Annotated in this window: 51 protein-coding genes and 1 other RNA gene (1 of these 52 running past the window's edge); 17 read left to right on the plus strand and 35 right to left on the minus strand. The window is 55.7% G+C overall.

All coding sequences use genetic code 11. The annotated features are described in order from the left end of the window. Positions 1-463: ABC transporter substrate-binding protein (locus KSY55_RS05635; RefSeq protein WP_229077855.1), on the minus strand; the 463-nt coding region annotated here is incomplete at its 3' end. Between the two features lie 136 nt (positions 464-599). Beyond that, a complete protein-coding gene (locus KSY55_RS05640; protein WP_004220529.1) occupies positions 600-1526 on the minus strand; it encodes a tyrosine recombinase XerC in 927 nt (308 codons plus the stop codon). Positions 1527-1704: 178 nt separating this feature from the next. Between KSY55_RS05640 and KSY55_RS05645 the strand changes: the two genes are divergently transcribed. Further along, entirely contained in the window at positions 1705-1962 is a 258-nt protein-coding gene (locus KSY55_RS05645) for a DUF6725 family protein (RefSeq protein ID WP_004220530.1), read from the plus strand. Positions 1963-1966: 4 nt separating this feature from the next. Here the strand turns inward: KSY55_RS05645 and KSY55_RS05650 are convergent, their stop codons facing one another. From KSY55_RS05650 to infC, 11 genes are all read right to left on the minus strand, one after another. After that, on the minus strand, positions 1967-3004 hold the full coding sequence (locus tag KSY55_RS05650) for a prephenate dehydrogenase/arogenate dehydrogenase family protein (protein ID WP_233432625.1): 1038 nt from the start codon (positions 3002-3004) through the stop codon (positions 1967-1969). After that, positions 3001-3981 (minus strand): prephenate dehydratase domain-containing protein, encoded by a 981-nt coding sequence (locus tag KSY55_RS05655; RefSeq protein ID WP_022245433.1) that lies wholly within the window; start codon positions 3979-3981, stop codon positions 3001-3003. The genes KSY55_RS05650 and KSY55_RS05655 overlap by 4 nt, the downstream gene beginning before the upstream one ends. 67 nt (positions 3982-4048) lie before the next feature. Beyond that, positions 4049-4603, minus strand: a complete 555-nt coding sequence (locus KSY55_RS05660) for a hypothetical protein (RefSeq protein WP_226557020.1) — start codon at positions 4601-4603, stop codon at positions 4049-4051. 215 nt (positions 4604-4818) lie between these two features. Further along, positions 4819-6750 (minus strand): translational GTPase TypA, encoded by a 1932-nt coding sequence (gene typA, locus KSY55_RS05665; RefSeq protein ID WP_004220539.1) that lies wholly within the window; start codon positions 6748-6750, stop codon positions 4819-4821. Positions 6751-6967: 217 nt separating this feature from the next. After that, positions 6968-8326, minus strand: a complete 1359-nt coding sequence (locus KSY55_RS05670) for an MFS transporter (protein WP_217749612.1) — start codon at positions 8324-8326, stop codon at positions 6968-6970. 90 nt (positions 8327-8416) lie between these two features. Beyond that, on the minus strand, positions 8417-9214 hold the full coding sequence (locus KSY55_RS05675; protein WP_004220552.1) for an NUDIX domain-containing protein: 798 nt from the start codon (positions 9212-9214) through the stop codon (positions 8417-8419). 165 nt (positions 9215-9379) lie between these two features. Further along, positions 9380-10219, minus strand: coding sequence for a ParA family protein (locus tag KSY55_RS05680; RefSeq protein ID WP_004220555.1), 840 nt, complete (start codon positions 10217-10219; stop codon positions 9380-9382). Positions 10220-10306: 87 nt separating this feature from the next. Further along, positions 10307-11260, minus strand: a complete 954-nt coding sequence (xerD, locus tag KSY55_RS05685; RefSeq protein WP_022245435.1) for a site-specific tyrosine recombinase XerD — start codon at positions 11258-11260, stop codon at positions 10307-10309. Positions 11261-11412: 152 nt separating this feature from the next. After that, positions 11413-11796, minus strand: coding sequence for a 50S ribosomal protein L20 (gene rplT, locus KSY55_RS05690; protein WP_003834366.1), 384 nt, complete (start codon positions 11794-11796; stop codon positions 11413-11415). A 50-nt stretch (positions 11797-11846) separates the two neighbouring features. Next, positions 11847-12041 carry a 50S ribosomal protein L35 gene (gene rpmI, locus KSY55_RS05695; protein ID WP_003834365.1) on the minus strand — a complete coding sequence of 65 codons (195 nt, stop codon included), beginning with the start codon at positions 12039-12041 and terminating at the stop codon, positions 11847-11849. 18 nt (positions 12042-12059) lie between these two features. After that, positions 12060-12758 (minus strand): translation initiation factor IF-3, encoded by a 699-nt coding sequence (gene infC / locus KSY55_RS05700; protein ID WP_034881154.1) that lies wholly within the window; start codon positions 12756-12758, stop codon positions 12060-12062. Positions 12759-13069: 311 nt separating this feature from the next. Between infC and KSY55_RS05705 the strand changes: the two genes are divergently transcribed. The 3 genes from KSY55_RS05705 to ybaK all read left to right on the plus strand — a co-directional run bounded on the left by KSY55_RS05705 (position 13070) and on the right by ybaK (position 15702). After that, entirely contained in the window at positions 13070-13819 is a 750-nt protein-coding gene (locus KSY55_RS05705) for a thiamine diphosphokinase (protein WP_065439129.1), read from the plus strand. Between the two features lie 206 nt (positions 13820-14025). Continuing rightward, positions 14026-15081 (plus strand): type I glyceraldehyde-3-phosphate dehydrogenase, encoded by a 1056-nt coding sequence (gene gap, locus KSY55_RS05710; RefSeq protein ID WP_022245438.1) that lies wholly within the window; start codon positions 14026-14028, stop codon positions 15079-15081. A 114-nt stretch (positions 15082-15195) separates the two neighbouring features. Beyond that, positions 15196-15702, plus strand: coding sequence for a Cys-tRNA(Pro) deacylase (ybaK, locus tag KSY55_RS05715; RefSeq protein ID WP_022245439.1), 507 nt, complete (start codon positions 15196-15198; stop codon positions 15700-15702). A gap of 20 nt (positions 15703-15722) precedes the next feature. On the opposite strand, the gene KSY55_RS05720 is transcribed toward ybaK, so the two are convergent. After that, the gene (locus KSY55_RS05720) at positions 15723-16736 is read right to left on the minus strand and encodes a 4-hydroxy-3-methylbut-2-enyl diphosphate reductase (RefSeq protein ID WP_065439128.1); all 1014 of its coding nucleotides are present in this window, start codon (positions 16734-16736) and stop codon (positions 15723-15725) included. Positions 16737-16897: 161 nt separating this feature from the next. Here KSY55_RS05720 and KSY55_RS05725 point away from each other — a divergent pair, with 161 nt between their 5' ends. Next, positions 16898-17848 carry an aldose 1-epimerase family protein gene (locus KSY55_RS05725; RefSeq protein WP_217749611.1) on the plus strand — a complete coding sequence of 317 codons (951 nt, stop codon included), beginning with the start codon at positions 16898-16900 and terminating at the stop codon, positions 17846-17848. A gap of 341 nt (positions 17849-18189) precedes the next feature. Here the strand turns inward: KSY55_RS05725 and KSY55_RS05730 are convergent, their stop codons facing one another. Both KSY55_RS05730 and KSY55_RS05735 read right to left on the minus strand, forming a co-directional pair. Continuing rightward, positions 18190-18438, minus strand: a complete 249-nt coding sequence (locus KSY55_RS05730; protein ID WP_065447196.1) for a hypothetical protein — start codon at positions 18436-18438, stop codon at positions 18190-18192. Next, positions 18435-19076 carry a sigma-70 family RNA polymerase sigma factor gene (locus tag KSY55_RS05735; RefSeq protein WP_171842427.1) on the minus strand — a complete coding sequence of 214 codons (642 nt, stop codon included), beginning with the start codon at positions 19074-19076 and terminating at the stop codon, positions 18435-18437. The genes KSY55_RS05730 and KSY55_RS05735 overlap by 4 nt, the downstream gene beginning before the upstream one ends. 59 nt (positions 19077-19135) lie before the next feature. On the opposite strand from KSY55_RS05735, the gene KSY55_RS05740 reads away from it, so the two are divergent. After that, positions 19136-20689, plus strand: coding sequence for a UDP-N-acetylmuramoyl-L-alanyl-D-glutamate--2,6-diaminopimelate ligase (locus KSY55_RS05740; protein ID WP_217749610.1), 1554 nt, complete (start codon positions 19136-19138; stop codon positions 20687-20689). A gap of 61 nt (positions 20690-20750) precedes the next feature. Continuing rightward, positions 20751-21749 (plus strand): lipid II:glycine glycyltransferase FemX, encoded by a 999-nt coding sequence (locus tag KSY55_RS05745; protein ID WP_217749609.1) that lies wholly within the window; start codon positions 20751-20753, stop codon positions 21747-21749. Between the two features lie 156 nt (positions 21750-21905). On the opposite strand, the gene KSY55_RS05750 is transcribed toward KSY55_RS05745, so the two are convergent. After that, complete coding sequence (locus KSY55_RS05750; RefSeq protein ID WP_081291632.1) at positions 21906-23483, minus strand: folylpolyglutamate synthase/dihydrofolate synthase family protein; 1578 nt, start codon at positions 23481-23483, stop codon at positions 21906-21908. A gap of 182 nt (positions 23484-23665) precedes the next feature. On the opposite strand from KSY55_RS05750, the gene KSY55_RS05755 reads away from it, so the two are divergent. Together KSY55_RS05755 and KSY55_RS05760 are read left to right on the plus strand one after the other, a co-directional pair. Then, positions 23666-25267, plus strand: coding sequence for an aminopeptidase P family protein (locus tag KSY55_RS05755; RefSeq protein WP_034881033.1), 1602 nt, complete (start codon positions 23666-23668; stop codon positions 25265-25267). Position 25268: 1 nt separating this feature from the next. Beyond that, a complete protein-coding gene (locus KSY55_RS05760) occupies positions 25269-25790 on the plus strand; it encodes an NUDIX domain-containing protein (protein WP_117656314.1) in 522 nt (173 codons plus the stop codon). A 103-nt stretch (positions 25791-25893) separates the two neighbouring features. Here the strand turns inward: KSY55_RS05760 and KSY55_RS05765 are convergent, their stop codons facing one another. The 4 genes from KSY55_RS05765 to KSY55_RS05780 form a co-directional block, all read right to left on the minus strand. Beyond that, a complete protein-coding gene (locus KSY55_RS05765) occupies positions 25894-27603 on the minus strand; it encodes an ABC transporter ATP-binding protein (protein WP_118268999.1) in 1710 nt (569 codons plus the stop codon). Positions 27604-27607: 4 nt separating this feature from the next. Further along, positions 27608-28780 carry an ABC transporter permease gene (locus KSY55_RS05770; RefSeq protein WP_004220602.1) on the minus strand — a complete coding sequence of 391 codons (1173 nt, stop codon included), beginning with the start codon at positions 28778-28780 and terminating at the stop codon, positions 27608-27610. A 1-nt stretch (position 28781) separates the two neighbouring features. Continuing rightward, entirely contained in the window at positions 28782-29873 is a 1092-nt protein-coding gene (locus KSY55_RS05775; RefSeq protein WP_004220603.1) for an ABC transporter permease, read from the minus strand. 169 nt (positions 29874-30042) lie between these two features. After that, positions 30043-31674 carry an ABC transporter substrate-binding protein gene (locus KSY55_RS05780; RefSeq protein WP_065441138.1) on the minus strand — a complete coding sequence of 544 codons (1632 nt, stop codon included), beginning with the start codon at positions 31672-31674 and terminating at the stop codon, positions 30043-30045. 330 nt (positions 31675-32004) lie between these two features. Here KSY55_RS05780 and KSY55_RS05785 point away from each other — a divergent pair, with 330 nt between their 5' ends. The 5 genes from KSY55_RS05785 (at position 32005) to KSY55_RS05805 (ending at position 37765) form a co-directional block, all read left to right on the plus strand. Then, complete coding sequence (locus KSY55_RS05785) at positions 32005-33207, plus strand: ROK family protein (RefSeq protein ID WP_022245452.1); 1203 nt, start codon at positions 32005-32007, stop codon at positions 33205-33207. Positions 33208-33234: 27 nt separating this feature from the next. Then, complete coding sequence (locus KSY55_RS05790) at positions 33235-34134, plus strand: carbohydrate kinase (protein WP_065434754.1); 900 nt, start codon at positions 33235-33237, stop codon at positions 34132-34134. Positions 34135-34269: 135 nt separating this feature from the next. Continuing rightward, entirely contained in the window at positions 34270-35595 is a 1326-nt protein-coding gene (locus KSY55_RS05795; RefSeq protein ID WP_022245454.1) for a glycoside hydrolase family 125 protein, read from the plus strand. A 128-nt stretch (positions 35596-35723) separates the two neighbouring features. Next, positions 35724-36120, plus strand: a transfer-messenger RNA (tmRNA) gene (gene ssrA, locus KSY55_RS05800). Positions 36121-36508: 388 nt separating this feature from the next. Then, complete coding sequence (locus KSY55_RS05805; RefSeq protein WP_065447186.1) at positions 36509-37765, plus strand: AGE family epimerase/isomerase; 1257 nt, start codon at positions 36509-36511, stop codon at positions 37763-37765. Positions 37766-37859: 94 nt separating this feature from the next. Here KSY55_RS05805 and KSY55_RS05810 read toward each other — a convergent pair whose 3' ends face one another. From KSY55_RS05810 to mraZ, 12 genes are all read right to left on the minus strand, one after another. Continuing rightward, the gene (locus tag KSY55_RS05810) at positions 37860-38951 is read right to left on the minus strand and encodes a cell division protein FtsQ/DivIB (protein ID WP_171025362.1); all 1092 of its coding nucleotides are present in this window, start codon (positions 38949-38951) and stop codon (positions 37860-37862) included. Next, positions 38951-40516 (minus strand): UDP-N-acetylmuramate--L-alanine ligase, encoded by a 1566-nt coding sequence (murC, locus tag KSY55_RS05815; RefSeq protein WP_022245457.1) that lies wholly within the window; start codon positions 40514-40516, stop codon positions 38951-38953. The genes KSY55_RS05810 and murC overlap by 1 nt, the downstream gene beginning before the upstream one ends. Before the next feature lie 121 nt (positions 40517-40637). Then, a complete protein-coding gene (locus tag KSY55_RS05820; RefSeq protein WP_034881026.1) occupies positions 40638-41813 on the minus strand; it encodes a glycosyltransferase in 1176 nt (391 codons plus the stop codon). A gap of 130 nt (positions 41814-41943) precedes the next feature. After that, entirely contained in the window at positions 41944-43179 is a 1236-nt protein-coding gene (locus KSY55_RS05825) for a putative peptidoglycan glycosyltransferase FtsW (protein WP_217749608.1), read from the minus strand. Continuing rightward, positions 43166-44605, minus strand: coding sequence for a UDP-N-acetylmuramoyl-L-alanine--D-glutamate ligase (murD, locus tag KSY55_RS05830; RefSeq protein ID WP_171025367.1), 1440 nt, complete (start codon positions 44603-44605; stop codon positions 43166-43168). The genes KSY55_RS05825 and murD overlap by 14 nt, the downstream gene beginning before the upstream one ends. A gap of 87 nt (positions 44606-44692) precedes the next feature. After that, positions 44693-45790, minus strand: a complete 1098-nt coding sequence (gene mraY / locus KSY55_RS05835; protein ID WP_118240356.1) for a phospho-N-acetylmuramoyl-pentapeptide-transferase — start codon at positions 45788-45790, stop codon at positions 44693-44695. 81 nt (positions 45791-45871) lie between these two features. Continuing rightward, positions 45872-47347 (minus strand): UDP-N-acetylmuramoyl-tripeptide--D-alanyl-D-alanine ligase, encoded by a 1476-nt coding sequence (murF, locus tag KSY55_RS05840; protein ID WP_065447184.1) that lies wholly within the window; start codon positions 47345-47347, stop codon positions 45872-45874. Positions 47348-47452: 105 nt separating this feature from the next. Then, on the minus strand, positions 47453-48331 hold the full coding sequence (locus tag KSY55_RS05845; protein WP_004220626.1) for a hypothetical protein: 879 nt from the start codon (positions 48329-48331) through the stop codon (positions 47453-47455). 33 nt (positions 48332-48364) lie between these two features. Next, positions 48365-50110, minus strand: coding sequence for a penicillin-binding protein 2 (locus KSY55_RS05850; protein ID WP_065441144.1), 1746 nt, complete (start codon positions 50108-50110; stop codon positions 48365-48367). Positions 50111-50163: 53 nt separating this feature from the next. After that, entirely contained in the window at positions 50164-50619 is a 456-nt protein-coding gene (locus KSY55_RS05855) for a hypothetical protein (protein WP_033524073.1), read from the minus strand. Positions 50620-50621: 2 nt separating this feature from the next. Beyond that, positions 50622-51653: a 16S rRNA (cytosine(1402)-N(4))-methyltransferase RsmH gene (rsmH, locus tag KSY55_RS05860; RefSeq protein WP_004220633.1), complete on the minus strand. Its 1032-nt coding sequence runs from the start codon at positions 51651-51653 to the stop codon at positions 50622-50624. Then, a complete protein-coding gene (gene mraZ, locus KSY55_RS05865) occupies positions 51653-52168 on the minus strand; it encodes a division/cell wall cluster transcriptional repressor MraZ (RefSeq protein WP_004220634.1) in 516 nt (171 codons plus the stop codon). The genes rsmH and mraZ overlap by 1 nt, the downstream gene beginning before the upstream one ends. 264 nt (positions 52169-52432) lie before the next feature. On the opposite strand from mraZ, the gene KSY55_RS05870 reads away from it, so the two are divergent. After that, the gene (locus tag KSY55_RS05870; RefSeq protein WP_118268998.1) at positions 52433-54712 is read left to right on the plus strand and encodes an AAA family ATPase; all 2280 of its coding nucleotides are present in this window, start codon (positions 52433-52435) and stop codon (positions 54710-54712) included. Positions 54713-54722: 10 nt separating this feature from the next. Beyond that, positions 54723-55922: a phosphoglycerate dehydrogenase gene (gene serA / locus KSY55_RS05875; RefSeq protein WP_022244691.1), complete on the plus strand. Its 1200-nt coding sequence runs from the start codon at positions 54723-54725 to the stop codon at positions 55920-55922. 185 nt (positions 55923-56107) lie between these two features. Here the strand turns inward: serA and nrdR are convergent, their stop codons facing one another. Both nrdR and KSY55_RS05885 read right to left on the minus strand, forming a co-directional pair. Next, on the minus strand, positions 56108-56560 hold the full coding sequence (gene nrdR / locus KSY55_RS05880) for a transcriptional regulator NrdR (RefSeq protein ID WP_033524138.1): 453 nt from the start codon (positions 56558-56560) through the stop codon (positions 56108-56110). Positions 56561-56609: 49 nt separating this feature from the next. Continuing rightward, positions 56610-56927: a LysM peptidoglycan-binding domain-containing protein gene (locus tag KSY55_RS05885; RefSeq protein WP_004220643.1), complete on the minus strand. Its 318-nt coding sequence runs from the start codon at positions 56925-56927 to the stop codon at positions 56610-56612. Between the two features lie 149 nt (positions 56928-57076). Here KSY55_RS05885 and lexA point away from each other — a divergent pair, with 149 nt between their 5' ends. Continuing rightward, a protein-coding gene (gene lexA, locus KSY55_RS05890; RefSeq protein WP_004220644.1) for a transcriptional repressor LexA crosses the window boundary here: on the plus strand, positions 57077-57671 show its 5' portion. The gene runs 122 nt beyond the window's last position; the window shows 595 of its 717 coding nt (coding positions 1-595); its start codon is at positions 57077-57079; its stop codon lies beyond the right edge, outside the window.

Consider the following 57671-nt stretch of genomic DNA (forward strand, 5'->3'; position numbering starts at 1 on the left):
TGAGGTTGTCGGTGTCCTGCAGCGCGTCATAGCCCTTGATGGTGGAGAAGAAGGAAGAACACAGCTGCGCGTTCTTCGCATTAGCCGTATAGCTCCAAGCCTTGGTGAAGGACTCGGCGGTCACATCGGTGCCATCGGTGAACTTCCAACCATCCTTGAGCTTGATGTCGTACTGGGTGGCGTCATCATTGGCGGTAATGGACTCAGCCACTTCATTCTGGGCCTTGCCATCCTTATCGAAAGACACCAACCCAGCGAACAGCAGATCGATAGGACGGCCACCGCCGGTTTCATTGGTGTTGCCCGGGATCAAGCCATTCTGCGGTTCGGAGTCAAATGCCGTAATGACATTCGATCCTTCAGTCGCGTTCCCAGACGTGGAAGACCCACAGCCGCCCAGCATCATGCCAAGCACACAGGCCGCCGCCGCAACGGCAAACACCTTGCTTTTCCTTATACTCATTATGTTTTCCCTCATTATTCGGATTACCGGTCGGTATTGTTTCCCCGTACCAGCTTCATCTAGGTAATACACCCTAAATCAAGAAGAAACACCAATTTCTGTTACAGGAATGTAACGAAATATCCATGGACCGCGACTACGCACGAGGAAATGCCTGACCGTATCGGGCTTTCAATTGTTCGATGGAGACATGCGTGTACCGTTGCGTGGTCTTCAGCGAGGAATGTCCCAAGAGCTCCTGCACCTCACGCAAATCCGCTCCCCCGTCAAGCATATGCGTGGCGGCACTGTGCCGCAGAGCATGAGGGCTAATGTCGGGAACGCCGGCATCACGCGCGCATTCGTGCACCACACGACGTACCATCCGCTGATCAATGCGTTTGCCTTGTCTCCCAAGAAACAGCGCAGCCGCGGACTGCTCCCCCACCAACAGGGGACGCCCATCATCCAGCCACCGACGTATCGCTTTTTGCGCCGGAGCGCCAAATGGCATGACTCGTTGTTTGTTGCCTTTGCCGGTCACTTTGACCGTTCGATTGGAAAAGACCACATCCGGCACATCAAGTCCCACCAGTTCAGCCACACGCATGCCCGTTGCATACAACAGTTCCAGCATTGCGGCGTCACGCAGCTCAATGGCCTGCTGCTTCATGGTCCGTTCCTTCGGCTGAGACGTTTCACCGTCCTCATCCACGCGTTCCATCAGCTGTTCAGCCTGTGATTCGCTGAGCACATCCGGCAACGTATCAGGTATTTTCGGGGTCATGAGCGCACAAGCCGGATCCGTCGTCGTCACGCCATGCTCATGCGTCCACGCGAAAAAACCACGTACAGCCACAGTTTTTCGGGCCATGCTGCTTTTCGCATGGTTTTTCGATGATTCCGCCATCCACATGCGAAGATCTTCGATGGTCACCTCGTTAAGATCCCTGCATCTAAGCCGCTCCAAGGCAAGCAGACATTCTTCGACATCGCCTCGGTATGCTTTCCGTGTGTTTTCACTCAATCCACGGTTGGCTTTCAGATATGTATCGAATGCCTCTACGCTCTTATCGAACAGCATGCCGATCAGCCTTTCCCGAGCTCAACAGCAAGCCCGAATCCATGAATTTCTTTCCATTATGTGTCCATTCTCCGATAGAAACCGAAATACCGGCACAACTTGAAAGGAGACCAACTATGCTGTCCAGTAGCGTTCGCTCAGCGAATCCGTCGATGATCGTCTATTCGAAGGGGAGATTATGCCGATTCCAAACGAAATTCCAGCAGGTGCACGCATTGTGGTGCGCACCTGCGAAGGTGTCGATCCAAAGGACCAGCGCATGAAATTCCGCGATTATGTCGGTCACGTACGTTCTTGGGACGGGCAGACATTGGAAATGACGCGCGATGCGGCAGCCAACGGTTCACGCCCAGAGCAACGTGTCAGCATTCCCGCCGACACCATCGTCACTGTCAAACCGGTTCCGGAACGTTCCATGACACGGCCGCGCCCATAGCGCGTCACACTGCGGAACGCACCTGTGCCATAGCTTGACGGTAACCGTCGAATCGCACGATATGCTCTCCCCTACGCGCCGACTCCAGAAGCATCTGCTGCCATCCGGTTTCGGGAATTGCCAGTTCGACCGTTTCGCAACGTTCTTCGAAGTCAGGTTCTTTGGCGAGAGCCTTGTATTCACGGAATGGCTGCCCTTGTATGAAGAAACGCGCCATCTCCTTGTCGTCACCGGCAGTGGGCGAGCCCTGTTGCGTGGTCATGCCGTGCAGCACGTTGGCCATAAGCGTCAACCGATTGGCCATATTACGCAGCAACGCTTCGACATTGGCGGCGTCCTCTTCCACCATTGCACGGGTACGGTTTGGATCGGTTAGCGCAACACGAGTCATGTCCCGCCATGAACCAGCGGCGAGCGCGGCTGCGATGTTCCGGTTGGGATTGGCCACCAGCTCGTTGATCATAGCTGTGGAAATGACGTGTGGCATGTGGGAAATCAGTGCCGCGCAACGATCGTGGGTCGCATCGTCAAGAACGATGAGTCGGTTGGAACAATGATCCACAATCATTGTCGCAACGGCGCGGAACCGCTGATACTCGGTGTTTTCATCTACGGTGATGGCCCAGAGCGCGCCATCGTAAAGCGTCGGATCCGACGATTCCCATCCGGACAGCTCATTGCCTGCCATGGGATGCGCGCCCACATAGCAATGTTCCAATCCAACGGCTTTAACCTGTTCCCGAACCATTGCTTTGACACTGCCGACATCGGTGAGCGTGGTGATGTCCGTATCGATCAGTGGCTTCAACGCACCCAGGATTTGCGGCATGGCCTTGAGCGGATTGCATAACACAAGCACGTCAGGTTTTGTGTCGGCGAGCGCGGCCAGTGTGGACACACATCGTATGCCGTCCGCTTTCGCAGTTTCATATGGACGATCGTTATGGTTCCATGCGATGACTTCACAGCCAGCATTAACGAGTCTGCGAGCCAGTGACCCTCCGATAAGACCAAGGCCTACGATTGCGATACGCTGCTTCACCACATCAGCTCCTTTCCGACCGTTTCGCCGTTCTGCCAATCATCTGGCAGATGCTGTTCGTCAAGCCGTACGCCTCCCTGCGGCAGCATCCATGAGGTGACTGGAGGATTGGGGCGTTCTCTTCGTGGGTATACGGCCAGAGTTTTGGCCCAGTCACCGTGTTCGGCGATTTCGACCAGCGCGCCATGGAAGCGTTGCTCCCATGGCGCCGCATCGAGCGTCGCGATAAAACTGTATGTGCCTGTGCGTCCTTTGATTGGCCGCGAGATGAAACTTGTCATATTGAGGCCTGCATCGCGGAATACGTCCAGCAGGTTCGCGAGTACGCCAGGACCTGTGACAAGCGGAATAAGCGTCAGCACGGATTCGTATTCCATATCAGCTTGCGAACGAGGCTGTTCCAACAGTTTTCCGGCTTCCTTGCGTGGTGCGAGCACAAGAAAATCAGTCTGTGCGCCTTGATAATCCTGCACGGCGGTACCGATGCGCGTCACATTGTAGAGTTCACCGCAAATACTTGGCCCGAAAGCTATTTCGTTTGCTTTGATATCGCGACATGCGGCAGCATTGGATGGCGCTGGAGTCGGTTCCAAATGGTGTTCCGCGATGAAACGTTTGCATTGCGCGAGACCATGCGCGTGTGCGGTAGCCACGGTGGCGTCTTCCGGATTGGATCCCGCACGCACATATGCGTCGAAAGTTACGTCGACGCCCACTCGCGCAAATCCGACTAGATCTTTGGCGTCGATGAGCGCGTCCAGATTCGGCACCACGTAACCTTCGACGTTGTTTTCCCATGCCACGACGCCCCATCCTTCGCCCCGCTGCGCGGCATCAAGGATTTGCGGTACGTCATCCGCAGCCACCAATTCGAATCCTTCCGGCTCAAGATGGGCCAGTGCCTGCGATGCATTGACTGCGGCCTGATGGGTGAAGGTGCCTTGCGGACCTAGATAGAACAGCTTTCGTGCGCTCATTCAACCCCATTCCTTATTCTTGGTGTTCCCCTGAACCTTACCTCATTGCCGTGGAATCGACTGCCGATTATTCCACCGGTTGGGCGTTATCAGATGTTTTACCCTCGTTCGTCTGCGTATCAGCAGCAAACGCACCATCACGCGTCTCCTTACGCGGAGGTGTGACGAACCAACGTTTCGGCAGCACCAGCATCACAACCGGAATAAGCACGACACCGTACAGCCACATGTATCCTGCCTGTTCACTGAAGAACGGCATGGGATCATCTCCACCGAATCCCACAGGAATCATGGCGTCTCCTCCCGGACCATACCCCGACATCACCGTCCAGACCACCAGAGAGGAGCCGATCAGGTGCAATGCGAGGCCTGAGACACCGTCGCGTGATCGAGCTGACCATGTCGAAATGATCACCATGAGATAGGCGATCGCCAATCCGTAGGGAATATTCATGGATGCGCCCATGCGATGGGCCATGGTTCCCACTACTCCGACTATGATTCCGGAAACCAGATCGACGAGGAACCGTCCCCAAATCGGCAGACGGTATGACCATGGCATCAGTTGCGCATCGGGCGCCGCGTCTTGATTCGACCCATACGTATCATGCGATTGCTTCATCTGTTGCATCATATCCCCTACTATCGCTCACCAACCTGAAAAGAAAAAGAGATACGCGAGGACACGTATCTCTTTTCATGGAAGCAATAACAGCATCACTTGTTCTTCTGAGCGTTATTCTGCTGAGCCGTCAAACGGAGAGCCCAGCGGGCTCACCGTAGGCGAAGTGAGCAAGCACTACCGTGCTTGCGAAGCCGACAGAACAACGTGAAGAATCACTTGTTATTCTGAGCGTTATTCTGTCGACGCTGCTTGGCGCGCCACTTGTACCAATCCTCACGGCTGAGAATAATCTTGCGCACACGGATGGATTCCGGAGTGACTTCCACGCACTCGTCCTCGTTGGCGAAGTCCAAGGACTCTTCGAGGCTCATCTTGATCGGCGGAGTCAGGGTTTCGAGCACATCTGCGGTGGAGGAACGCATGTTGGTCATATGCTTGGCCAGCGTGATGTTCACATCCAGCTCGTCAGGCTTGTTGTTCACGCCGACGACCTGGCCTTCGTACACCGGAGACTGCGGTTCGACGAAGAAGTTGCCACGTGCCTGCAGACGCTGCATGGCGTACGGAGTGGCGATACCCTTGCGATCGCAGACCATGGAACCGTTCTGGCGGGTCACGATCTGGCCAGCCCACGGAGCGTAGCCGGCGGAGATGGAGGATGCGATACCGGTGCCACGGGTGGCGGAAAGCAGTGCGGTGCGGAAGCCGATCAGACCACGGGACGGCACGGTGAACTGCAGACGAACCCAGCCAGTGCCATGGTTGGTCATGTTCTCCATACGGCCCTTACGGTCGGCGAGCAGCTGGGTGACCGTGCCCATGTACTCTTCCGGAACGTCGATGGTGGTGTTTTCCATCGGTTCGTTGATCACGCCGTCGATGGTCTTGGTGACCACCTGCGGGCGGCCGACGGTCAGCTCATAGCCTTCACGACGCATCTGTTCGGCAAGCACGGCCAAGGCGAGCTCGCCACGACCCTGGACTTCCCATGCATCCGGGCGTTCGGTCGGCAGCACCTTGATGGACACGTTGCCGATGAGTTCGCGGTCAAGGCGATCCTTGATCATGCGGGCGGTAAGCTTGTGGTCCTTGCCTTCGGTTCCGGCAAGCGGGGAATCGTTGATGCCGAAAGTCATGGAGATGGCCGGATCATCAACGTGAATCAGCGGCAGCGGGCGCGGATCGGACGGATCAACGATGGTTTCGCCGATCATGATGTCATTCACGCCGGCGACTGCGACGATGTCGCCAGGGCCCGCGGAATCGACCGGGGTGCGCTCAAGACCCTGCGTACGCAGCAGTTCGGAGACGCGGAAGTTTTCGACGGAGCCGTCCACACGGGACAGACCGTAGGTCTTGCCCTTTTCGAGAGTGCCGTTGTAGATACGCACCAAGCCGAGTCGACCCAGGAAATCAGAGGAATCGATGTTGGCGACGTGTGCCTGCAAAGGCGCGCCTTCCTCGTATTCCGGAGCCGGAATGTTCTTGATGATGGCTTCGAACAGCGGTTCGAGATCTTCGTTATCCGGCAGACCGCCATTCTCCGGCTGGTTTTCGGAAGCGTAGCCGGCCTTGGCCGCGCAGTAGATGACCGGCAGGTCGAACAGCGCATCCTCATCGAGATCGATACCCTCTTCGATAACGTCCTGAGCCAGACCGAGCAGCAGATCGGAGGATTCTCCAACGACCTCTTCGATACGTGCGTCCGGACGATCGGTCTTGTTCACGCACAGGATAACCGGCAGCTTGGCTTCCAAAGCCTTGCGCAGCACGAAGCGGGTCTGCGGCAGCGGGCCTTCGGATGCGTCGACGAGCAGCACGACGCCATCAACCATGGAGATGCCACGCTCGACCTCGCCGCCGAAATCGGCGTGACCGGGAGTATCGATGATGTTGAGGGTGATGCCTTCCGGATGGCCGTACTTGGCGGCCAGCGGACCGGTGTACTGCACAGCGGTGTTCTTGGCGAGGATGGTGATGCCCTTCTCACGTTCCAGATCATTGGAATCCATCACACGATCCGGAACTTCCTCACGTTCGTTGAACACGTGGGACTGTGCCAGCATGGCATTGACCAACGTGGTCTTGCCGTGATCGACGTGTGCCACAATCGCTACATTTCGAATATCGCCGCGAACCGCCATCGAAACCTCTCTTAGTATTGCTGTTCTCTTGCGTTACCGTTCGGTACATACTGGTTATCGGTACTTACAAATCCGTACTCCACACAAACCGAGCCAATCCTAGCGAACCATTACGACAGTTCCGGTCCCAGCGCTTTCGCCCACATACAAAGTTTGCGGTTGTCGAATCTCAACAACCGCAAACGTATGATCTCTTGGGACCACTCAAAATAATTCGTTAATCCTCAAGTTCCTTACCAGTGCGTTCCGGCAAGCACAACGCCGCAACGCAGGCCAGAATGAAGGCGACCGCGAAAACGATGAATGCCACCGCCTTGTTGCCACCGGACAGCGTCAGGAACCACGGCATGAGCAGCGGAGCTATGATGGCAGCCACTCGGCCACATGCCGCAGCAGCACCGGACGCAGCAGCGCGCAGGCGGGTCGGATAGATTTCCGGAGTCACCGCATACAGTACGCCCCACGCGCCAAGATTGGATGCGGACAACAACATGCCAAAGCCCAACACCGCCGCTACGGAACCCGCTTGCGAGAAAGCAAACGCGGCCACGGCCGACACGGCAAGGAACACGCTCAGCGTCTTCCTGCGGCCCCAGATCTCCACCAGCCATGCGGCCAGGAAGTATCCCGGCAACTGCGCGACGGCGATGGCCAGCGCATAGCCGAACGACTTGGTCAGCGAGCCAAACTGGTCGGCCAGCAGCGACGGCATCCATGTGAACGCTCCATAGTAGGAGAAGTTCACGAAGAACCACGTGGCCCAAATGGCTGCGGTGCGCGCGATGCACTTTTTGCCGAACAGTTCGCGGGTGTTGATCTTCGGCAGTGGTTTGCCCTTCGGGGAAGCCACTGGCTCGATGCCACCTGCCTGTTCGAAATAGCGTACGGCCTGTTCGGCTTCGTCCTCACGCCCCTTGGATTCCAGGAATCGCACGGATTCCGGAATATGAACACGCGTCACAATGGCATACAGCAGCGGCAACGCGCCAATGAGCAAAGCCCAGCGCCAACCCCAATCGCCGGTATTCGGAATCACAAAGTAGCCAATGCAGGCGGCGACAATCCAGCCGACAGCCCAGAAGGATTCCAACAGCACCGTCATACGACCGCGTTGTTTGGTCGGAGAGAATTCAGAAACCAGAGTGGAAGCCACTGGCAGTTCGGCGCCCAAACCAAGACCGATGATCAGACGAGCGATCAAAAGCGCGGTCAACGACCATGACAGTGCCATGCCGCCATTCGCCAAACCGAAAATCACCAGCGTCGCGGAAAAGACCGTTTTGCGGCCAACACGATCGGCTACAAAACCACCCAGCGCAGCACCGATCGCCATGCCGACGAAGCCGATGGACAGCACCCAGCTTTTCTCGGTTGGTGTCAGATTGAAATGCGGGTCAGCCGCGATGGCCGCCACAACGAAGGACACCAAGCCGACGTCCATGGCGTCGAAAGCCCAGCCGATACCGGACGCCACCAGAAGTTTCCTATGCGCTTTGTTAAACGGCAGGCGATCAAGACGCTCATTGCGTGTCAACGAACCCGACGAAGCAACCGATGCGGATTGCACGGATGTCATACTTCTTCCTCTCATACGAAACGACCATGCCTACAAGGCATGCCGAAAACCAGACAGAATCGTCTGAAAAGGAAACAATCCGGAAAGACGTCAGATCGTCGTCAACGCGGAAAGCACATCATCCTGCGTTTCCCGCACATCGAAATCATGGCGATCCCGAGCATCGCTCCATGTCGACTGTCGGAGCACATCCATGGTGTAGCGATACACCGTTGCCGGACGATTGCGTCCGACACGCAATTTGTCACCGGTGTCCTCCAGCTGCCCGGATGCGAGCATCTTACGGCGGAAATTCGCCAGATCGATGCTCTGACCGGCAACGGCCTCGTACACGTCATGCAGCTGGCTCAGCGTAAACCTCTCGCCTACCAATCTGGTGACGATCTGCGGATATTCGATTTTGCCACGAAGTCTGCTGAGGGCGTAGTCCACGATGTCGCCATGGTCAAATGCCAACTCAGGCAGATCATCCACAGGAAACCATTTGACATTGTCGTCGATACTCTGCCCGAGTTGCCCGTTAAGATCGTCGACCAACGCCCAATAGACGATGGATACCATCGGCAGCCCGCCGTGTGAGCGCGCCGGATCGCCGAATGTATACAGCTGTTCAAGATACCGTGGATGCAACGATGTCGTGGATTCCAGCGCAACGTAGGCAGATTGCTCCAGCGAGTGGTCAGCCCTCAAACCACCACCGGGCAACGCCCACTGGCCAAGAAAAGGCTGGCGCACGCGCCGGACCAGCGGTATCCACAAGGTGGATCCCGCACTGGTTCGAGCATGTTCCTGCGTTCCGTGGGAAGCTGGCCCCAAAGCGAGAATGACCACGGAAACGCCCACCTGCGGCGGCTGTTTGCGCCGTTCTGAGACATTGCCCATGATCATCGCGCCTCACCTCTCCGATCTTTTGTCGATTTGAATTGTTCCGGAATCACAGTGTAGCACTTATAGTCAACATGACTATAAGTGCAGTGTTTCACCACACCGCTTGAATTTCAACCCACGTATGCCCTTCAACGAAAAAGGCCCCACGAAGGAGCCCTATGCGTCTTATGCGACGATGCCCTGAGCAATCAGCTCTCGGGCAACCTCACGATATTCCTTCGCGGTCTTATGGTTCGGCGCATAAATGGTGATAGGCGCGGCCGCAACCGTGGAATCCGGAAGTTTGATGGAACGTGAGATGACTGAATGGAAGACCTTGCCTTGGAATGCCTCATAAATACGCTGCAACACTTCATCACAATGCAAGGTATGCGTGAACATGGTGACGAGCACTCCGTACACTTCCAGACTCGGATTGATGCGGGATTGTACTTTTTCGATGGACTGCATCAACAAGGCCACGCCTCGCAGTGCGAAGAACTCAGCAGCCACGGGAATGATCACGCCATCGGCAGCGGTCAGCGCATTCACCGTAAGCAAACCCAGAGAAGGCTGGCAATCGACGATGATCACATCGTATTCATCCTTGACCTGACGCAACACGCCAGCCAGCACCTGCTCGCGCCCAACTTCGGTGACCAACTGCACTTCAGCGGCGGACAGATCAATGTTGGCCGGCATGATATCGAGATTCTCGAAATCGGTATGTCGAATCACATCATGCACATCCATGCGAGGATTGAACAGTGCGGTGTACACCGTATCTTCCACGGTATTGGCGTTGATGCCCAACCCCACCGTGGCCGCACCCTGCGGGTCGAAATCGACGATAAGCACGCGACGCCCATACTGGCTCAATGCACCAGCGATATTGATGGAACTGGTGGTCTTGCCGACGCCACCTTTCTGGTTGCACATGGCGATGATCCTCGCCGGACCGTGCGTCTGCAGCGGCTCCGGAGCGGGAAACGTCTCATAATCACGTCCAAGCAAATCCGTAGGCATACCGTTTACCTTACCAACATCCTTGTGTCAATTTTCACTGTAATCCATGCTAGTCCATTGTCACCGTTCAAAACGGCAGCAACACCATCATCTGGCGCGCGGATGAGACATCAGATATGTCTCAATCAGGTTTTCAGGACTGATATGCGTGTAAATCTGTGTGGTGGTAACGCTTGCATGACCAAGCAGCTCCTGCACGGTACGCACATCGGCACCGCCCTGAATAAGGTGCGTGGCGAAAGAGTGCCGCAAGGTGTGAGGATGCAGCGGCTTATCGATGTGCGCACGCTCCCCCGCTCCCCTGATGATTTCCCAAACCGACTGTCGCGACAATCTTTTTCCTCGTTTATTCAGAAATAGGGCACGCCGTTCCACGGGACCTTTCGATTTGGATTCCAGCTTAGGACGCCCCGCATGCAAATACCGGATGATCGCTTCGCACGCATAGCTGCCGACGGGAACCAGCCGCTGCTTAGAGCCTTTGCCCATAAGTCTTGCGATTCTGCCGTCCACATCGACATCATCGAGATTCGCACCGCACGCCTCCGACACGCGGGCACCGGTCGCATACATGAATTCAAGCAATGCCTTGTCACGCAACATCACCGGATCATCGGGAAACTCCGACACGACACCATCATGCTCTCTGTTTTGAGAAACGGGGATAGAGTCCAGCAGTCTAGCCACCTCATCAACGGTCAGCACATCGGGAAGCGTGCTCACGCCCTTAGGGGCCTTTACCTGCGCGGACACATCATCGACAACAATATGCTCGTTCACTGCGAAACGATGAAGCGCATGAATGCTGGCCAACCGGCGTGCCTTGCTTCGAGATGACTCTCCCGACTCGTCAAGGAAGACGATATAACGTTCCACATCCTGTGTCGTCACGGCCGCGATACCGCCAACGCCTTGGTCGGCAAGCCACTGACGATACTTCTTCAAATCGGCGCCATACGCCGACACCGTCGCCTTCGACAGTCCTCGTTCAACGTCGATATGAGCGAGGAATTGCCGAATTGTCCGTTCGAAATCGTCCATCACCCTCCTTCCAGCAGATCCCATCCGGCTCATCGTATACCACTGAGCGGTCCCTTACCATAGGTCAAACGAGCCCTGCCATGCAACGCAGGAACCCCCGCCCATTGCTGGAGCGAGGGTTCCTGTCAATCACGCTGAATCAGCGAAGAAGCTCAGGCTTCCTTCGGAGCATTCACATCAGCCGGAAGAGCGGCCTTGGCCTGCTCGACGATGGCCTTGAAGGTCTCCGGATCAGAGATGGCCAGCTCGGCGAGAGCGCGACGATCCAGTTCGATGCCAGCGAGGTGCAGGCCCTGGATGAAGCGGTTGTAGGTGATGCCCTCAGCGCGGACAGCAGCATTGATGCGCTGGATCCACAGCTTGCGGAAGTCGCCCTTGCGAGCCTTACGATCGCGGAAGTTGTAAGTAAAGGAGTGAAGCAGCTGCTCCTTGGCCTTACGGTACAGACGGGAGCGCTGGCCGCGGTAGCCGGAAGCCCTCTCGAGAACGACGCGACGCTTCTTGTGGGCGTTTACTGCGCGCTTGACACGTGCCATATTTGATTCCTCAGCTTTCTATTAAGTCTTCTTATTCGCTCTCGCTATACTCAGCGACCGAGCAGCTTCTTCATGTTCTTGCTCTGGGAAGTAGCCAGAACGCCGTCGGCCTTCAGTGCGCGACGCTTACGAGCGGACTTGTGCTCGAGGTTGTGGCGCATCGCGGAGCCAGCGTGCATCAGCTTGCCGGAACCGGTCACGCGGACGCGCTTGGAAGCGGCGGAATTAGTTTTCATCTTCGGCATTGCTGCCCTCCTTGTTTATTACTTCGTTTCGGAAGTCTTCGGTTTGTCGGATGCCACTGCAGCCTTGGCTTCGGCCGCCGCCTGAGCTTGGGCTTCCTGCTTGGCCGCCAGACGTGCAGCCTGACGGGCCTGACGCTCGGCACGGGACTGATCACCACGACGACGCTGCTCGGACTGGGTGTGAACCTTCTTGCCCTTCGGTGCGAGCGTCATGATGATATTGCGGCCTTCCTGCTTCGGAGCGAATTCGACGGTGCCGTATTCCTCCACCTCGCTGGCGAGACGCTGCAAGAGCTCGACGCCACCGATCGGACGGGACTGCTCGCGACCGCGCAGCATGATGGTGACCTTGACCTTGTCTCCACCGTTCAGGAAGCGCACAACATGGCCCTTCTTGACTTCGAAGTCATGGTCGTCGATCTTTAGACGGAAGCGAATTTCCTTGATTTCCGCAGTGCTCTGGTTACGACGAGCCTCACGAGCCTTGATCTTCTCGTTGTACTTGTACTTGCCGTAATCGATGAGCTTGGCAACCGGAGGCTTCGCGTTGGGCGCCACCTCGACGAGATCGAGGTTCGCTTCCTTTGCCAGGTTCAGTGCGACGGAAGTCGCGATGACTCCCACCTGTTCGCCGTTCGGGCCGATCAGACGCACCTGGGAGACGCGAATCTCGTCGTTAATGCGTGGTTCGTCGCTGATGATGACTCCAATCCTCATGTTCCATTCGACGGAATGCTCCCAGATCGGCAGTTTTTCAAAGTCTCGCATGTTCACGGCAAGCCAAAACACCCAATTCGAGGGCGCAACAAAGAGCCATACCACAGCTCTTCCACTGCCGTTTCATACGGCACCAGAAGCTTATGCCTGAACCCGAGGCCCTGAAAGGCTTCCAGGTGGAGATATCCCGCTTTCTTGATTTCTCAAGCCTTGTAGATAATACCACACGCCGCGACCACAGCGTGTCGCATAATGAAACCTTCTGAAACATCTTCTTTAATCATTCCAACGCCATATTACACTGACCCCATATGACAGATAATTCCAACACATGCGTGATTTTCGCGGCTGGCGAATACTACAGCGATACCCCCATCGTTCCGTCTGGAGCATTCATTATCGCGGCGGACGGAGGGCTTGACCATGCACGCGCACTTGATATGTCGCCTGACGTGGTGGTGGGCGATTTCGATTCGCTTACTGGAGAACGTCCGACACAGGGTGAACACACCATTGCCCTACCTCCAGAAAAAGACGATCCAGACCTTCTGTCGGCACTAAAAATCGGCTGGTCACACCATGCGCGGCTTTTCCATATATATGGCGCGCTCGGCGGACGAATCGATCACACCATATCCAATATCCAACTGATGGCATTGCTGGCTCAGCATGGTGCAGTAGGCTTTCTGCACGGGAACGGCTCCATTGTGACCGCGATTTGCGATGGAGCACTCGATTTCGGCGAGAACAACGTCGAACCAGGACGTATGGTTTCCGTATTCTCTCATTCCGACACCTCTCTTGGCGTGAGCGAACGTGGACTGAAATACGAGATAGATGACATGACGATGACCAGCACACGTGTCAACGGCGTCAGTAACGAATTCCTCAACGGAGCCGCCGCCCATATCGGCGTCGAACATGGCACCTTGGTGGTGACTTTCCCTTCGGAAGCCCCACTACCAGCAGTCTCTTGGCACCACACATTTGAGGGTGACCTCGGATCGTTGGACACCAAAGTATCTTCAGCGCTTGCCAAGCACGAACGCCAATCCCACTAATCGCAAAGCGAAGAAAATCACCTTCGTCTATCACGTTTATCTCGAAAAGATGATGTGAGCGCTCACGGAAAAATACGACGTTTTCTGAAACACACGCGCGAGTGCGTTGCCTTAAGTACAGGTGACGCACTAAAGTGGGTAACGTTGGTAAACAATGGCTTCTGTGTGCCCAGCACACGCGTGGCCTACCCTAAAGGGAGAATTACATGACAGTTAAGATTGGTATTAACGGCTTTGGTCGTATCGGTCGTCTGGCTTTCCGCCGCATCTTCGAGCTGCAGGCTCGTGGCGGCCAGGCCGGTGACATTGAGGTCGCTGCAATCAACGATCTGACCACCCCGTCCATGCTGGCCTACCTGCTGAAGTACGACAGCACCCATGGCACCTTCCGTCATGACGATGGTACCCCGGTTGAGGTCACCTCCACCGAAGATTCCATCGTGGTCGATGGCAAGGAATACAAGGTTTACGCCGAGAAGGATGCCAACAACATCCCGTGGGTCAAGAACGATGGCGTTGAGTTCGTGCTCGAGTGCACCGGCTTCTACACCTCCGCTGAGAAGTCCCAGGCTCACATCAACGCTGGCGCCAAGAAGGTCCTGATCTCCGCTCCGGCCAAGGACGAGACCACCCCGACCGTCGTCTTCGGCGTGAACCACGAGATCCTGAAGGCTTCCGACGTGATCGTGTCCGCCGGCTCCTGCACCACCAACTCCATGGCCGCCATGGTCAAGCTGCTGGACGAGAACTGGGGCATCAAGGCTGGCTTCATGACCACCATCCACGCCTATACCGGCACCCAGATGATCCTCGACGGCCCGCGCTTCCCGAAGGCTCGCAACAACCGTGCCGCCGCAATCAACACCATTCCTCACTCCACCGGCGCTGCCAAGGCTATCGGCAAGGTCGTTCCGTCCGTGAACGGCAAGCTGCAGGGCCACGCCCAGCGTATCCAGGTTCCGGATGGCTCCGTCACCGAGCTGACCACCGTCCTGAACAAGGAAGTCACCGCTGACGAGATCAACGCCGCATTCAAGGCTGCCTTCTCCTCCACCGACTTCTACGGCTACAACGAGGATGGCATCGTGTCTTCCGACATCATCGGAGACACCCACGGTGGCGTGTTCGATCCGACCCAGACCGACGTCAACACCGTTGACGGCGTGACCATGGCTCGTACCGTTTCTTGGTACGACAACGAGTACGGCTTCACCTGCAACATGGTGCGCACCCTGCTGTACTTCGCTGAGATCTCCGAGTGAACCATAGCGGAGCAATCCGCACAGTTCGCTAAGTAGAACTTGGTACAAGGGCTTTCGTCTCACGGCGAAAGCCCTTTTGCTAACCGACACAAATACGTTTTAGAGTGAATCGATATGGGCAAGAAAAAGCATGAGAAGGGCGCCGGCTCCACGCCGGCAACAGTGCAACTCGAACAAGCGGGAATCCCATTCAAAACATACGAATACGCACATTCGAACGACCATATGGATGACGGTTATGGGGTTGAGGCCGCCACCAAACTGGGCTTCGATGAACATCAGGTATTCAAAACGCTTATGGCCGACACCGGCTCCGAACGTGTGGTGGGCGTGGTTCCAGTAAGCGGGCACATGGATCTGAAGGCGCTGGCCGCAGCAGTCGGAGCCAAGAAAGCCGCTATGGCCGATCCAAAAGTCGCCATGCGCGAATCCGGGTATGTGGTGGGAGGCATCTCACCACTCGGTCAACGCACGCATCACAAAACCGTGCTCGACGAAAGCGCGCTGCAATATGGCGAAATACTACTGTCGGGAGGCAAACGCGGCTTTTCGATCGGCATCAATCCCAATGATCTGCTCAAGGTGCTTGACGGCATAGCCGCACCTATCGGCACCTGGTAATCACCGGTAATAGAAGCCGGTCAGCAGGCTGGTTTCTTACGAAGCTCACTGGGGAGCACGAAATGCATGTTCTCCTTAATGGTTTCGATGGTGGTCACATCATCGAAACCACGCTGTTCCAGCGCTTCGATAACGCCTGACACCAGTTCGTCAGGCACGGATGCTCCCGACGAAATCCCCACGGATTCAACGCCTTCAAACCACGCAGGATCAAGCTCGGACGCATCATCCACGCGGTAGGCCTTTCCGTGAGGACCATTCGGCACGCCATCGAAACGCGTGTTCAGCCCCTCCTGCGCAACCTCCATCAGACGAACGGAATTCGACGAATTCGCCGAACCAACGATCACCACGCAATCAGACTGCTCGGCAACCAACTTGACCGCGGCCTGCCGATTCGATGTGGCATAGCAGATATCGGAATTCGGAGGCATCTCAAGCCAGGGGAAACGCTCTTTCAACGCAGCGATCGTGCCCGCCGTCTCATCCACGCTCAATGTGGTCTGCGAAAGCAGCACCAATTTCGCATCCGAAGAAAACTCGAGCGAATCGACATCCGATTCATGTTCGATGAGGTGCACATGTTCCGGGGATTCACCGACCACGCCAACGGCTTCATCATGGCCGTTGTGTCCGATGTAGATAATCTCGTACCCTTCTTTGACGAAACGCAACACTTCACGGTGCACTTTGCTCACCAAAGGGCATGTAGCATCAACGACATGCATGCCCCGAGCTGAAGCTTCAGCCTTCACCTCAGGAGACACGCCGTGTGCAGAAAAGACAATCGGAATTCCCGCGGAAGCCGCGGCATCGGGAACCTCATCCAATTCCTGTACGAACACCGCACCCTGAGCCGACAATTCCTCAACGACATGCTTGTTGTGCACAATCTGACGGCGTACATACACCGGCGGCAGACCATCATTGCGAGACGTATTGGCAGCTTTGAGAATCGTCTGCACAGTCAGAATCGCCCTGTCGACGCCCGCGCAAAAGCCACGTGGATCCGCCAGTACGATACGTTTGGTCATGATGGCCGCCTTTCGTCACTTCGTGAAAACCTCATCAATACTAAAGCATGGGCGGCACGCCGGAGAAACGGCATCGCCATACGGCATAAAACAGGTAGACTGTGGTGTTAGCGGTAACGCTACCGTTACCGGAACATATCCAACGGCACTATGGAGTGACTATGACCTGCATCAATCTGACTGCCCGCACCGGACAGCAATTCTCCATCTCCCATGGCGACTATGAAGCCGTCATCACTGAACTCGGCGCAACGATGCGCAAGCTGACCTATAAGGGCGAAGATCTGACGGTCGCCCTTGGTCCGGACGATTTGGTGACCTGCTGCCACGGCCAGATCCTCATTCCGTTCCCGAATCGCATCGAGGGTGGCGAGTACACGTTCGAAGGCAAGACCTATTCGCTGCCGATCGATGAGCATGACCGCAACACCGCCATCCATGGCTACGGATACCGCTCGTTCTGGAAGCTGATTTCGCTTGCCGAAGACGCAGTGACCCTCGCCTGGCGTTCCCCCAACATGGTCGGCTACCCGTTTGATCTATATGTCACCGCCACGTACAGCCTCGCCGACGACGGCATGCATCTGACCATCAGCGCCTACAATAACGGCGACACGAACGCGCCGTGGGCTTTGGCCATTCACCCGTGGCTTGCCAACAGCCTCAACGGCTATGGCGACGAAATCGACGAGCACAACGCCAAGTGCAGCCTTACGCTACCGGCTCGCACGCATGTCACCGTAGATAAAAACCTCATTCCGACCGGCACCGAGCCGGTTGACGGCACCAAATACGACCTGCGCGAAGACACCCTACTTACCGAGCAGCCGTTCGACGATGCATGGACCGATCTGGAGCATGCCGAAGACGGTTCCGTCACGGCAGTGTTCACCCGCGCCGATGGCAAGAAGGTCCGTGTTGGCGGCGATGAAACCATCACTTCGTTCCAGGTGTGCACCGGTACCAAGTTCCCCGCATTCCAGCATCCTGCCGGCGTTGCCGTGGAGCCACAGACCGCCTACGCCAACGCGTTCAACACAGGCAACGAGCTGATCGTGATCAAGCCGGGCGAAACCACCAGCACCTCGCTGTTCCTCGGTATGGCCGAGTAAACATGCGAGTGAGCGTGATCGAGTGATCCAGTCGGTTAAACCGGCTGATTCCGGTCATATAAAAACCCGACGGATAAGTCTAAGTGGCCACCTATCGAACACCGGATTTGGCAAACGTCTCGCTCGTGTGCGATAATCCCGAAGGCTTATTAATCGTAAGTAAAGGAGTCCAATCATGGGCATGCGCGGACGTAAGCGCAAGGATCGTCGTAAGAAGGCCGCCAATCACGGCAAGCGTCCAAACGCCTGATCCCTGCCAGCGTGAATAACGCTACAGAGCATCGAAAACCCCGCTGAATCGTTATGATCGGCGGGGTTTTCTCATACTCTCATCGGCTTGCTCACCGCTCTCCACAACAATGGTCGAGCGTTGCCTCAAGGCGGTCGATAAGACTCTGCGGAGCATGCTGCGGACGCAGATACGCGCGCATGGCCGCGATCAATGCCCGTTCACGCTCGTCACAGCAACGTTCGGGGTCGAAGCAATCACCGGAGGTGCTAACGCGCACGCTGGTATGCGTCACCTGTGTCACAGTGCCGTCCTCGCTGGTGGCGACAGTGGTGATATGCCGTTCGATCGATTCACTCATGCTCTGCCCTTCCCTGCCGTGGCATAGCCACGTTCCTTCGCATAGTTGGCAAGTTCTCGTTTCAACTGCGTACGCGCGCGATTGAGACGGCTCATCACCGTACCGATTTTCACACCCTGTTCGTCAGCTACCTGCTGGTATGATTTGCCGTCGATAGCAGCATCGATGAACACCTGACGGCGTTCCGGCGAAAGCTTGGCGAGCGCCGCCATGATTTCTTCGGGCGCATAGGCGTCCAAATATTCCTGTTCCGCCGATTTGAGCTCTTCCGAGGAATGCTCCGAAGCCGAATAAATGTCCCAATCGTCATATTCACCGGTGGAATCGTTGGCCCGCTGCGGTCTGCGTTTGGCTTTGGCATACTGGTTGAAATAGGCATTCCGCTCGATGGTCGTCATCCATGCGGCGAAATTCGTTCCCTCCTGAAAGGAGTCGAACGCCTTGAATCCCCGTTCGAAAGTATCCTGAACCAAATCTTGAGCGTCGTCGGGATTGTTGGTAAGCTTCATCGCCTGCCGGTACAACGCATCGACCACAGGCATGGCGAGTTTTTCAAAACGCGTCCTTTTGCTTGCCATGGTTTCCGTTCGTACTTCAGTCACAGCTTCATTGTAATCACATCGACTTCCACATGCCATGCACATAGCTGAAGGTAGAATGGCTGTTCGGTATCCGAAGAACAGGGAGAACATGAAATATGGCTTTGACTCTGGCATCAGCAGCACGTCTGCTCAACGAGCATGGATTGCTGCGCGAAATCATCCAAGGAGACGCCTGGACGCTTGACGCGCAGACCGTCAACGGATTCGACAAGCCATTCGGTTCAATCACCTACGACACCAGGCAGGTCGTATCTGGCACGCTCCTATGCTGCAAAGGCCGTTTCAAAGCGGAATATCTCGATGGCATCGATGATCGTGGTCTTGCCGCATACGTTGCGGAAAACGACTTCTCCACGGCGACGAAAGTTCCGGGACTCATCGTGAATGACGCGCGCAAAGCCATGAGTCTGCTGTCCGCGGCATTTTATGGGTACCCACAGGACCAGCTGAAAGTCGTCGGCATTACCGGGACCAAGGGAAAAACCACTACCGCCTACCTCACCCAGGCCATGCTCAATGGCTGCTCCGGCGGCAAATGCGCATTGTTCTCCTCCGTCGATAATTGCCTTGACGGACATACCTATGTCGAGTCCGATTTGACCACCCCGGAGTCCATGGATGCGTTCCGTATGATGCGCGAAGCCGCTGATAACGGCATGGAATACCTGGTTATGGAGGTTTCGTCGCAGGCGTACAAAGTCAATCGCGTTTTCGGACTTACTTTCGACGTCGCCGCATTCCTCAATATCAGCCCGGACCATATCAGCCCCATCGAGCATCCGACATTCGAGGATTACTTCCACTGCAAACGCCAGATTGTGAAGAATTGCCGTTCCCTGGTTCTCGGCACGGCATGCGCACACGCCGATCTTATTCGTCAGGATGCTGCAATCGCCGATATTCCCGTCACCACGTTTGCCCTTGGTGAAGCATCGGCCGCGGATGTGACCGCATGGCCGGAATCCGCCGACCATAGCCGATTCGCCATTGCGGTGGAAGGTGAACGGATCGGCTCTCTCAGCCTGCAATTGGATGGTGATTTCAATTATGCGAACGCCGCCGCGGCCATTGCCATTGCGCATGCCGTTGGATTCGATTTCCACGAAACCGCCGCGAAGGAAGCGCTGCGCAATATGGAACCGGTACGTATCGCCGGTCGTATGGAGCATTTCCACGATACGAAGTCAAATACCATCGCCATCGTCGATTATGCGCACAATTATGCTTCCGTAACGGCGTTGCTCGACTATGTCGGCCAACGCTACGGCAAGGACGATCCTGAGGTCACGCTGGTCACTGGATCCGCAGGCAATAAAGCGTACGATCGCAGATCGGAAATCGTCAGGGCCGCGCAGAACCGCGTCAACCATCTGATTCTCACCTTCGAAGACACGGATGACGAGCCTGTGGAACACGTCTGCCAAGACATGCTCGACAGTGTCACCAATCCCGATCTGGATGCGAGGATCATTCTCGACCGTACGAAAGCGGTGGAGTCGACCGTAGCAATTGACCGCAAGAATCCCAACCGCCTCCATATCATCCTTATCATCGGCAAAGGCAACGAGCGCTGGTTCAAAGACCACGGCAAGCATATTCCCTTCGAAGGCGACGACCATATTGTGAAACGTATTTTTGGACTTGCCTGATCTGCAGCAATAGCCAACCATCATCGAGTAATCACCAACCATAAGGAACAATCCAACAATCATGATCACTCTTGAATTCACCGACGCAGCCACCATGGAACAGCAGGCTGTGCAGGCGGGTCTTACCCTGCCCATCGAACAGACCGCGGTATGGGCCAAATACCAGAACACCATTGACGGACGTACGCAGTGGGGTGTGTATGTGGTGAAGCAGGACGGCGCTCCAATCGCGTTCATCGCACTCATCGATTACGAAACCCATGGCTACCACTATTTGAGGTCCGTTCATGGTCCTGCTTGGCTTGACAAGCCTTCCGCGCAGCTGGAAGCACAGGTTCGTGACCTGCTTGTTGAGGACGTACGCAAACGCGATAAAAACGTTGTGTTCCTGCGTATCGACTTGTGGAATTTCGAGGGCTCGTTCCCGGTGCTTTCCACCGTTCCTTACAACGAGACCGTGTATGTGGACATCACCGGTGGCGATGAGGCGATTCTTACACGTATGAAGAAGCGTGGCCGCCGCGACGTGCGTAAGGCGTTGAGGGAGAGCCCCGCCGTTTGCGCCGATGAGACCGCGCAGGCGATGGCTGATTTTTCCGAATACTACGAGGTCATGGTTGACACCGCCAACCGTGACGGATTCTCCCCCGCTCCGATGAGCGACTATGTCGATATGATCAGCAATCTTGGTCCTGATCATGCGCGCGTATTCGCGGCACGTATCGACGGCAAGGTCGTGGCATGGTCCATCGTCACCATCAACGGCGATCACGCGGTCTATTACTATGCCTGTATGCGTACGGAAATCATGCGCCAGCATGTTCCCGACAAACTGATTTACGTTGTATGTTGCGCACTTGGAGAGCAGGGCTGCACAGTGCTTGATTTGATGGGCATCGGCAACGATTTCGCGCCTTCATTGAAGAGTCTGAACGGATTCAAGACGAAATTCTCCGAGAATATCGTACAGGTTTCTGCGGGTCGCGACGTACCGATCAAGAAGGCATTCTATCGTTCGCTCACGCTGCTGCAGTCGCTGCGTCGCAAACTGCGCAAGTAATAATCACGCCTCACGACGGATAGCGCGAAATATCGTACGAAGGAGGATGCAGCGAATCGATATCGCCGCATCCTCCTTTGCATTGCATCACAGATCGTTGGATCGATGGATCGTCAGCAACAACCGACGATCCATCATCGCCATGCATATATGCGATTACCGCATATCTTCAGAAGATGCAGCATCCGCATGCTCAACTTCGGGAGCATCAGCATCTTCATCTTCATCTTCAGCAAGATCCGGACCGACACTGCCGAAATCGTTGATATCGAAATCAGGATTGGCGTCGGATTCGAAATCGAGATCCGCCTCGTCCTGATCCTTACGCGGTTCCGGCTCAACAGCCTCCTGGAAGACACGTTCCGACTTCGGCTTCTTCAAATCGGGATTGACTTTCTCTTCCAGCATGAGACGCGCATCGCCAGCCGTAGTGAAGCTACCGCAAATCAGCACACCGTGACCATAGCCAACACCAAGCTCATCATCGGCGTCAACCATATTAACAGCCTCCTGAATGGCATCCGGCAGTTCAGGAACACACGTAACCCTTTCCGCACCAAACACGCGTTCAGCAACCGTTTTCAGGTCTTCCGCGGGCATCACACGATCACGCCACGAGTTTTCAGTGACAACCACATGGCTCAGTAATGGTTCGAGCACGCCCAAATACTCTTCGACCTGCTTGTCTCCCATCATGGCGATCACGCCGACGAGTTGCTGGAAATCGTAATTTTCCTCAATCGCGGCACGCAACGATTCTGCCGCATTCACATTATGCCCGCCATCCAGAATGATCGTTGGCGATGTACGAATCTGCTCGATGCGGCCTGGAATCCTCACCGTGCTCAACGCCTCAGCCACAAGATCACCGTCAAGCGCACCGTTGACGGGAATCACCACTTCCGCCGCGCACAAGGCCGCGAGCGCGTTATGGGCCTGATGCTCGCCGAATTTGGCGATCGGCACTTCCGCGTACGTGCCATTCGGCGTACGCAGGGTCGCAACCTGACCGCCGACTGCCGGAATGCGGGTCACAACTTCCGCTTCGATGCCATCCCTCACCAGATTGGCATGGTTCTGCCTCGCCGCTTCCTCGATAATCGGCATGACGGCCTCTTCATGCGGTTGACGCCCGATGACCGCGGTGCAGCCCGGCTTGATAATGCCGACTTTTTCGGATGCGATCTGTTCCACGGTATTGCCAAGCCATGCCATATGATCCATGTCGATCGGTCCGATAATGGCCGCATCGGCATCGAGCACGTTGGTGGCATCCCAGCGGCCGCCCATACCGACCTCCACGATGGCCACATCGACCGGAGCGTCGGCGAACTTCCAGATGGCCATGGCGGTGAGCACTTCGAAGAAGCTCATTTTTGGCTTGTCGAGTTCTTCCATCTTCATGTCGACCATGGCTACAAGGTCTTTGATTTGATCCCAGGTATCAACGAAATCGTCGTCGGAAAGCTGCTGGCCGTCGATGGCGATGCGCTCGTTGACATGTTCAAGATGCGGTGACGTGTATAAACCGGTTCGCATGCCGTAGGCACGGCAGATCGCCTCGGCCATGCGCGCGGTAGATCCTTTGCCGTTGGTTCCGGTGATGTGAATCACACGGAACGACTGCTCGGGATGTCCCATGATGTCGAGGATCATCTTCATGCGTTGCAGGTCAAGATTGGTGGTATTGCGCTCTGATGGGCGGCTCATGATGTCGCGTTCGACGTCGATCATGCTTTCATTGTTGCGATTCGGATGTTCGAATGACATATTCTTTCGGATTCCTCCCCTACCTTGGGATTGCTCACTCAATCTCCCTTATTCTATGTGCTTGCATGAACGTTGCGCGGCGCAAAAAGTTATAGGATGGTTTGCGGTAATTGCGTAAGCATGGACAACCATATTCAGGAGATGTGATGAACGAAGTCATTACCGATAAAGACAAGGAGTATGAAGCCATGGAGCAGTCCAGCGCTCCCGGCCCTGATCAGGCGATGAGCGACCGTGTGAACAATCGTTCGCTGCGCCCGCGTTCCGAGGCGTTCAAGGAGTTCATGACCACCGGTTGGGATGATAATGAGCCGGCTATTGAACCGTTGGAATCTTCCCATTACATTCAGGCTCGTCTTGACACGCTGGGTAAGGCTTTTCCCGGAGAGCGTATTGTGATCCCGGCCGGTCAGCCGAAGGTGCGCAACAACGACTGCGATTATGCGTTCCGTCCGGATACGACGTTTTCGTATTACACCGGTTTGGGTGAAGACTACGAAGCCGGTGCCGTGCTGGTGTTGAATCCGGTTGATCCCGATTCTCCGGAGGCTGCGGCCGGCAAGACGCATGTGCCGGAATTGTTTGTGGCTCCGCGTGCGAACCATTACACGCAGGACTTTTTCATGAATGCCCATTATGGCGAATATTGGGTTGGACCTCGTGCCGGCTTGCAGGAGATGACTGCAATGACCGGTATTGAGACCAATGACATTGCGCAGTTGGCTGACGCACTGAGCAAGGATGTCGGTTCTGAAGCTGGTGCCGTGCGTGTGCGTGTGATTCGCGAGGCTGATCCGCAGATCACCGAAATGGTGGAGGATATTCGCGAGGCGAACGGTTTCGCCGATCCGGATGGCAATACGCATGCCGATGACAAGCTTCATGAGTTTGCCGCCGAGGCTCGCATGTGCAAGGACGAATATGAGATTCGTGAAATGCGCAAGGCCGTTGCCGCAACCAAGCATGGTTTCGACAATATTCTGCGCAAGCTGCCGTCGTCGCTCGACAAGCCTCGTTCGGAACGTATGCTGGAAGGCGCGTTCAATGCCATTTCCCGTGAGGAAGGCAATGAGGTCGGCTACGATACGATCATCGCTTCCGGCGCTCATGCGCCGATTCTGCATTGGATGCGTAACACCGGTACCGTGGAGTCCGGCGATCTGCTGCTGATTGATGCCGGCGTGGAAGTCAATAGCTTGTATACGGCCGATATCACGCGCACGTTCCCGACCAACGGGAAGTTCACTGATTTCCAGAAAAAGCTGTATCAGGCGGTTTTGGACTCCCAGCAGGCTGGTTTTGAAGCTGCCAAGCCGGGTGCCACGTATTCCGACATTCATCATGCGTGCATGCGTGTGATCGCCGAGCGTCTGCATGATTGGGGCATTCTTCCGGTCGATGTCGAGGAGTCGCTTTCTCCGGAAGGACAGCAGCATCGCCGTTGGCTCGCCTGTGGTGTGGCCCATCATCTTGGTTTGGATGTGCATGATTGCGCTCAGGCACGTTATGAGTCGTATCAGGGTGCTGCGATTCGTCCTGGCATGATTTTCACGATTGAGCCGGGTCTGTATTTCCGTGAGGATGATCTGTTGATTCCGCCGGAGTATCGCGGCATCGGCATTCGCGTTGAGGATGATGTACTGATGACTGAGGATGGTCCGGAATGGATTTCCGCCGGCATTCCAAAGCAGATCGATGAGGTCGAAGAGTGGATGGCCAGCATGGCTGCCGAAGGTGCAAAGGCCTGATATGCCAACGCCTGAATTCATTCTCGAGTTACGCAAGAAAGTCGGTCACGATCTCCTGTGGCTGATGGGCGTCTCCGGCTATGTTGAAGACGAGCAAGGTCGTGTGCTGCTTGGCAGGCGTTCCGATACCGGCGAGTGGGCCATGGTGTATGGCATTAATGAGCCTGGCGAGGAACCTGCCGACACGGTGGCGCGTGAGGTCAAGGAAGAGACTGGCGTGGATGTTATCGTCACCGATTTGGTGTCGGTGAAGTCTTCCCGCAAGGTGCTTACGTATGCGAACGGCGACAACACCATGTATATGGATCACCTGTTCGTGTGCAAGACCGATCCGAATGGTAATGCCGAACCGTTCGTAGGTGACGAGGAAAGCCTCAACGTGGGTTGGTTCTCCCCTGATGACCTGCCTCAGCCCCTGGCCGACACCACAGTGGAACGCATGGGCTACGTGCGTGAGTACCTCAAGAACAAGGCGAACGGCGACGCACACGCGCAATTCTCCTTCAACGGTGCGATTCGCTGAATACAGTCACAATTGAATATATAAACTAGGAGCTGGTGTGACGATCATGAACCGTCACACCAGCTCTTGTGTATGTCAGGAAGCCACGAAACTCACTTCGGAATCAAATTCCTTTGGCGAGCAACTCGTGCAGCTGGGCGCGATGTTTTCGCTGTTCACGCGGATCAGGCACCGGCAGCGATGCCAACAACTTCTGCGTGTAGGGATTCTGCGGGTTATTCATAACCTGATCGGCATCACCATGTTCCACAATCTCGCCCTTATGCATCACCATAATGCGATCGGCCAGCATATCGACCACGGCAAGATCATGGGTGATGAACAAGCATGCGAAACCTATTTCCGCCTGCAGTTTCTTGAACAGCTCCAACACCTTCGCCTGTACCGACACATCCAATGCAGAAGTCGGCTCGTCGGCGATCAGCAGGCTCGGCTTAAGCGCCAGCGCTCGTGCCAAGGAGGCACGCTGACGCTGACCGCCGGAAAGCTCATGCGGGAACCGGTTCATATATGCACGCGGCAACTGCACCATTTCGAGCAGATCTCCCACATAGTCGCTCGCTTCCGACACAGACGAGTACTTTTTATGCACGATCAGCGGTTCTGCCACATTCTCCGCGATGGTCATCAGCGGATTGAATGAACTACCCGAATCTTGGAACACAAAACCAATATCAGCACGCTTGGGTTTGAATTGACGTTCCTTGACACCGTTCATTTCCACACCCAACACGTTCAGGGAGCCGCCGGACACTTTCTGCAAACCCGCGATGGCACGACCGGTAGTGGATTTGCCGGAACCGGATTCGCCGACCAATCCCAGCACTTCGGAACGGTGAATAGTGAAATCAATACCATTGACCGCCTTGAAATCAGGCTGCGTCAAATGCCCAGGATAGGTGATAGTCAGTCCCTTGGCCTCGACGGCAATGGGTTGGTCATGCCAATCCTTGCTGCGTTCAATCACCTTGCCCTGCTCATCACGAACGACCAGTTTCTGCCCGATACGCGGCACGGCCGCGAGCAACCGCTTGGTGTAATCGTCTTTCGGCGAGTAGAAGATCTGTTCGACGCTTCCCTGCTCGACCACATGACCTCGATACATGACCACCACTTCATCGGCGATATCGGCGATCACACCCATATTATGGGTGATAATCAGCACGGAAGCGCCGAATTCGTCGCGGGCAAGACGCAACAAGTCAAGAATTTCTGCCTGCACGGTCACGTCGAGTGCGGTAGTCGGTTCGTCAGCCAGAATCAGACCTGGATTGAGCACCAACGCCATGGCGATGACGATACGTTGTTTTTGGCCGCCCGAGAACTGATGCGGATAGTAGTCAATTCGAGTTTCGGCATCAGGAATGCCTACTTTTTTGAGGATATCCACGGACTTGGCACGAAGCTCCTTCTTGTCTTTCATGCCGTGCGCGCGAAGTCCCTCTTCGATTTGCCATCCGATGGTGTACACCGGATTAAGTACCGAATTAGGTTCCTGGAACACCATGGCCGCTTCTGATCCGCGCATACGGCGCAGATCTTCTCCGGAAAGAGACAGTACGTCAAGCTGCTCATTGCCTTCACGGTTCGACAGATAAATCGCGCCGGAAGTGGTTGCCGTCTCCGGCAACAGCTTGATAATCGAACGTGCGGTCACGGATTTTCCGGAACCTGATTCGCCAACCACACCCACCACGGTTTTGCGTGGGATGGTGAAGCTAATCTTGTCGATGGCTTTGATGGATCCTGCGTCGGTCATGAAGGAAACGCTCAGATCCTTGACTTGCGCAAGATTGGTTTGTTCGTCACTCATTGCGTCACTCTTCTTCCTTGGAGCCCCATTCGGAGGCGGTAAATGACGGGTCGCGATCCGTAACGGTCACTGGCTGATCGCTGGCTCCCATTGGATTCTTGGCGGCCGCGAGCTCGGCTATCACCTCGTTGCGAACGCCCGGCTTCTGGCTGGGATCAACCGAAGTATCTTCGATGGATCCAACCACCTCACCAGCGGATTTGCGTGCACGCAGACGCGGGTCGGCAAGGTCATTGAGGGATTCGCCCACCAAGGTGATACCCAGAACAATCAATACGATGGCGATACCTGGGAACACTGCGGTCCACCAAATGCCCGCGGTTACATCCGACACGGAACGATTCAGATCGTAACCCCATTCAGCGGCTGCGGTAGGTTCGATGCCGAATCCGAGGAAGCCCAATCCCGCAAGAGTCAGAATCGCTTCGGACGAGTTCAACGTCAGAATAACCGGTAACGTTCTGGTGGAGTTCTTAAGAAGGTGCTTGGTCATGATGCGCCATGTCGACGCGCCCACCACGCGAGCGGAATCAACGTAAGCGGATTCCTTGATTCGAATGACCTCGGATCGAATGGTACGGAAATACTGCGGAATATAGACCACGGTGATGGAGATACCCGAAGCGAGAATGCCACTCCACAGACCAGACTGACCGCCGGAAATCATAATGGCCATCAGAATCGCAAGCAGCAGCGAGGGGAAAGAGTAGATGGCGTCGGCGATCATGACAAGCACACGATCCACCCAACCACCGAAATATCCGGAAACCAAACCGAGCAATACACCCGCGAAAATAGAAAGCAGCACAGCGATCACAATCGCAATGACCGCGGTACGAGAGCCCCAAATCACACGGCTGAACACGTCATAACCACCTGCGGTGGTACCCCAAATATGCTCGGATGAGGGTGCTGCCTGGGCCGGGAATGAAACTCCATTGGCATCTTTGAGCTGCGCATAGCCGTACGGTGCAATTACGGGCGCGAACAAGGCCACGAGCAGGAAGAACGCCGTGAGCAACAGGCCGGTAATCAGCATGCCTTTCTGCCAGCCGACCGCTACGCGAAGCTCCTTGATGATCGGAATCTTGGCCCAGAACGGAGCTTTCCTGTTGACTTTGAGATCGTTCAGACGAGTGTCACCCGGGACGGTGACGTTATTTGCTGATGCAGTCATGTCAGTACCTCACTCTCGGATCCACCAACGCGGCGATAACGTCAACGATGAAGTTGACGACGGCCACGATGATGGCGATCAGAATCACAATGCCCTGCACAGCTACGAAGTCACGCGCTTTCAGATATTGGGACAACATGAATCCGAGTCCCTTCCATTCGAAGGTGGTTTCGGTAAGCACCGCGCCGGCGAGCATCAATGCGATCTGCATGCCCATAACGGTGATGATTGGAATAAGCGCCGGCCTCCATGCGTGCTTGCTGAGCAGACGTTTTTCGGCGACGCCACGCGAACGCGCAGCCTCGACATAGCCGGAATTGTAGGTGGAAATCACATTGGTGCGCACCAAACGAATAAACACGCCTGCGGTGAGCAATCCCAACGCCAGCGCAGGAAGCACGGCGTGACGCAACACGTCGGCCAGCACGCTCATATCACCCAGCTGCAGTGCATCGATAATGTAGAAGCCGGTCGGAGAGACGAGTCGGGTGAACTGCATTTCCGAAGACAACGAGCATCGACCGGATGCCGGCAACACGTTCAGCCAGATGGCGAAAATGAGTTTCAGGACCAATCCCAAGAAGAACACGGGGGTGGCGTAGCACAGAATGGCAAAGGTTCGAATGCCTGCATCGGCAGCGTGATCGCGTCTGCACGCAGCTACACGACCTAAGCCGATACCTACGATCAAAGCAACAATGAGCGATAGGAGCGCCAACTCGAAAGTCGCTGATCCGTAATGAACAAGAATGCTGATAACCGGCTGATTATCAGTCAACGTAGTGCCGAGATCCCCATGGAGCAAACCCCCAAGGTAATCGATATATTGCACAATAAGAGGACGGTCGTAGCCGGCCGCATGAACACGCTTTTGCAACTCGTCAGGGGTAAGACGACCACCCAATGCCGCAGAAATAGGATCGCCTGTAGCTCGCATCACGAAAAACACGACGGTGACGAGAATGAAAACGGTTGGAATAATGAGCAGGAATCGAGTCAGGACGAAACGGAAAAATCCGCCTGACAAATGATTCTTTTTGGCTTGTTTCGGCTTCGCCTCCTGAGAGACGGCCGGAGCTGCTGTGTCTGACACGCGATGCTCCTTGATAAGAAGCCTGTACGGCTTTGATTTACAACAATATCGAATCACTGCGCCGTTTCAGGCAGATAATTCGGGAAATGGGGACCTCCGGCCATAGACCGGGGATCCCCAGTGGTTTTCTATGCAGGCTGCGGCAGGTCATGCCGCACATCCGCACACATCACGCCTTGGTGACAGATGCGAAACGGAAACGGAAGGAAGCGTCGAGCACAACACCCTTCACGTTGGCGCCAGTAACTGCAACCTGCGCACCCTGCAGCAGCGGGATGGTGGACAGGTCTTCGGTTTCAAGGGTCTGAATCTTCTTGAGCAGATCCTCACGGGCGCTTTCGTCGGTTTCACCAGCCTGCTCCATAATCAAATCGTTGATTTCGGAGTTGGAGTAAGCGTTGTTCACGAAGTTGCCGTCACGGAAGAACGGAGACAGATAGTTATCCGGGTCGGAGTAATCCGGGAACCAGCCGAGCTGGTAGACCGGGTAGGATCCATCAGAGTCCTCGGTAACAACACGGTCTTTGTTGTACTGGGTCCATTCGGTGGACTGCAGGTCGACCTTGAACAGACCACCCTCCTCGAGCTGAGCCTTGAGAGCCGCATACTCGTCGGCGGAAGAGGATCCATAGTGGTCCGGATTGTACTGCAGCTTGAGCTCAACCGGAGTGGAAACGCCTGCGTCCTCAAGAACCTTCTTGGCCTTGTCGGCGCTCGGCTTGCCGTTGCCGTCACCATACGCGGTCTTGAAGGTGTCTTCGTGACCAACTAAACCGTCCGGAATGTAGGAGTACATCGGGGTGTACGTGTCCTTATAGACCTTGGTCGCCAACTCCTCGCGGTCGATGAGGTTAGCAACGGCCTGACGCACAGCCTTGGCCTTGTCGGCATTCGGTTCGTCGGACTTGGTGCCGTACGGCTGGATGTTGAAGTTGAAGACCAGGAAGCGTTCCTCACCGCCCGGACCCTTGACGACCTTGACCTTGGAGTCCTTGGACAGATCATCGATGTCGGTCGGAGTCAGAGAACGGTAGGCCACGTCGACCTGTCCCTGCTGCACGGCCATCTTCAGGTTGGAAGAATCGGCAAAGTACTTGACCTGAACAGTGCTGTTCTTGGCCGGGGTCAGACCCTGATAAGAGTCGTTCTTGGAGTAGCCTGCAACCTCATTGGCCTTGTAGGAGGTCAGAATGTACGGACCGGCGAAAGCCTTCTCCTTGATGATGGTGTCAGCATCAGTGAGCTTGTCGGCGGAGAAGACCTCTTCGTCGACAATCGGACCGGCCGGGCTGGAAAGCACCTGCTTGAGGGTCACATCGTTCTTGACTTTGGAATGGAACACCACAGTGGTGTCATCTGGCGTATCGATGGATTCGATGTTGGCCAGCAACGAACTCGGACCATTCTCATCGTTGATCGTGTTGACACGGTCGAAGGAGAACTTGATATCGGACGAAGTCAGGTCGTGACCATTGGCGAACTTCAGGCCAGACTTGATCTTAACGGTGAACTCAGTGCCGTCGTCACTCCAGGTACCGTCATCCGCAGCGATGTCCGGAGACAGTTCAGAGGTGTTGTAGTCCTGCGCATACAGGAACGGGAACACGTTGATTTGAACGGCATAGGAACCGTTGTCATAGGAGCCGGCAGGGTCAACGCTAGTAACCTTGTCCGTGGTGCCGACGGTAATGACATCCGCATCCCCCGATGCGGAACCGCTATCCTTTACGCCGCCGCATGCCGCGAGCGAGGCCAGTGCGGCAATCGAGACAGCCGCAGCCATAATCTTCTTGTGATTCACTATGGAATCCTTTCTCTTCCTGCTGTCGTAATTGGTACTCCAAAACGACGTGCCACAAGGGTAGGGCACACTTTGTTAGCGGAACATTTCACGGAAGCTCATTTTGCGACATCACCCTTTCTCGATCCAACGAAAACTCAGCAATCACAACGGTTTTGCAGTTAATTTTTTTCCGAAAAGAGTGTGTCAAATAATGAGACAGCGAATCCCATATTGAGAATCGACGGCCCTCGTGACACGCCGAAAGACGGAACTTGCATCAACTAATTAACGGCGTTAATATATCAACTAGTTCAACGAAGGGTCCGTGCACTGGCGCAAGGAGGTGTCATGAGTAGTTACAGCGCTCAGCAATCATCGATTTCAGAAAACAATCGTTCCAGAATTCTGCAATACCTCTACCACAACGGCATCAGCTCACGTGCGCAAATCGCCAAAGCCATCGAACTCACACCCGCGGCCATTACGAAAATTACCGCAAAACTACTGTTCCGAGACGTTATCGAAGAAACCGGAGACATGGAAGGCGATAAGAATCGTCGTTCCATCGGCCTGAATCTCAATTGCGCGAAATACCATGTCGTCGGCGTGAAATTCGCACGAAGTCTGGTGCAGATCGCAGTGTTCGACCTGAAATGCAATCGTATTTCCCTCACCGACCTGCCCACCGTTGACGAGGAGCATATTCCCGAAACGGTAGAACAGATCCGGGCCACCGTACGACAGCTCATTGCGGACGATTCGAGCATCGTAGCCGTCGGCATGGCCGTTCCCGGTCCGTATCTGGTGGAGGAAGGTCGCACCGCGCTCGTCTCATCCATGCAGGGTTGGCGGCAGGTCAACTTCATCAAGGAGTTCAGCGAAGCGTTCAACGTACCCGTATTCGTTGAACAGGACGCACGCGCAGGCGCCTTGGCGCAGTTCCTGTTCAACCCGGAACTGTCCGAGGGATCGCTCGCCTACTATCTGCTTGGCGAGGGCATCGGCCTCGGCATCATCGACAATGGTTCGATCTATTACGGCGCGCACGGCACGGCCACCGAAATCGGACACATCTCCGTTGACGTCAACGGCAAGCCTTGCGACTGCGGCAATATCGGGTGCCTGGAACGTTACTGCTCAGCCAACGCAATCCACGAACGGCTCAACGAACAGCCGAGCATTGTGCCCGGATGCGAGGCAATGACGCACGCGCAGGCATGCACCGCGCTGTTCGCCAAAGCTGCGGCAGGAGACAAAGCGGCCATGGATCTGACTTCCGAGGTCGCTCGATATATCGGATATGGCGCGGTCAATATCATCAACGCCTTCAATCCGACGCATATCGTACTCGGCGACATCATCTCCCAAGCCGGACAGCCCTTGCTTGACGAGGTCAAAAAAGTCGTTCGGGAACGTACCATCCCCGAAGTCGGGCACGATACCAAAATCACCTTGTCCAACCTCCCAACGGACGCCACCGTCAGCGGTGCCGCGGCCGTGGCCATCACCAATTTTCTGGAACATCCTTCGATGTTCTTTGACGTCGCATAGCACGCCACAACCAAAGAAAGGAACACCATGTCCAAGCCAATCGTCATTTCTCTCGGCGAAATCCTGTGGGATATGCTCCCCACCGGCAAGCGTGCCGGCGGCGCACCCGTCAATTTCGCATACCATGCGTCCCAGAACGGCGCGGAAAGCTTCGCCATCAGCGCCGTCGGCAACGACGAGCTGGGTACCGAACTGCTCTCCGACGCTCACAAGGCCGGCATCAACACGCTGGTGCAGACCAACGAATACCCGACCGGCACGGTTGACGTGGCCCTGACCAACGGCATTCCGGAATACACCATCGTCGAAAACGTGGCTTGGGACCACATCAAGCTCACCGACGAGCTCGTCGAAGCCGTGTCCAAGGCCGACGCCGTCTGCTTCGGCACCTTGGGTCTGCGCTCCCCCGAATCCCACGACACCATCGTCGAACTGCTCAAGCACACCAAGGAAGGCGCTCTGAAGTTCTTCGACATCAACCTGCGTGCGAACTTCTACTCCAACGAACTCATCGAAGAACTGCTCGGCTATGCGAACATCTTCAAGATCAACGACGAAGAGCTGATCATGATGCGCGACATGTTCTCCATTCCTGAGTGCAACGACGAAGAGGCATGCAAGTGGTTCATCGACCGCTTCGACCTTGAGTACACCATTCTGACCGGCGGCGCCACGTTCAGCACCATCACCGCCAAGAATGGCGAGGTTTCCACGCTGCTGACCCCTCACGTCGAGGTTGCCGATACCGTTGGTGCAGGCGACTCCTTCTCCGGTTCCTTCACCGGCAAGCTGCTGAGCGGCGCACCGCTCAAGGAAGCGCATCGTGCGGCTGTGAACACCGCCGCCTACGTGTGCACCAAGGAAGGCGGCTGGCCAACCTACCCTGTGGAAGGCGTTCCGGATTATCTCGCCGAAGCCGGCAAGTAAGCCCAGATTTTCCTTTCATCATCATCAACGAGGCCATGTCTGCCATCATGGCCTCGTTTTTCATACCCATATTCAATCCGCAATTGGTGCAATCACGATTGTCACGATATACGCACCTCAACGAAGAATGATGCCATGAACGACACCAGCAACACCACAAACGCCGCTTCACAATCCGATATTCCGCAGTCAGTTTCCGATTTCATGCGGCATATCACCGACTTGTGTGGCGGCGAACACGCAAGATGGGCCGAAAACTTCAACGCAGGATTCGCCAATACACTCACCACCACCGTGAGACGGCATGATGACGGCACGACGTTTCTGCTGACGGGAGACATACCTGCCATGTGGCTGCGCGACTCCTCAGCGCAATTCCGACCATATCTCGCCGTAGCCGTAGATGATCCCGAGCTCACCGCGCTTATTACCGGGCTTGTTCGGCAGCAATTCAGGTTCATCAATATCGATCCATACGCAAACGCGTTCAACGAAACACCCAGCGGCGCCACCTGGGATCCGAACGATCAGACCGATTCGTTCGGACCATGGTTGTGGGAACGCAAATACGAGGTGGACTCCCTGTGCTACCCCATTCAGCTGGCGTGGCTGTTGTATCGCAATACAGGAACCACCAGCCATTTCGATGATGCGTTTGTAAGCGGCATCCGTCGAATCCTTGACGTGTTCGAAACCGAGCTTGACCATTCGAATTCGCATTACCGCTTCTTCCGTCCGAACGACGATCCGCGCGACAGCGTGCCCAACCATGGTACCGGAGGACCTTTTGCCGTCACCGGCATGACATGGTCCGGATTCCGCCCCAGCGACGACGCCTGCGTCTACCCATATCTCGTACCGTCCAACATGTTCGCCAGCGTGGTCATGGGATATGTGCAAAGGATTTTCATCGACGTGCTTGACGATCGTGAAATCGCCGGTCGTGCCGCGGCGCTGCAGCATTCCATCGATGATGGTCTTGCCCATCACGCAACCATCCGCAATGCGGCCGGAAACGCTATCTACGCATACGAAGTGGACGGTCTCGGCAACGCGTTGCTTATGGATGACAGCAATGTGCCGAATCTTATGTCGGCACCTTATCTCGGATTCTGCGAAGCGGACGATCCGCTGTATCTCGAAACGCGCAATACTTTGCTGAGTCAGGAGAATCCTTACTATTTCGAGGGTGACTATGCACATGCCATCGGTTCTCCGCATACGCCAGAAGGTTATGTTTGGCCGATCGCCATGGCCATGCAAGGATTGACAAGCCACGACAAAGCCGAAAAAGAACGTATTCTTGATCAACTTGTCGCCGCCGACGCCGGCACGCATCTCATGCATGAAAGCTTTGACGCGAACGACCCGAACTCCTATACCCGTCCGTGGTTCAGCTGGGCCAATATGATGTTCTGTGAATTGGTCATGGATTATTTCGGTATTCACGTCAAGCTGTGAGTGGCTATCAGTTTAAGCTTTGGCTTCGCTCACAGCGCAAGAATTACGGTAGATGATTTGCACTTATTGACATTCCATGATATCTTGAAAAGTCCGGTCTTGCACCGGGTGCTTGATAATTCAAGATTGGGGATGATCGGTTTCGACGGTGACCTGTTCGTCGCAGGGAAGCGTGCCGAGAACGTAGGGTCCGCTCGTGGATGCCCCCTACAAAAGAATAAGTGCTAAATCTAACCGCACTGAGTTCGCTCTCGCTGCCTGAGCTTCGCGCCAGGATTAACCAGTGAGCAGCCGCTCCGTTCACTCCTTCTCGTCTTTGGAAGGATGCTGAGCGTCGTTTAGAAGACTTGCTTTGTCGACTGAGCCACAGGGCCGGCAAGGGACTTTTACTGTAGATATGCCCGCCATCAGTTGTCTGCGATATCGATGGGAGCAGAAAAACCGCCGCACGGCCAGCAGACTACGCACGTAGAAGACTGAGGGTTCGGTTATCGGACCGGGGTTCAATTCCCCGCATCTCCACGAGTTGAAAGCCGCCAGAAATGGCGGCTTTTCTTGTATTTCCAACGGTTTTCGAAGATTCCTGGGTTTACTCCCAATTACCCCCGATGTGCCGGATGTTCTAAAAAATGTGGGCAAAAATCCCTCCTCCGGCTTGCTTAATCTCTTCCAAATTCCATCTGTCTACCACCCTAAACAGCATGCAAGGTACGTTTTTAGGTACTCCTCTTCACAAGACAACCTCGTCAAATCAACATACGAAGAATCCAGCTCTCCCCCATCACAAATCATCAGAATCCCACCATCAAATTCCGCGTGTCGACTTGCATTAACCGCTTAAGTGATTAACATAGTTAATACATCAACCTAGTTATCACGTCACAGCAGACGACGTCAAGGAAGGACTTGATCGATGACCTGCACTTACTCTCCCGAAGCCTACGTGTTCGGCTCCGAAGAAAACCATGCCCTGCTCGAGGCGGAAACTAACGAGCTCCTGCATTTCGGACACAATTTCCCCGCCCCGCAGGGTGGCTCCTACTGGCTGGACGATACCGGCAATCCGGATCTGACCCAAAACATCCACACGTGGATCACCTGCCGCATGGCGCACGTGTATTCCTTGGGGTTCCTGCACGGCGAGCCGGGCGCCGCAGAACTGGTTGACAAGGCCATCGCCGGCCTGCGCGGTCCGCTGCATGACGATGAAAACGGCGGATGGTATCCGTCCATTTCCGCAGACGGCTCCACCCATGAAGCAGGCAAGGTCTGCTACGCCCACGCTTTCGTGATTCTTGCCGCCACTTCCGCCAAGCTTATCGGCCGCCCGGACGCGGACGAGCTGCTCGAAGAGGCTCTGGCAACCTACGACAAGCATTTCTGGGATGACGAGATCGGTCTGGCCGTCGATACTTGGAACACGGAATTCACCGAGCTTGACTCCTATCGCGGCATCAATGCCAATATGCACACCACCGAAGCATTCCTTGCCGTTGCCGATGTGGCCGGAAACGAGGAATACCGCGAGCGCGCTGGTCGTATCATCGATCATGTGGTCGGATGGGCAGCCAACAATAACTGGCGTATTCCTGAGCATTTCACCGCCGATTGGCAGCCGGATCTCGAATGCAACCATGACAAGCCGGATGACCAGTTCAAGCCGTACGGCGCCACTCCGGGCCATGGCATCGAGTGGGCACGTCTCATCACCCAGTATGCGTTGAGCTCCAAGCAGCGTTCCGAAGAAGGCAAGCAGCAGCTTATCGAAGCCGCCGAGAACCTGTTCGCTCAGGCACTTGCCGACGCCTGGAACGCCGAAGGCACCATCGGTTTGGCTTACACCACCGATTGGAACGGCAAGCCCGTTGTCACCGACCGCATGCACTGGACGCTTGCCGAATCCGTGAACACCTCGGCCACACTGGCCACCGTCACCGGCAAGCAGGTGTACAAGGATTGGTATGCGACCTTCTGGAAGTACATTGACGAATACCTGATCGATCATAAGAACGGTTCTTGGTTCCACCAGCTGAACAAAGACAACGAGGTCATCGGTACCGTCTGGCCGGGCAAGTCCGACCTGTACCATGCCACGCAGTGCACGCTGATTCCGCGTCTCGATCCCGCGGTCTCCGTCGCTCCTGCGTTGAAGGCCAATCCGAACGCCTGACGGCCTCCAATAATCGAACTTCTCCTTCTCTCCTCCTATTCGCGAAGAACCCCGGTACCGCAAGGCAACCGGGGTTCTTCGTATATCAACGCGACTATTTGATGATTGGACGCAACGGCGCAGACACGTCGACGTTATGCTTGTCTCCGATCACATTCGGATCATTGATGATTTTATCGACGACAGCTTTCTTCAACTTGAGGCCGGATGAATCGCCCCATACGATCACGCGGTCTCCCCCATTGATTTCCGTGGTGATGGAATCCTGGGTTTCGGCAGTCACCTTGGTGATGGAGTTGCGCATCGATTCCGGCAATGAGCTGAGGATCTTCAACGCCTCCTTGATGGAACGATTGCTCAGACTTGTTTCGACATCCTTCACTTCAATGACGGGAATTCCTTCCACGGAAGCTCCGCTGACGGAATTCAATATACGCCCCTTGCTGTCGACCGCGGTCATGCTGTCCTTGCCTGTCTTGAGCATCGCAGCAGGCTTTTGCGCCTTGATGGTCACTTCAAGGGAGTCGGGCAGTTTTTTCTTGGATTGCGCGGAAGTGACTCCCGGAATCTCCTTGATTTTCTTTTCCACGTCATTGTTCGACACGAGAAGAATCGATTTTCCTGCTTGCTGGCCCGCGATATCCAACACCTGAGACTCACTCACCCATTCGTTGGCGCCGACAACGCTAATATTGCCGGACTCGAGACGGAATACCGATGAGAAGAAAAACAGCCATACCAACGCGCCTGCAACAACAATGACAGCAGCGGAAACGCACGCGCGCATGGCGACGACACGCGCGTTCGCCTTGCGTCGTTCTTTCAGACGCGCACTGAAATCAACCACCTTCGGGCGCGTTACCACGCCCAACGTGCCTATGGTTTCCTCCAATGTCTTCGAAACGAAATCCTCGCCGGCAAGATTGCGCGCGTCCACGAAATCGCCTGATCTCGAACGACTCACGCTGCCTTTGTTGCCACTCTCAACCGTATTTTCCTGCGTCTTCTTCCCGGAAGAAGACGCGCGTCCCGCTCCACCAGCGACGGAACGGCCTTTCGGCTGAACCTGCTTTCCGGCATCGCTGTGTTTCCGGCTTTGGATGGTTCTACCATGCGACGTCTGATTTTCAGGCGTCGTTGCGGAACCATCCGAACCCGTACCTGAACTGATGACCCTTCGCGTCATCAGCCCTCACAATCCCAACGATGAGCCTGAAGGGAGTGCAGCATCACCTCGTCCATCTGTGTGATGTCGCCTGCGCCAACAGTGAAGATGACATCGCCATGATGAGCACGCATCGTCATCATCTGTGCCGCGGTATGCATATCCTCCACTCCGCGAATCCAATCCTCGGCAGGCGTGTGGTCAAGCTTAAGCGCCTCGTCCACAATGGTGGCGGAGCTAATCGTCGGATAGTCCTCCTGCTTTTCACGTGCGGGGAAAATGCCGGTGACGATCACATCATCCGCCTTGGCCAATGCTTCAGCGAATTCACTCGCAAAGAACATGGTCCGGGAGAACAGGTGCGGCTGGAAGATCACGCGAATCACCGACTGCGGGTACCTGCGGCGCGCCGCATCCAGCAATGCCGAAATCTCCGTAGGATGATGCGCGTAATCATCAACGACAGTCACTTGGCCGACCATACCACGCACTTGGAAACGACGGGCAGCTCCAAGGAACGACGTGGCGGCTTGGGCAGCGTTCTCGACATCGACGCCCAACAACGCGGCCGCAATAATCGCAGCGGAGGCATTGCGCGCGTTGTGAATGCCTGGAACGGTAAGCGTCACCGGAACCATACGCTCATGTTCGCCCAACAATCCCGCGGGCATGTGTAGGGTGAAATGTTCGGCACCGCTTTGCGCGCTTTCGCTTTCCGATTCGATATGCACGAACGCGGCACCGTTCAAATCACCCAACGAAACCGTATCCTGCGTCGCATACACGACCGTACGCTTGGCCGTCTGCGGATCGAGAGCACGCAATACCGCAAGATTGCCTTCATCATCGCCGCACATCACCACCGATTTTTCGGCATGCTGAACATGATTGACAAAAGCCGCACGATAGTTTTCCTGCGTGCCGTAATGGTCGAGATGATCGGCTTCGGAGTTGGTGACAATGGCGATTTCCGGATGATACTTGGCAAAGCTGCCATCGGATTCGTCCGCTTCCGCCACAAGAACGTCGCCCTTACCAGCATGGCCTCCGTCAATCGTCACACCATCCTTGCCTTGGATGGATCCGCCGATGGCATAGCTTGGATCGGCCAGATTTCCCTCACCGGCATGGGTGAGGATATGGGCCAGCATGGAACTGGTCGTGGTTTTGCCATGAGCTCCTGCGACCGTCACCGCACGTTTTGCGTTCATCAGCAATGCGAGAATGTCGCTGCGGTGCACGATGCGTTCGCCTGCTTCGTATGCTGCGACGATTTCCGGATTGTCGGATTTGATGGCGCTGGAGAATACGACGGTATGTTTGCCTTCGACGTTTTCTGCGCGCTGCCCGAATTCGACGGTAATGCCGATTCCCTGCAGACGATCGGTTTTGGCGCTGGGTTCACGATCTGAACCGTCCACTTCAACGCCCTGTTCGTGCAGCATTTCAGCGAGCACGCTCATGCCCGCGCCTCCAATGCCGATGAAATGGGTTGCCCCCAAATCATTCACGCCTTCCTGCGGACTGAACGACGCATGGGTTGGATCAAGAACGATGGTACCGGCTTCACGCTGGTTGTCAGACACGACTGCTCCTCTTGCATGTTTTTTCTAGCTTGTTCCATTATGGTCTCACCCATGGTCTCGCATATGGCCGATCATGGGTGGGATTTTGGAATGCGACGAACGCACCTGCCGTCGCCGCAGCCTACTTTTCGTCAATCATGGAAAGCACGCGCTTGGCCATGACTTCGGCGGCATCTCGAATACCGTATTGCCAGGCGTTGTCGCCATACTTGGCAAGCAGATCCGAATCGGCAAGCAGCTTCGGCACATGCTGTTTGACCCATTCGGCGGTGAATTCGCGATCGGCCACCATCAGACCGCCTTCCGCATCGACGACAGGCTGGGCGTTGAATCGCTGCTCGCCGTTGCCGATTGGCAGCGGAACATAAATCGCGGGGAGTCCCAAAGCCGTCAATTCCGATACGGTGCCGGCCCCAGAGCGACAGATAATCAGGTCGGCGCAAGCGAATGCGAGATCAATACGTTCCAAATACGGCGCAACACGATAATCGCCATCATTGCCATGGTCCGGGCCAAGCTCGCCAAGCACCTGTTCGCCGGCGCTCACCGACACCAATGAACGCACTTCATCATCTTTGCCTTTCCCAGTCAGATGAATCACCTGGGCGTGTTCCAGCAGCTCCCTAGCGGAAGCCGCCACCGCACGGTTCACGTTCACCGCGCCCAGCGACCCTCCAGTCACCACCACCAGTGGACGGTTCGGATCGACACCGAGTTGCGCTGCGGCCGATTGTCTTGTGGCAATGCGGTCATGTTCCATGCCATGGGCTATCGCTGCGATTTCGGCACGCAATGGCAATCCCACACGCTCGGCTTCAACACCTTTGCGTGGCTTCAAGCCGGTTTGCGCATAGGCGGTGCCAATCATGGACGCCCAGCGAGCTCCCAATTTGTTGGCCATTCCGGCACGGGCATTCTGCTCATGCATCGCGATCGGAATGCCCATCTTGTGCGCTGCCGCATATACGGGAGCGGACGTGTATCCGCCGAAGCCGACAACCACCTGCGCCTCATGACGGGTGAGAATGTCACGGACTTTGGCCGTTTCGGCCTTCCACTGCGCGGGAAACTTCAGCGCCGCCATATTGGGCCTGCGTGGGAAAGGAACCTTCTCAATGGTTTCCAGTTCGAAACCGGCCTGGGGAACCAAATCGTGTTCCAAGCCGACGACAGTGCCCACCACTGCGATATCGGCGTCTGGTTCAAGCTCGCGAATCACATGCGCCACGGCGAGCAGAGGATTGACATGACCTGCCGTACCACCGCCGGCAAGAACGATATGCTTCTGATTGCTCATAGTGTACGAGCTTAGCCCACGGCACCCCAGTACGCCGCGCGCCATACCGTCGCACACGCGGATGCTCACATTTCATCTACGTTTGCACACCGCAATACGCGGTAGCGTATGCTGCGGTCGCAGCCGACACTCAGACCCGCTGCATCTCCGCTTGGATCTGCGGCTGCTGCTTCATCATGCTGATGGTTACGCCTGCAGCGCCCAAACACAGAATCAACGACGAACCGCCCGCGGACACAAACGGCAATGGCACACCCATCACCGGAAACAATCCCACCACAACGCCGATGTTCACGAATGCCTGGCCGACGATCCACACGGTAATGCTGGCCAATACCAAAGTGATGTACCTGTCCTGCGATTGCAAAGCCACCACGAGCATGCACCATCCAAGCACCAAGAACAGCAGAATGACGAGAGAGGCGCCTACAAAGCCCGTTTCCTCACCGATGATGGCGAAAATGAAATCGTTGTGCGCTTCCGGCAGATATCCCCATTTTTCTCCGGAATTGCCGATGCCCACTCCAAGCAAACCTCCGGAGGCCATGGCGTATTTGCCATGCACCGCCTGATAGCAGACCCCCTGCATGTCGGATGCGGAGCAAGTTTGGTATGTGGCCATGATACGGCTGAGTCGGTTCGGACTGGTGATAACGAGTCCGCCAACCAAAACCGCACCGCCGCATGCCACGATAGCCAACCATTTGCCAGGAAAATCTCCCAACAGCAACGCGGCACCTGCGATCGCGAACAGAATCATGGCCGTGCCAAGATCCTTGCCACTCACAACCAACAGCAATGCAAGACCAAGCCACGCAATCAACTTGAGATATGCCTTATATGGTCCGACTTTGTTTATCTGCTTCTGCGCGTAGATCAGTTCCCGCGGCAGCCATATGCACAACGCAAGCTTAACGACTTCGGCGGGCTGGAAGGTAAATCCAAAAAGGCCGATCCAACCTTTGTTGCCTTGGACATCGATGCCCAAGGGGGTAAACGTCAGCGACTGCAAAAGCAAAGCGATAATCAGGAAGACGAAACTGAATTTCCTGATGAGCTCCGCCGGAATCATCATGCAGGCAACACCCACGATAAGTCCAAGAACGCAGAATCCCCCCTGTTTCAGTGCTTGGGACCACGGAGGCTGTCCGTTGGCAATCATGTTTACCGAAGAGCTGGAAAACACCATGATCACACCGAAAATGGTGAGAATGATCACCGCGGTTCTGAACCCATGAAAACACCAAATCGGATTAAGCAGGCTTCGCAGACCGACATAACCATGAAAATCGTCGACCTGCTTTCCGACGGCGGCCTTCTTTTTCTGACGACTACTATCAACCTGCCTGGTTTTAGGCTTTTCCATGCTCGTTCACCCAACGCTGAGCCTGCTGTGCGAACTGGTTTCCACGATCGGCATACGACTTGAACTGATCCATCGACGCACATGCAGGCGCCATCAGCACCACATCACCGGATTGGACATACTCGCCCGCGGCATCAACCGCCCGTTCCATAATGACCCCATTATCCGCCGGATCGATGATGGTCAGAGGAATGTTGGGAGCGCTCGTCTTGAACGCATCCAGCATCGGCTGCTGATCCCTGCCGATGATGACCGCGGCTTTGATGGTATGCGCCTGATCAGCCACCAATTGCTCGAAACTGCTGCCTTTGGCCAGTCCTCCGGCAATCCACACCACGGATTTATCGGCAAAACTATTGAGCGAGGCCTTGGCCGCATGCGCGTTGGTCGCCTTGGAGTCGTCAACGAAACGAATGGCTCCCCCATCCGCCGTAGTGGCGGTGGCGACGGTCTGGATACGGTGGCCACCTGGAGTGAACTGCTTCAGGGATGCGATCGCCTTCTCCTTATCCGCGCCAAGTCCCAACACCAACGCCAATGCGGTCAATGCGTCGGCGAGCAAATGCGGATATACCGTGCCATCCGGCTCGGTCAGATGTGTGAACTCGGCAACTTTGGCAACCTGTTCAGGCTTGCCCGCCTCACCGCCCGCGATGCCGGACATGTCGACGATCCAGCCGTCCTTCACGCCAATCTGGCCATCTTGCGGTTCCGACAATGTGAATCCAACCCTACGGCAGCCTTCCGCGGTTTCGGCTGCGAATGCCAGCTTGGTCACGCGCTCATCATCCGCGTTGTACACCAACGCCTTCTTGGCATGGTGGAAGACCTTCGCTTTATCGGACGCGTAATTGTCGATACCGCCATGCCAATCAAGATGGTCGTCAGCGATATTGGTGATCGCCGCGCAATCCAACTCAAGAGAATCGGTGAAATGCAATTGGAAAGAACTGAGCTCAACACACAGCACATCATTTGCCGGATCGACTGCGGCATGGGACACCGCTTTGCCGATATTGCCGACAGCAGGTGCGGTCAAACCGCAAGCCGTCAACATCTCCGAAGTCATTTCCGTAGTGGAGGTCTTGCCATTGGTACCGGTGATGCCAATCCATTGCGCAGGATGCCCAGTGGCATCGCAATCCACCCGCAGCTGCCAGGCAAGCTCGACCTCGCTCATCACCGGAATGCCACGACGTTGCGCTTCGAGAATGAACGGGGTCCTCGGATTGAATACCGGAGAAGTCATCACCAAGTCGACATGATCCCAATCAATGTGGTCGAAAGAGTGCAGATCGGCATCAGGCTTCTTCTCATCCACGCCCAACACCTTTTCGGCGCGGGAACCCAACACCTCCATCATGCTCTGGCCAGAAACTCCAAGACCCGCCACAATCGCGGTCTTACCGCTCATATCCATATCCATCATCCTTCGATCGTCAGAACCTCATACGCCTTAATATCACAGTCATATTGCGTTCATTCGCAACGGCAACAGACCGAGCATCGACTGTCACAAGCCGGAACGGGCAACCCAATCGCCATAGAAAAGCACCAAGGCGACCAGCACGAACAGCAGTTCAATCATCCAGAAGCGAATCACAACCTTGACTTCGGGCCATCCCTTCAATTCGAAATGATGGTGGATCGGAGCCATCTTGAACACACGCTTATGCGTCATCTTGAAATAGCCGACCTGAATGACATCGCTCAACGTTTCCATGACGAACAGGCCGCCGAGAATAATCGCGAGGAATTCCGTATGCGTGGCGATGGACATGGCAGCGAACAGGCCGCCAAGCGCCAACGAACCGGTATCTCCCATGAAAATTGAAGCCGGATTGGAGTTGTACCACAGGAACCCGAAGCATGCTACCGCCGCGCAAGCCGCGATAATGGTCAGATCAAGTGGATCAGATACCGCGTAGGTAAAGCCCTCATGCCCCGACCCCTTAAGGTGGTAGAACTCCCAAAAAGCGATCACCGCATATCCCATGAACGCAATCATCGAAGAGCCAGCTGCCAAACCGTCAAGACCATCAGTCAGATTGATGGCATTGGTCCACGCGGTCATCAGGAAGTTCACCCAAATCACGAACAGCACGATAGCCACGATCTTACCCGCGAATTCGAAACTGAAGAACGGCTCCTCAATGAAGCTCATGCCGGCCTGGGCACTGGGGAAACCGGAATTCGTAGGCAGAATCAACGCCAGCACCGCATATATGGTAGCCAGAATGAACTGTCCGATGAACTTGCCCTTAACCGTCAATCCCTCGCTCTGCTTCTTACGAACCTTCGCGAAATCATCAATAAAACCAAGCAATCCCATCGACAACATGGCAAACAGCACCAGCACCGCAGACCACGACGGAGTCTCACCCCGCGTGACGAAGCGGTACAGCGCCGACGAGCCCCAGCCCAACACAACCGCCAAATTGATGACCACGCCACCCAACGTAGGCGTGCCACGCTTGACTAGATGGGATTTCGGACCATCCTGACGTATGTATTGCCCATAATTCAGCTTGTGCACCAAACGAATCAGCAGCGGGGTGCCCACGATCGTCACAACCAGCGACACCACAATTCCGATGATGAGCGAAATCACCTGATGTTCTCCGTTTCAGTCAGACATTCTTCAGATAACGTCGTTTATTCGATTATTCGAATCTTGCCAAATATTCTTGTTCTATTGTGCAGCCAGGGCCTGCCAACGTTCGGCCAAAGCGCTCAAGCCGGAAGCGTGGGAGCCCTTAAGCAGCACCACAGCGCCCGGATGTTCCACGGCGAGTTGCGTCACCAGACGATCGGCCTCGTCAATGTCGTGCACCCAATCAATATGGGAAGCACATCCCGCAGCGGATGCACCTTCAGCCATGGCACCGGCCAGAGCGTCCAAAGAGGCATCGGATGCGCTGCCGACCGTCAGCAACGCGTCAACGTCGCCTTCCACCGCATACCGGCCGATGCCAGCATGCAAATCCTTTTCATCCGGACCAAGCTCAAGCATGGCACCCAACACCGCAATACGGAACGGTTGGGTCTCAGCACCCGCCTTCCAACGCAACAATCCGTCAAGCCCCGCCTTCATGGAATCGGGATTGGCATTAAACGAATCGTCGATCAAGGTGAACGATGTTTCAGGCTTGTGCACCGTGGAAACAGCCATACGATGAGGACTGATGGCCGTGACGTCAGACAGCGCGGACGCGACCTCATCCATCGACATACCCAAATGCATCGCTACCGAAGCAGCCGCCAACGCATTCATAACGTTATGCTGACCGCAAATGCCCAGAGTGACCTCGGCATGCTCGCCATCACCATTGTCCAAAATGAAGCTCGGATGGTCCAATTCGTCGCAATGCACATGTCGCGCGCTGATTGCCGGCTTGCCGTCATTGTTCTGCGGAAGTCCGAACCACATCACGTCGCCCGGAGCGATGGCGCTCATCGCAGCCACATGCTCGTCATTCGCGTTCAGTACGGAAAGACCACCTGGAACAAGGCCACGGATGATTTCCGATTTGGCTTGTGCGATGCGTTCCGGCGAGCCGAATTCCCCTAGATGCGCGACGCCGACTTTCAACACGACCGCAATATCCGGCGGCACCAGCGACGTCAAATTCGCGATTTCCCCAACATGATTGGCACCCATTTCCGCAACCAGAAAGCGAGTTTCCGCATGTACTTTGAGCGAAGTCAACGGCAGTCCGATTTCATTGTTGAACGATCCGACCGGCGCAATCGTCGGTCCTATGTGCGCCAGCAACGCCTTCATGAGATCCTTGGTAGTGGTTTTTCCGACGGAACCGGTGATGCCAATCACCGTAAACGGCGTTTCCAACGCACGCCGGCGTTCGATATTGTGCTTGGCCAACGCGCCCAAGGCAAGCACCGTATCTTCCACCACGATCTGAGGCACTCCGGCACCGTCGATCTCATGGTCGACTATTGCGGCAACAGCGCCCTGAGCGCCTACCTTCGACACATAATCGTGGCCATCCACGCGTTCTCCGGCAATCGCCACGAATACCGATCCTTCAACAATCTGTCGTGAATCAGTGAATGTGCTGGTGGCCACAGGCGTATCAATCGCCGCGGTGCCGGCAATCAGCCGTCCCTGAACCGCCTGGGCGATTTCCTCCAAGCTCATTGGCATCATGGTCGGGCTGCTCACTCTGATTTCTCCTCTGTGTTGATGTACTGCATATTGTTCACGTTGTTTACGATTATCACTATTCGACGTCCGCATCCGTTCCGATCGAGACTAGTTCAGATCTCGAGATACACGCAATGCGCTTTTAATATTGGCTTTACGTACGCCGGCCGCAAGCACCATGGCGATGGACAATGACAACGCGCTGCTGTCCGTCTGCCCGTATGCCTCCGTCGCTTGCGCTGCGAGCGCATCGGATTCCTGCGTACGACCTGCGATGTGGGTCTGCTTGCCGACAGTGCATCCAAACCGTGCGACCGACTTGACGATCTCAGCCTCGCTGAGACCCTTGTCGTCGCAGCCAAGCACATCAACATTCACCGACTGCAACGCATCGTCATTCAACGTTTCCTCGCTGAGCGCAAGGATCACAGCGGCGGCGCCGTCTTCGGCGCACACAGCCATCGTACGCTGCACGTCAAGAATCGACAATGGATAGTTCAGATCAAGGAATCGTTCCAACGATTGCGAATTGCCGGCACTAATCACGCCGACCGGATTGCCGAGCATGTGCAGGAAATCCGCGAGATCCCTCACACCCTGTTCCACCGTTTGCGTATTGCTGCCAGCCACGGCGAACACCGCCAGCGAATCGGATGGGCTGCCCGCCATCTCGCTGGCAAGCTTGCCCAACTGTTGCGCAGTCGGTTCGGCATAAATCAAAGGAATCTGAACGCCATCCGTTTTTCCTCGCAACGCATGCGGCACCACCGCACCATACGCACCAAGCGCTTGCACCTGCCGTAACTGTTGCTCATCCACCTGCATGGACGGCATGAACAACGCTCCCGGCCGCACCGAATCGATGTCGTCGGCAATGGACGTGACCGTCACTTCGGTAGCGAACGCGGGATCAAGGTCAAAGCCATATCTGCTGGCAAGCAGACCCAACGTCATTCGCCTATTCATGGATTCGCTGACCGCGCTCATCTTTCCGCCCCTCCGTTCTTCATGCTCACACACTCACCAAGTCACTGGAATAGCATCAGTTCGCGGACTTGACGCCGGCACTTCGTACTTCTGCATAAGGAATTCACCAATCTCCGCAGTGACCGGGCCTGCCGTCAGACCACCATAAACGCCTTGCGGATCTTTCAACACCACCGTAACGACGAAACGAGGATTATCCGCAGGAATAATCGCAGAATAATCGCTGATAATCGACGACAGACGTCCGTCCGCACCGGCAACTTCCGCGGTACCGGACTTTGCCGCGACACGGTAACCATCCACTTTGATGAACTGGGAATAGTGGTCGGACACGGATTCCATGGCATTCATCACCTGTGAGGCCACCTGCTCGTCAATCACGCGCGTCGCTTCGCCTTCAGGCTTCTGCTCTTCGGAATGCCCTTCGGCATCGCTGATCGCCTTGATGATGCGCTGCGGCTTTTTGACGCCCTTGTTGGCGATCACGGCAACCGCGTTCGTCAACTGGAGCGCATTGGTCGTATACGCCTGGCCGAACAGCACGGTGTTCTGGGTTCGCAGATCCCATTGATCGGCCGAATACAGCAGACCATCCGCTTCTCCGGGAAGACCAAGCCCATTGTCTTGTCCGATACCGAATTTGCTGATGAACTCATATCGCTGCTCGTTAGACATCTTCTCCGCGGCGATGATCATGCCGACATTCGACGATTGCTCGAGAATGCCTGCCAGCGTCCAATGCTCATCGCCGTGGGTCGTCGCATCGCTGTAGGTCTGCCCGTTCGTCGTAATGTGGTCCGGCACCGTGAATTTATCCGATGCCTGGTGCAATCCAAGCTGAATCATGCCTGACATGGTGAAAACCTTGCCGATGGAACCGGGTTCAAACGTTTCGCTGACGGCCCTGGAAACCGTCATTTTCGCCTGGTCGCTGCCGGCTTCGATTTCGTCGCTATCGGCGAGCGCGAGAATGTCCCCTGTTTGTGTGTCCTGCACCACGGCGACTCCCCACGGTGAACTATATTTCGTGCAGCTTTCCTTCAGCACTTTTTCGACGTACCACTGCACGTCATGGTCGATGGTCAGTGTGACATCGGAGCCGTTGACCGCGTCTTTTGATTCGGTCATGGTTCCGGGGATTTCGACGCCGTTGTTGCCTTGTTGGTAGACTTGGTACCCGTCTTCGCCTGTCAACGTCTTGTTTTTCATCTGTTCGATGCCCGCTACGCCTTTGCCTTCACCGTCGACACCTCCCAGCAGTGCGCCCATCAGGGTTCCGTTGGAATAGATGCGCTCGTTGCTGAGTTCCGCGTAGACGATACCGCCCAGATTGAGTTTGGAGATCTTGCGCTTAACGGCCGGCGTCACATCTTTTTTGAGTACCGCATATTGGCCTGTTCCCGAAAGCATGGCACCCAATTCGGTGGCGTCCATGTCCAGTACCGGAGCGAGGAGTCTAGCTACCGCCGCAGCTCCGGTAGCACCTACCGGCTTGCCATCGACCTGATGGCAGTTGTCTCCGGTCTGTTTGGTGCAGGTTGTGGGAGTGAAGGCCTGTGCTTCCTCGGGGTTGCCGATGATGGTGTAGCGCTCCACGCTTTGCGCGAGAATCGAGCCGTTCGTGTCCATGATTTTGCCGCGCCGTGCCTTCAAAGTCACGGTAATCGTGCGGCTTTGCGCCGCGGCCTGCGCCATGGTTTTGCCATTGATCAACTGGATGTTGGCCAATTGAATAAGGCAAGCCGTGCCCATCAACGCCAGAATGACGCCGATGGCCATGGTTTTCGTAAGCAGTTTCTTGTGGAAACGTGCGTAAGTGCGGTGAAAAGGATTCACTGAGCGTCGTCTCCGCTTGGCTGGTAGCCGTTCAGATCAATCGTTAGAGCGCCTTTTTGGGGCACCATGCCCATTTCCTCGGCCTTGCTCGGCAGCGAGGCTTCAAGTTCGTCAAGCTTGGCCTGGTCATCTTCCACGTCTTGGGTCAGGCGGGTAATGTTCGACTCAATCTGGTTCGCCTCGAAGGAATGCTGCACCATTTGGGTACGCAGCGTTAAGGATCCCAGAAGACATCCGCCGAGGAACACCACGGCGATAACCAGATGCAACAATGGAGTGCTTCTGGTGCGCGTCCATGTGATGAGATGTTCGAATCCTCGCTTGACGCTGTTGCCTTCGGCCCGCGTTCCTTTGACGACGTGCAATTCAGGGCGAGTGGTGCCAGCGGTTTCGGTTTGGTCCCGGCGTCCTGCGGGAGCCGCGTTTGATGCGATCGTTCTTGGTGCGGCCACGTTCAGCCCCTCCTTCCTTGTCGTTTCATGCTTGCGTAATCATTGCCTTGGTCGAATCGTTTTCGCCAGCGTTCAGGAATTGGTCTGGTCAGTTCCACTGCGCGCAGTCGCACAGAGGCCGACCTTGGATTCATGGCGATTTCTTCCTCGGCCGCTTTGATGGCGCCTCGCGTCAGTTCTTTGAAGAACGGCATCATATCCGGGGGTATTACCGGCATATCTGCGGGCACGTCAGCTTTCAGACCTTGATTCATAAATGTTTTGACGGTCTTGTCTTCCAGCGAATGGTACGACTCCACCACCAAACGTCCTCCCACCGCAAGATGGTTGGCGATCTGCGGTAGCGTCCCCGCCAATTTGTCGAGCTCGCCGTTGACTTCAATACGTAATGCCTGGAACACACGTTTCGCGGGATTTCCCGCAGGACGGTGCGCTTGCGGCACAACCTCATCCACCAATCGGTTGAGCTGCCCCGATGTGGTCAATGGTTCGATCTCACGCCTACGCACGATTTCGCGGGCTATCTGCTTGGAGAAGCGTTCCTCACCATATGTACGGAAAATGCGTACCAGATCAGCGAACGAATATTCAGCAAGTATCTGTTCGGCGGTCAATGGCTGGGTCACGTCCATACGCATGTCCAAAGGCGCATCGTGAGAATAGGAGAATCCCCGCTCCGTCTCGTCAATCTGCAAACTCGACAATCCCAAATCCATGAACACGGCGTTTACCTGGTCGATCCCCTGATCATCAAGCACTTGCGCGAAATCGTCGAATGCGGCGTGCACGGGTATGAAGCGGTCGGCAAGACCTTCCATCCGCATTCGCTGCGTGGCGAGCGAAAGCGCCTCCGTGTCTCGATCGATGCCGATCAGACGCGCTTGCGGACTCGCTTTGAGAAAAGCCGTGGAATGCCCCGCCAAACCAAGCGTGCAATCCACCGCAATCGACCCTGGCCTCGCCAACGCCGGGACCACCAGATCCACGCAGTCGCGCAGCAACACTGGCTGATGTATGGTCGTTACATCTGTCATCAGAATTCCACCGCCGGTAATACGTCATCGGCAATATCGGAATATCCCTGCTCCTGTTCGGCGAGATATTCCTCCCATGCCTGCTTGTTCCAAATCTCCGCTCGGGTCCCCACGCCAATCACCACGATGTCGCTTCCCAAATTCGCGTAATCGCGCAACATCTGCGGCACGAGCACACGTCCTTGCCTGTCTGGCTCCTGATCAACCGCGCCGGAAAGGAACACACGCAAATAATCACGTGCAGCCTTGTTTCCCATGGATGTGCGCTGGATCTGCAATGCGATCCGGCGAAATTCCGATTGGGGCAACAGATAGACACATCGCTCCTGACCACGGGCCATCACCATGCCCGGTCCCAGCTGGCTGCGAAATTTTGCAGGCAATGCCATACGTCCTTTGGCGTCGATTTTTGGAGTGTATGTTCCCAACAGCAGCGGAGGCAGTCCAGCCATCACACCGCTCGCTTGCGTCGAACCATCGTCGGAGAAGGGCTCGGTTTCAACGCTTTGAACCATCGCCACACCTCCTTACATGATGCGCGGGAACACCTAGACCCAAAACTCTTTCCCCACTTTACCCCACGCATCACCATAAATCCCCACATAAATGGAAAAAATCAGCAAATGCTGAGGTTGATTTTCCCCACATTGAACGAATGGCATCAAATCAACTACCGTAAATTCATCCTTGCTTCGCTATGTCGCACTCGCCCTCGTCGGTTTTCGTAGAAGCCTCGGGGTACATTGGAGTGCCTAAGTTTTGTGAGGAAGGGATTGCAGATGTCGAGTTATTCCGCCCAGTTGCGTGAAGAACAACAGGCCGTCAGCCGCGCGTACGGCCGCTTGGATGATCTGCGGACCCAAGCTCGTGCCCGTCTCGACACCGTGCGTGCTGCCGGCTCGCACGGATCGCCCACGCAACGCACCGAACGCGATTCCTTCGCCACCATGTACGAGGATCGCCTCACCCAGCTGCGTGCCGTCGAAGATCGCCTGGTGTTCGGCAGACTCGACGATGTCCACGGTGCGCACAGATACATCGGGCGTATCGGACTGTCCAACGAAAACCACGAGCCGATCCTCACCGATTGGCGAGCCGACGCGGCACGTCCGTTCTACGAAGCGACGCCTTCCAATCATGGCGATATCGTAATGCGCCGCCATATCACACTCAGCTTCCGTGAAGTGGTCGGCGTTGAAGACGAGGTGCTCGATGTGCACTCCGACCAGGTCGGGCAGGCGTCTTCGGACGGCACTCTGACCGGCGAAGGCGCGCTGCTCGCATCGTTGAACGCCAAGCGCACCGGCAAGATGACCGATATCGTGGCAACCATCCAAGCCGAGCAGGATCGCATTATTCGCGCCGACCTCAACCAGGCCGTGGTGGTGCAGGGTGGACCGGGTACCGGCAAAACCGCCGTGGCGCTGCACCGTGCGGCATATCTGCTCTACACGCATCGGCGAATGCTCGAACGCTCCGGTGTGCTCGTGGTCGGACCGAGCTCAACCTTCCTGCATTACATCGATCAGGTGCTCCCCTCCCTCGGCGAGACCGGAGTGGTCAGCCGAACCATCGCCGATCTGATCCCCGGCGTGATCGCGACGGCGCATGACAACCCGTTCGCCGCGAAATTGAAGGGCGAACGTCGTATGTCCAAAGCCATCGCCAATGCCGTTGCCGCACGAGAACGCGTCCCCGCATCATTGCCGTCGATCCGCATCAACGGATTCGCAGTGCCCATCGTGCGCGCGGATATCGAACAGGCCATCACCGATGCCAAGCGCACGCGACAGCAGCACAACAAAGCACGCGAAACTTTCGTGCATAGCATGTTGATCGCCATGCGCAACCGTTATGTGGACAAGCTTGATTACGAGCCGGAGCAGGCGGAGTTGACGGATGTGATGCAGCAGTTGCGCATGAATGACACCTTGCGCAAGACGTTGAATCTCGCATGGTTGCCGATGACCGGCGAATGGCTTATCGACCAACTGTTCTGCAAGCCGCAGCAGCTTCGTCGCTTCGCACCATGGCTTGAGGAACGCGATATCGAAGCATTGGTTCGCCCCAAAGGGTCGCCGTTTACCGTCAGCGATATTCCGCTGCTGGATGAAGCCATGGAACTGCTTGGCCCCGACCCCAAAGCGGTCGCCCGCCAAAAGGCGTTGGACGCCAAGCGCGCCGAGGAGGAGCAGTTCGCGCAAGATACGCTGGCTCAGGCTGGCATCGGCTCCGGCATCGTCACTTCGCAGATGTTGGTCGACAATATCAACGGGATGGACGCGGAACTCACCGCGCAGCGCGCCGCCGCAGACCGTGAATGGACATATGGGCATATCGTTGTCGATGAAGCTCAGGAACTCACCGCCATGGATTGGCGCATGCTCATCCGCCGTTGCCCGTCGCGTTCGTTCACCATTGTGGGCGATGTTGCGCAAACCTCCGCATTGGGCGGCACCCGTTCGTGGCGACGTATGATGGATCCGTTGTTCGGCCCCCACAATTGGCAACTCAACGAATTGACGATTAATTACCGCAATCCGAAGGAAGTGTCGCAGCTCGCCTGTGATTTCGCGGCAACGGAGGGATTGTACATCTCCACCGTCAATGCGGTGCGCGGCGTGCCGGATTCGGTCAAGCGCCTCACTCTGGCCGACGACCGTCTGATTGCCGATGCCGTGGCACAGCAGACCGTCGATCTGGTCCGCGCATTCGTCTCCTCCGATGGCACCGGACGCGTGGCCATCATCGCACCTGACGATATGGTCAAGCCGTTGCGCAGGCGGGTGTACGAACAGCTTCGCGAAACATTGACGGCGAAGGAGTTCGACCGTCTCGATGCGCAGAGCTCTTGGGATGAACAGGTCACCGTTTGTTCCACGCAAATGGTGAAAGGCTTGGAATACGACGCAGTGATGGTGGTGCAGCCGGGAAGCATCGAGGAGAATGCCCCCTCACGCATTGTGGCCGCAGCCGATTTATACGTCGCCATGACCAGACCGACACAACGTCTGCTTATAGTCCGGACAAATGCAGACGAAAAACTGCTCAAGCTATAAGGTAGGAACCATGCCTAAAGCATTGTTACTTGAAAATATTCATCCTGACGCGGCACAGTCACTGCGTGACCACGGCTTCGAAGTCGAGTGCCTCAGGGGCGCGCTCAACGAAGATGAACTCATCGACGCCTTGGAAGACGTTGATCTGCTGGGCATTCGCTCCAAAACCAGCGTGACCAGCAAAGTCATCGACGCACGTCCGACGCTCACGGCCGTCGGCTGCTTCTGCATCGGCACCAATCAGGTCGATCTCGACTATGCGGGCAAGCACGGCATCGCCGTGTTCAATGCCCCATATTCCAACACTCGCTCCGTGGTGGAACTGGTTATCGGCGACATCATTTGCCTGATGCGCCGCATTCCTGCGCATACCCATCATATGAAGCACGGTATGTGGGACAAGTCTGCTTCCGGCTCTCATGAAGTGCGAGGCAAGACGCTCGGCATCATCGGCTACGGCAATATCGGATCTCAGCTTTCCGTCATCGCCGAGGCACTTGGCATGCGCGTGGTGTTCTACGATATTGAAGAGAAGCTTGCCATGGGCAATGCCCATCGTTGCTCCACACTGAACGAACTGCTCGAACAGTCCGATGTGGTCACACTGCATGTCGATGGCCGCAAGTCCAATACCGGTTTCTTCGGTGAGGACCAGTTCGCGCATATGAAGCAGGATTCGATCTTCATCAATCTTTCCCGCGGTTTTGTGGCTGATTTGGACGCTCTGAAGAAGCATTTGGACTCCGGCCACATTTCGGGCGCCGCAGTGGATGTGTTCCCTGTCGAGCCGAAGAAGAGCGGCGACGAGTTTTTGACGAGCCTTGCGGATGAAGACAATATGATTCTGACCCCGCATATTGGCGGGTCTACGCTTGAAGCCCAGAAGTCCATCGGACAGTTCGTCTCACAGCGTCTTGAGGATTATTGGTTCAGGGGATCCACCATGTTGTCCGTGAATCTTCCGCAGATCACACTGTCTGATATTCGTTCGAACTTCCGCATCGCGCATCTTCACGCGAATTTGCCTGGCGTACTTGCCAAGGTGAACCGTGTGCTCGGAGAAGAGAATATCAACATCGCGGCACAGGCACTGGGCACCGAAGGCGAAATCGGCTATGTGGTCACCGATGTGGCCCAGCGCCCCAGCCAGAAGGCTTTGGACGAACTCGCAGCCATCGAAGGCACGATCCGTATGCGTGTGATCAGCTGACGATCCCAATCCGGCAAACGCCACTACGATACGAATGCATTGTGGGGGTTCCAATCACTTATTGGCTGGAACCCCCACAATGCATGAACCCTAATGCCGTTTGCCGTAATCGCCCAGTTTTGCACTACCAAGTCCATTTCAGCCAAAACAAACGCATTATCATATGCGTTCGCAACCGTTCGAACCTACTTCAGCGCATCAGCCTTCAGCTCGTCGATCGCGTTCTGGAAATCCTCAAGATTCTCAAAATTCTGGTATACACTGGCGAATCGCATATACGCGACCTCATCAAGATCACGCAACGGTTTCAAAATGGCCCTGCCGACCTCGTCGGATTTGACTTGAGCCAGTCCTCGGGCACGAAGATCCTCTTCGACCTGCTGGCCAAGAGCCTTCAAATCGTCTTCCTTGATCGGACGGCCCTGGCATGCCTTGCGAACACCAGAAATCACCTTGTTCCTATCGAACTGCTCAACGTTGCCGGAACGCTTCACCACCAACAACATAGTGGTCTCTAGCGTGGTGAAACGCTTGGAGCATTTCGGGCATTCACGCCTACGGCGGATGGAATGGCCGTCATCGCTGATGCGGGTATCGACCACCTTGGTATCTGGATTCTGACAAAAAGGGCAATGCATGGTGTCAAGAATAGCCTGAACCATTGAACTAGGCCAATCTTGCGCGGGTTCATACCTCGTCGGGAACGATAAGTCTTTGACCGGCCCGAAGCGATACTGAATCCAGATTATTCAGTCGTACCAGCTCGTCCACAGTATCCGCAACATTGCCACCATCAGGCGTAATACGCGCAGCGTACCCCCACAACGTATCGCCCGGCTGGACGGTATATACCACCACCGGCGTCGCTCCGGGATCTGACTGCGCGCGTGCAGGCATCATCAATCCAGCCAAACACCATGCGAGCACCATCAGCATCATGATTACGGCCAGTCGATCCGCCCAGACTTTGAAATCAACGCCATGAGCCTTCGGCACACGATCCATCACGCCACTCCTTCTCGAACAGCTGTTCTATCGAACGCATGTTCTGAGTATGGCACAAATGTTCGATAATTGCAGACACACCTCGAACAGATGTTTGATTTTCTCGGCGTTTCGCGTTATGCTTGCCTAAGACCTGAAAGGAGCCCACCGTGAGCACCGTCCCATTCACGCCCAAAAAGGATGCCGAGCGTCCGGATGAAAGCACGCTGACCGACCGTCAGCGCAAGGTGCTTGGCGCCATCAAAAAACATCTCGTCGAGCAGGGGTTCGCTCCCTCATTCCGCGAAATCGGCGAAGCCGCAGGGCTTAAAAGTCCGTCATCCGTCAAACACCAGTTGCAAGTGCTTGACGACAAGGGCTTCATTCGCATGAACGCGAACAAGGGCAGAGCCATCGAAGTCGTGAGTTTCGACGATGACGAGGTTTCGCCCGGCAAAGTAGCGCAGGTCATCCCATTCCCGAGCCAATCTGATTCCAGCGGATCCATCATGGCTTCCCGCGATGTCCCCTTGGTGGGACGCATCGCGGCAGGCGTGCCCATCACCGCCGAGCAGCATGTGGACGATGTGATGCGTCTGCCGGAACGTCTCACTGGCACCGGCAATCTGTTTATGCTTGAAGTACATGGCGACTCCATGATTGACGCGGCTATCTGCGATGGTGATTTTGTGGTGGTACGCGAGCAGAACACCGCGGAAAATGGAGATATTGTGGCGGCGCTGCTCGACGATGAAGCCACGGTGA

Source organism: Bifidobacterium sp. MSK.13.1, from assembly GCF_019131435.1.
GTDB lineage: Bacteria > Actinomycetota > Actinomycetes > Actinomycetales > Bifidobacteriaceae > Bifidobacterium > Bifidobacterium pseudocatenulatum.

Bases quoted from the DNA above. Each gene is read 5' to 3' on its own strand.
- KSY55_RS05725 (WP_217749611.1), top strand. From the start codon at position 16,898: ATGACCTGCATCAATCTGACTGCCCGCACCGGACAGCAATTCTCCATC.
- KSY55_RS05845 (WP_004220626.1), bottom strand. From the start codon at position 48,331: ATGAGCGCGGTCAGCGAATCCATGAATAGGCGAATGACGTTGGGTCTG.
- murF (WP_065447184.1), bottom strand. From the start codon at position 47,347: ATGATGCCAATGAGCTTGGAGGAAATCGCCCAGGCGGTTCAGGGACGG.
- KSY55_RS05825 (WP_217749608.1), bottom strand. From the start codon at position 43,179: ATGGAAAAGCCTAAAACCAGGCAGGTTGATAGTAGTCGTCAGAAAAAG.
- KSY55_RS05670 (WP_217749612.1), bottom strand. From the start codon at position 8,326: ATGACATCCGTGCAATCCGCATCGGTTGCTTCGTCGGGTTCGTTGACA.
- gap (WP_022245438.1), top strand. From the start codon at position 14,026: ATGACAGTTAAGATTGGTATTAACGGCTTTGGTCGTATCGGTCGTCTG.
- nrdR (WP_033524138.1), bottom strand. From the start codon at position 56,560: ATGCATTGCCCTTTTTGTCAGAATCCAGATACCAAGGTGGTCGATACC.
- KSY55_RS05720 (WP_065439128.1), bottom strand. From the start codon at position 16,736: ATGACCAAACGTATCGTACTGGCGGATCCACGTGGCTTTTGCGCGGGC.
- serA (WP_022244691.1), top strand. From the start codon at position 54,723: ATGCCTAAAGCATTGTTACTTGAAAATATTCATCCTGACGCGGCACAG.
- KSY55_RS05735 (WP_171842427.1), bottom strand. From the start codon at position 19,076: ATGGCATGTGGAAGTCGATGTGATTACAATGAAGCTGTGACTGAAGTA.
- KSY55_RS05850 (WP_065441144.1), bottom strand. From the start codon at position 50,110: ATGGCCATCGGCGTCATTCTGGCGTTGATGGGCACGGCTTGCCTTATT.
- rplT (WP_003834366.1), bottom strand. From the start codon at position 11,796: ATGGCACGTGTCAAGCGCGCAGTAAACGCCCACAAGAAGCGTCGCGTC.
- KSY55_RS05770 (WP_004220602.1), bottom strand. From the start codon at position 28,780: ATGACTGCATCAGCAAATAACGTCACCGTCCCGGGTGACACTCGTCTG.
- typA (WP_004220539.1), bottom strand. From the start codon at position 6,750: ATGGCGGTTCGCGGCGATATTCGAAATGTAGCGATTGTGGCACACGTC.
- mraZ (WP_004220634.1), bottom strand. From the start codon at position 52,168: ATGGTTCAAAGCGTTGAAACCGAGCCCTTCTCCGACGATGGTTCGACG.
- KSY55_RS05805 (WP_065447186.1), top strand. From the start codon at position 36,509: ATGACCTGCACTTACTCTCCCGAAGCCTACGTGTTCGGCTCCGAAGAA.
- KSY55_RS05820 (WP_034881026.1), bottom strand. From the start codon at position 41,813: ATGAGCAATCAGAAGCATATCGTTCTTGCCGGCGGTGGTACGGCAGGT.
- ybaK (WP_022245439.1), top strand. From the start codon at position 15,196: ATGGGCAAGAAAAAGCATGAGAAGGGCGCCGGCTCCACGCCGGCAACA.
- KSY55_RS05730 (WP_065447196.1), bottom strand. From the start codon at position 18,438: ATGAGTGAATCGATCGAACGGCATATCACCACTGTCGCCACCAGCGAG.
- KSY55_RS05640 (WP_004220529.1), bottom strand. From the start codon at position 1,526: ATGCTGTTCGATAAGAGCGTAGAGGCATTCGATACATATCTGAAAGCC.
- KSY55_RS05765 (WP_118268999.1), bottom strand. From the start codon at position 27,603: ATGAGTGACGAACAAACCAATCTTGCGCAAGTCAAGGATCTGAGCGTT.
- KSY55_RS05675 (WP_004220552.1), bottom strand. From the start codon at position 9,214: ATGATCATGGGCAATGTCTCAGAACGGCGCAAACAGCCGCCGCAGGTG.
- murD (WP_171025367.1), bottom strand. From the start codon at position 44,605: ATGGATATGGATATGAGCGGTAAGACCGCGATTGTGGCGGGTCTTGGA.
- KSY55_RS05645 (WP_004220530.1), top strand. From the start codon at position 1,705: ATGCCGATTCCAAACGAAATTCCAGCAGGTGCACGCATTGTGGTGCGC.
- rsmH (WP_004220633.1), bottom strand. From the start codon at position 51,653: ATGACAGATGTAACGACCATACATCAGCCAGTGTTGCTGCGCGACTGC.
- KSY55_RS05705 (WP_065439129.1), top strand. From the start codon at position 13,070: ATGACAGATAATTCCAACACATGCGTGATTTTCGCGGCTGGCGAATAC.
- KSY55_RS05885 (WP_004220643.1), bottom strand. From the start codon at position 56,927: ATGGATCGTGTGCCGAAGGCTCATGGCGTTGATTTCAAAGTCTGGGCG.
- KSY55_RS05795 (WP_022245454.1), top strand. From the start codon at position 34,270: ATGAACGACACCAGCAACACCACAAACGCCGCTTCACAATCCGATATT.
- KSY55_RS05755 (WP_034881033.1), top strand. From the start codon at position 23,666: ATGAACGAAGTCATTACCGATAAAGACAAGGAGTATGAAGCCATGGAG.
- xerD (WP_022245435.1), bottom strand. From the start codon at position 11,260: ATGGACGATTTCGAACGGACAATTCGGCAATTCCTCGCTCATATCGAC.
- KSY55_RS05790 (WP_065434754.1), top strand. From the start codon at position 33,235: ATGTCCAAGCCAATCGTCATTTCTCTCGGCGAAATCCTGTGGGATATG.
- KSY55_RS05785 (WP_022245452.1), top strand. From the start codon at position 32,005: ATGAGTAGTTACAGCGCTCAGCAATCATCGATTTCAGAAAACAATCGT.
- KSY55_RS05810 (WP_171025362.1), bottom strand. From the start codon at position 38,951: ATGACGCGAAGGGTCATCAGTTCAGGTACGGGTTCGGATGGTTCCGCA.
- KSY55_RS05750 (WP_081291632.1), bottom strand. From the start codon at position 23,483: ATGATCGACGTCGAACGCGACATCATGAGCCGCCCATCAGAGCGCAAT.
- KSY55_RS05660 (WP_226557020.1), bottom strand. From the start codon at position 4,603: ATGAAGCAATCGCATGATACGTATGGGTCGAATCAAGACGCGGCGCCC.
- KSY55_RS05740 (WP_217749610.1), top strand. From the start codon at position 19,136: ATGGCTTTGACTCTGGCATCAGCAGCACGTCTGCTCAACGAGCATGGA.
- infC (WP_034881154.1), bottom strand. From the start codon at position 12,758: ATGAGGATTGGAGTCATCATCAGCGACGAACCACGCATTAACGACGAG.
- KSY55_RS05680 (WP_004220555.1), bottom strand. From the start codon at position 10,219: ATGCCTACGGATTTGCTTGGACGTGATTATGAGACGTTTCCCGCTCCG.
- KSY55_RS05745 (WP_217749609.1), top strand. From the start codon at position 20,751: ATGATCACTCTTGAATTCACCGACGCAGCCACCATGGAACAGCAGGCT.
- KSY55_RS05870 (WP_118268998.1), top strand. From the start codon at position 52,433: ATGTCGAGTTATTCCGCCCAGTTGCGTGAAGAACAACAGGCCGTCAGC.
- KSY55_RS05655 (WP_022245433.1), bottom strand. From the start codon at position 3,981: ATGAGCGCACGAAAGCTGTTCTATCTAGGTCCGCAAGGCACCTTCACC.
- rpmI (WP_003834365.1), bottom strand. From the start codon at position 12,041: ATGCCGAAGATGAAAACTAATTCCGCCGCTTCCAAGCGCGTCCGCGTG.
- KSY55_RS05760 (WP_117656314.1), top strand. From the start codon at position 25,269: ATGCCAACGCCTGAATTCATTCTCGAGTTACGCAAGAAAGTCGGTCAC.